The following is a 57,671-nucleotide window of genomic DNA, read 5'->3' as shown; positions in this document are numbered from 1 at the left end:
CTGTTGTTTTTATATTAGAGAAGCACTTCATGGATAAAGAGTTTTGGCATAGAAAGTGGGCTTCTAATCGCATTGGTTTTCACATGACAGATGTGAATCCGCTGCTGTTAGAGTACTGGTCTGCATTGTCGCCACAAAGAGAAGAGCATGTTTTTGTTCCTTTATGCGGAAAAAGCGAAGATCTCGTTTGGTTAGCATCCAAACATGAAAAAGTCATGGGTGTTGAACTCAGTGAGATCGCGGTAAGATCGTTTTTTTCTGAACACTTTTATACCCCGTTAGTGACGCAGATCGATTCATATCATCAGTGCTATGAGTTTGATGAGTTGCAACTCTATCAGGGAGATGTGTTTACCGCACCACTTGAGCCTGTTGAGCTGATTTATGATCGGGCGGCATTGGTTTCGATGATGCCATCTCAGAGAGAGGCATATGTACAACGGCTACGTGAACTGTTAAAGCCCAGTGGGCGGATGCTTTTGATTACGGTTGATTATGTACAGGCAGAATTAGCCGGACCGCCGTTTAGTGTTGATCATCACCAGATTCAACAATTGTTTCAGGGGATGAAAACAACATTGCTTTGCCGTAAAGAAGCCGATCCGGAACATCCGAAGATTGCACAACAAAAGTTGAGCCGATTTGCTGATGAAGTGTGGTTGATCGAAGCTTAGGTATTGTATCTGACAGAAAAGGGCAGGCCGGTACGTGTTTACGTTCCGGCCTGTTTTCGTTCCTGCGAACCGTTTATACAGATGAAGTTATCTTCGACTGGCAGGCGTTAATAATGCAGAACGATATGATTCGCGCATGCCAATGCAGCTTCTTTCGCCTGTTGGGGATTTTCACCTGTCGCGAGCGTGACTCCGAGCCTTCTTCTGCCATCAATATTTGGTTTTGCGAACAGACGGACTTGAGTATTCGGAATCAGAAGTGCTTTCTCCAGTCCGTCGAAACGAACATCATCTGATGTCCCTTGACCGAGCAATGCGACCGAAGCGGCTGGTTGATAAGACACAATCTGTTGGATTGGCAGTCCGGTAAATGCACGTACATGCAAGGCAAATTCAGATAAATTCTGCGAGATTAAAGTGACTAATCCCGTATCGTGAGGGCGAGGGGAGACTTCGTTAAAAATAACCTGATCTCCTTTGATGAATAATTCCACACCGAAGATACCGTAGCCCCCGAGCGCTGTGACAATCTTTTCCGCAACGGTTTGTGCATTTTTCCGGGCATTCTCAGACATCGCTTGGGGCTGCCAGGATTCACGATAATCGCCATCTTCCTGTCGATGGCCGATGGGGGCACAGAAATGAACACCATCTACAGCGCTGACGGTAAGTTGGGTGATTTCATAGTCAAAGTCAATGAAGCCTTCTACAATCACTCTCCCGGCACCGCAGCGACCGCCTTCTTGTGCGTAATGCCAAGCTTTATCGATATCTTGCTCTGTTTTGAGAACACTTTGTCCTTTCCCGGAAGAGCTCATGACGGGCTTGACTACACAGGGAATGCCGATCTCAGTCACCGCATTTTTGAAGTCATCATAGTGATCGGCAAAACGGTAAGGTGATGTCTGGAGCGATAATGTTTCAGCGGCGAGACGACGAATGCCCTCACGGTTCATTGTCAGCTGAGTTGCTTTAGCCGACGGGACGATATGAACGCCTTCATTTTCTAATTCAACCAGAGTTGCCGTGGCAATCGCTTCGACTTCAGGGACGACGTAGTCTGGTTTTTCGAGTTCAATCACTTGGCGTAGCGCGTCACCATCCAACATGTTGAAGACATGACAACGATGTGCAACTTGCATGGCAGGCGCATTGGCATATCGATCACAAGCAATGACTTCCAGCCCCAGCCGCTGGCATTCGATTGCGACTTCTTTACCTAACTCTCCGGAGCCCAGTAACAGAACTCGTGTTGCACTTTTACTTGTCGCTGTCCCTAACATTCTCTGATCACCTCTTCACATTTTGAAAACTGCGGCAATCATACTGAAAAAAACCCAAAAAGCAAACGTTTGCTTTTTGGGTTTTTCTATACTTGAATCTTATTTTTATTTTATTGATCAGATGCTTATCTGTTTTAAAGTCACTATACCTGAATATATACCAGTTGACTTTGTGGGGCGATTTTTTCCAGAACTGATCGGGTGATGTCTAAGTGAGTGATCGTCCCATTTTCAGTTTCGGCAAGAACCACACGCTGAATATCACGAAATGAATCGCCATGCATTCTGAGTTGTATCAGTGCCACTTGCAGTGGAGGGAGGCTCGGATTAAAAGCGGCATTTTCTGCATATGCGCCCAGATAAATTTGTTGATTGGAGAGTTCAATGGCGACGCCACTGAGCGCTTTACTATAAGGTGCGTAACTTTGATTCAATGCGTTGAGTGCTGTCTGTTGTAGTGAATCAGAAAAATCAGCACGGATGTGATGTGTTTGTTGATCCATTAAGCGAACTTTCATCCCCATTGTGACAGGGCCAAAAGATTCCGGCAGATAGTCGAGTAATTTTTTAGTGGCTTGGCCGGGGAGAGTGACTTGTAATGCTTCGACACCGGCCAGCTCATTCATAAACTGACGGCAATGGCCACATGGCGGCGTGTCGACAATGATGTCACTGAGTTTGTTTTCACCACGCATCCATGCATGGGCAATGGCCGCCTGTTCCGCATGGATCGTTTGTCCGAGTGATACCCCGGAAAACTCGATATTCGCGCCCAAATACAGCGCACCGGATTTACCCCGGACGATTGCACCCACTTGAAAGTCTGAAACCGGCGTATAAGCATAAGTAGCAGCCAGTGGAAGCAGATGCTGAGCAAGGGTTACGGCATCAAGCCCGCTGACATGAATCAAATGCTCAACCTGTTGTGCGTTGAAGGTGGCCGAGAATTTCGGATCGACGATCATCTCTTCGAGCGGTCTGGCCAGTGTTTCAGGTAATCGGCTGAGAACAGTGAGTCGGTCTTGGGTCATGTGTTCATCTCTTTCATCACATCAGGCATTTTATACTAACGCAGTTTGGTGAATTTGTTGTGACCAAAGTATTGTTTTTATGATTGCTATAATTCTTATTTCATTTATTTTGTGACTAAAGTCATATTTAAGGCCGGCGATAACTCACTAGATCGTCAACAGTGGACTCAACCATAGCACCAATGCGTAAGCCAGTGGCGCCAGTACAGACGTGATAATGCCACAGAGTACAAGTGCAAGTGAACTAAATGCAGCATCACGGGGATCATTCTCAACACAGCTCGCCGTACCCAGAGCGTGAGAGATACTTCCCATGGTTAGCCCTTTCGCGATGGGATGAGTGATATGGAGCAAACGGTAGAACGGATAAGCGAAAATTGCCCCAAATAACCCGACAATCAGTACCAGAATCGCTGCAATGGATGGCTCACCACCGAGGTTACTGGTAATTTCCATAGCGATTGGTGTGGTGACCGATTTGGCCAGTAATGCTGCGATGAGTGGTGTGTCGGCATGAAATAAAACTGCAATCAATGCCGTAGTCAGCATCGACATAATACTCCCAAAGAGACAGGCAAACAGGATAATGCGCCATTTGGCCCGAATTTGCGGCAATTGCTCATAGAGTGGGTAGGCAAGGGCGACAACCGCAGGTTGGAGTAAAAAATTCACCCACTGATTGTCTGCTGCATAAGTTTCATAAGGCACATTAAAATAGAGCAGAATAGCGATAATTATCGCGACACAAATAAGTAGTGGGTTGGCTAAAGGGGTTCGACATTTTTGACATAACCAGCGAACGGCAAAGAAAATAACAATGGTAATCAAAAGCCACATGCGTGATATTCCTCAGTGATGTTCTTTTTTCAGCATACGATCGAGTAATAAACCCATACAGATCAACACAATGACGGTTCCACCGATGGCGCTGGCAAATATTGGCAGCGCATTCTCAATCAGGGTATCGAAATGGGTCATCAAGCCAACACTAATCGGTACAAAGAGAAAAACCATATAGCGGATGAACAGAGAGGCTCCGGGTTTTACCCATGAGACGGGTAACAGACCGCTGGCCAGTGCGATAAATAGAATCAGCATCCCCAGTACGCTCCCCGGAATCGAAAGATGCAGCCAAACCTGAATGAGTGTGCCAAGCCATAGGGAGGCCATAATCGCTCCCAAAGAAACCACCAATTTGAGTAGTGAGATAATCATGTTGAGTTCCGAAATCGAGTGATGATTGATTTTTGACTGATGCATGTCATCGCCATGAGCGGAAGACTTGCATCAGCAGAGATTCAGCAGTGTCGCTATGATGTCAGGTTCAGCACATAATGGTAGATTGATTTCAGGATCTGCATTTTATGTGGATCCTGCTCATGTTCGTGCGCCAGATTTTCCAGACGAAGAATATAATCATCCAGATACTGGGAAAAATAATCCTGACAGTGGGACTGCCATTGTTGTTGTTCATGCAGGGTAAGGGTTTCAGGCCAGTTTCTGGCTCGGTAGCGAAACAACAAGGGTTTGATCCGAGCGTCTTGGAAAGAGATTGATAAATCCGGTAAAGCTTCGGGTGATGTTTGCCGGATAATTTCCATCGCAGCTTTGTCAGCCGGATTGAAAAAGTCATGGTATAACATCGTATCGACATCCGTATCTGTCGGATATTCTTTCTCTTCACCAAATACTTGTACCAGTTTCTCTCTGATATCCTGAGATTGCTTGATGAGAGACAAATGATGTAAACATTTGTCTCTGTCGATGCCGATTGTCTGGGCATTTTCTGCTGTCAACGTCTTCGCGGGAGCGAGGATCGGGCATTTATTGAGATGAACCAATTTTACCGGAATCGGTAACTCATCTTCTTGTAAATCATCACGTTTTGTGTAGAGCCGTTGCCGAATTTCGTCAGCATTGAGATCAAACAGTGGCTGAGGATCTTTCGCCAAGTCGACCATAATCACGGCATTTTTGTTCTGCGGATGCCAAGCCAGCGGCACAACCCAGCTGGTATATTGGCAGTGGCTGCCGAGCATACCGGAAACGTGCATCAATGGCGTCATACTGACAATATCGATCAGTGCATTCAGTTTACGCTTATGGCGCATTGAGTAGAAATAATCGAAGAGTTTCGGCTGGGCATTTTTGATCACTTTTGCCAACTCAATGGTGGCATAGACATCGGCCATCGCATCATGGGCATTGGTATGTTCAATCCCATTGGCAACGGAAAGATGTTCGAGTTTAAAGCTGGTATTACCGTCTTCGTTTTCTGGCCATACAACCCCTTCGGGACGTAATGCATGACAGGCGCGCGCGACGTCGAGCAGATCCCAACGCGAATTGCCGTTTTGCCAGCTCCATGCATAAGGATCAATGAAATTGCGATAACAGGTGTAGCGTGTCACTTCATCGTCAAAGCGGATGTTGTTATAACCCAGACAGGTGGTATGGGGATGAGACAGTTCCTGATGAATCCGCTGAATAAACTCGGGCTCTGACAAACCTTTGGCACTGGCTTGTTGAGGTGTAATACCGGTGATGAGTGCCGCTTCCGGTGCCGGCAGATAATCGGCTGGCGGTTTACAAAAGATCACCAGTGGTTCACCAATGATATTGAAGTCCATATCTGTTCTGACCCCGGCAAACTGACAGGGACGATCTTTCGCGGGGTGAGTGCCCCATGTCTCATAATCGAAGAAGAAGAATGTCGGTTGTTCTTGGTTGTTCATGTTTTTTGTATGTTGACTAAAGTTATTCAATATAAGCCTTATGTATCAGTCGATTAGAGCATGTTACTGTGATATCCTTTTCAAGGAATTTTAGCAATTTTCTCTGTTTTACATTTACACTTGCGTCTGATAATGCGTCCATTTTTTTAGAACGCTGCGTCCAATTTTTAAGGTATAAAAATGAGCATAACGGATAGACAACTAAGTTCAATCAACAAACTCAGTGAGTATTGTGGACCACCTGAATTGAATGATGGAGAAGGGCTAATCGCTAAAGTCTCACCCAAAGCGAATATCACCTTTCAATATCGCTGCCGTTTCAACGGAAAAAATAAACGCTTTCGTATTGGCAAGTATCCCGCAATCAGTCTCAAAAAAGCAAGGCAAATCCACAAACAAATGTTGGAGCTGAAAGAAGAGGGAAGAAATCCTGAAATAGCGATCTCTGGAGATACTGAATTTGTTACATTGAACAACTGCTTAGATTTTTGGTTTGAGAACAAAGTCAGAAGACTGAAAGAAGGGACTCGAGTGTTGTATGAATCAGTAGCGATTCAACTGCCTGTTATTAAGAATGTTAGCAAGTGAAAAACTCTGTATTTTCAATAGATACTGCTGCGTATCTTATGTTATTTCAATTTAAACTCTCTTTTCAGTATTCTTCTGACATTTTAAGTCGTTCGACTTCATTAATTTATAGATTGGAGAGAGTGGTAATGGGAAAACATTTAGAGTTTAAACAGCATGCAGGGTATTGTTTTGGTTACAGTCAATTATGGTTAAATTATGTTATAGAAAATAACTTATCATCTTTACAGTTAATTAAAGCATGGCAAAATTTGAGCGATAGTAGCATAGCGAAAGAACTGATGCAGCAGACTGAAAAAGCAAAACTAATTACTCAAAACCAGGATGATATCAATAATCAGCGTTCATATCTTATGGGGTTTTCTGGCTCTGGAAGTTACGCTATTCAGATGATTAGGCCTGGTAAAAAAGTACCAGATCATGAGTGTGCCGCCTTATATAACAAGGACAATAAAGGGATTTATTTTGACCCAAACCTTGGATGGTATTTTTTTGAGCAAAACTTTATTGAAAACGTACAAAGCTTGTACGAAAAGGTAAGCCTTTTGGATAGATATGGAAAATCTATAGAACTCAGCTTAAATTTATCTGTATGTAAGGTAGATGAGGTTGCTAGTGTGGAAGAATTTACAAGTAGTTTACGAATTGGCTAGTATGAAGTTTGTTTTTGTAAATGTATGTACTGTGCCAACACATTTTAGTTATTACTAGGATTGCTAACAATTTAATAAATAATGCGTTATGCATCAGTAAATACCGAGGATATATGAAGGAATTTTTTACCTGGATTAAAGACAATCTATCCCATATGTTTTCACTAGTGGGTATATTGTTAACTGTTTATTTTTCAATTTTCTATGTTCCTCAATACTCAGAAGATATTAAATTAAAAAGAATTGAAGGCATAAATGATGAGTTAATAAGCACTATTCAAGAGCTTGTATATAACAAGCACCAGATAGATTCTCATGACATTGAAACTCTTATCGAAGGGAAAGAGCTACGAGACAATATTGAATACCCTTATACCGTCAATGAACTTCTTGTTCAGGTTCAGGAAACCTTCTTGGCCAACAAGTTTATTCCTCTAGACTCTCGAAAAGAGCTTGTAGAATCCATCGATGCTGTAAGAGAAACTATACAACCCGAGCAATCAACGAATGAGCCAAAGGAAGAGACAACGAAAATTCGGTGGCTATCACTGGGGGCTGCAGCACTCGGACTGATAGTTTCCTTGTTAGGTTCTTTTAGCCTGTTTTCAAGCGCGAAAAAACAGAGGGAGGAAGAAGTAGAAGAAAGAGTTGTCGCTCAGAAAGAGGTTTTTCAGCATCGTATTAAGCGAGCATTTGCACTTGAAGAGTTCGTAGGCAAGAAGCTCGAATCAATTTATGGTGCAGACAATATCGAACGCGAAGGACAAACTGATATTGGTGTGGACTACTTAGTACGAAAGGATGGAAAACCAAAATTCGCCGTCGAAGTTAAGTTTACAGATACCGAACTGATACCGCTAAGAACAATAAATCAAATTGGGGCAATAGCGAAGAACCTCGGATATCCAGTAGTTCTAGTTACCAATGCATCTCTTACCAAACACGCAAAATATAGATTCTCAAAACTAAATAGTGAGCTTGAAGGTTCGAATATATACGTTGTTTCTGTTAATGAAATTGAGAAAATTGAAGAGCTGCTAAGTAAGAATGCATAACAAGGCCATTAACTTCGCGCTTACAGCGCACCGGTTATGGCGGCGTTAATCCATAGAAATTTTTATCCAAAACTGACGAGTTAGAGTTAATGCTTTAACTCGGAAATGTCCAAAAACGAGTTACGTTGAGTATCCCGTTGGTAGTAATAAACCATGATGTCAATGATATGCTTCTAACCCGATATGAGAATGTTGTTTGAGAAGGATTGCTTTCGTTCTTGAAGAAGTGATGAATGAATTGTGATGTTTAATGCGTCTATTGATTTTTTTGCCTTTTTATTTTTTATTTAAAATCAGATAGTTAATTAATTGATTTCATAATCAAAAAAGAAGAATGTCGGTTGTTCGTTGTTTTTCATAGGTTTTATGTGTTGATTAAATCAGCTAAATCAACCAATTGAATGAATACGACAGGCCATTGGAACAACGGCAGAATGGGCTTTACAACTGGTAGAGATGATTATCTCATTGGTAGTGACTCTATTTCAGTAAGTATCCGGTAATCAGTCATCGAAAAGCAAGACAATTCATCCGTCTGGACTGAGGTTAACTGTCATTGCTGATAAAGCGAATACTATCATTTTGGTACTGAAGAGAAAACAGAATGTCTCGGTGTATCATGATAATTTGTTTGCCGTCGCGCTGTGATTGTAAATATGAATCCATTTGCTATAAAACTGGCTGTTCGCACTGTCCTCTTGAAAACAAATCCATAGTTGTATTTAATTTTCGTAAATATTGGTTCTTATTGCAATGACGTGGCATCGGAATGACGACACGTGGGGCCCCGCTGTTCCTGATGAAATTGAATCACATGAGATCGAAAATATTTCAAGTATGTAACTATTTGGTTTTGAGATAAGGAAACAACATGAGACCGGAAACACTATTGGCAAAATTCAATCTGAAAGGGATGAATTATCAAGCGATGCATCAAGGCGGACGAAGTAAATTCAGTGTTGAAGAACAGCTTGCGATGGTTGGGGTGAGCTGGAAATCATCACCAATTGGCTTTCTTGTTCTATTTGTCGAAACACAAGACTGCCGTCATTCTCGTCAGGCCCTGGAAAAAGAGATCCAGTCGGAGATTGCTACGCTAACCCAAAACTGGCGCGGCCAGCGTAGTGAATCTGCATTTGCTGCGATGGTTGATGCGGCAATCGAAGAGGCAACCCATCCTCAGGGGACGATCTGTTCATCTTGCGGCGGCACTGGTCTTTACAAAACGTCACACCGGCAAATGAGAAAGTGTACTCATTGTGAAGAGGGGCGTGTATTGTGGCGTCCAGAATCCCGTTATGTTGCGATGTGTTCTCGTGGTTTTATCTGTTCTTATCCGATATTTAAACGATACAATGCGATCTTGGAAGAACTCAGTCAATGGCTTGCAGCAAAACGTAATGCAGCCATGTTGACACTGATAGAAAGAATAGAGCGAGAAGAAGAAGCTTATGCGTTGATGAATTAAAATGAGTATTATAAAAACTAGTATATCCCTAATATATCCACTTTAATCATCAATTATTTATTATATAAGACAATGTCATTTTTATATAATATCGTTTTTTAAGTTTATCATGACCTTTGAGTTTTTTATGATTCATATTTTTCGCTTACCTATGCAACAAATAGTTCGCAAAGTGATGAACGCAGATATTGAAATATATTTTTGAATGGCGCATGATATCCACACTGCATAGCTCTGTCCGACTGGCGGAGCTTTTTTATTTTAAGTTTGTTGTCAAATTTGATACGCAATAAACAGTTCGCAAAGTGATGAACATAGATATTGAAATATATTTTTGAATGGCGCATGATGTCCACACTGTAAAGCTCTGCCTGACTGGCGGGGCTTTTTTATTTTAAGCTTGTTGTCAGTTTTGATATTCAATAAACAGTTCGCAAAGTGATGAACACAGATATTGAAATATATTTTTGAATGGCGCATGATATTCACACTGCAAAGCTCTGCCTGACTGGTGGAGCTTTTTTATTTCCTTTTTACTGAAGGTTTTTGTTTTATATCTTGAGTTTATTTTATTTGAATCGTCCGGCGAAAATAATTAGATACTTATTCAGTCTATGTATTTATTCGGTTATATAATATAAAACACAACGAAATATGTGATACCCATTATCACATAGGAGATATATTTTGAACTCAGACATATTACAGCTTGAATTCCCTAGTCAGCTTTATGAACGGATTGAAGCCTCTCTCATACAATTATTGGGAAATGATCTCGTCGTGAAAAATTATGATGAATATCGCTCGATGACTATTGAATCTCTGACACTCCTGATTGAGTTTCGCTATGGAAGAGCAGGGAGCCGAAATGAGCGAGGGCAATACTGTCATGGTTTTCATATTCGGATTCATTGCCTCTTACCGCGTTCAGCTGAGCGGGCGTTTCTCCAAGTCTTGGATAGCATTGCCATGATTGAACGCTTTATCGATAGAAACTGCTGGGGTGTTGATATCCGTCAGATCGATATGCCTGAATTTTTACGTACAGAACCAAGCGGACTTCAGTATCAACTGGATCAGGTGATTGGTCGGGCAGTCAGCTGGCGGCAAAACCTGTACCTTGGCGAGCCTCTCATTCAACCAGATGAAGCGCGAGGTGGGATTGCCTGGGCGGTGAATCCGGAACACTTGGATGACGCGGATGAATATCAGCCGTTGGAGGTCAAGTATGCGTCAGGCAATTGAATTACTCGTCCGGGAAATGCTGACTCCCTATTTAGAGCGAATTGAAATGCTTTCCAGTGAACTGGAAGAGTTACGACGTCGCAACCGGAGCCTGATTCGATTAGGGCGGGTTGAGGCCATTCATGAAAACGGCTGGTTGATCAAAGTGAAACACGGTGACTTGACGACTCCGTTTATTCGCTGGTTTGCTTCTTCTGCCGGTGAAACCAGAGACTATCGCTGTCCGTCGGTTGGTGAGCAAGCTTTGGTGCTTAATTATGGTGCCGGTGATAACGGCAGCCAGACGGTCGCTCTGACAGGATTATTCAGTGATAACTTCCCGTCTCCGAGTGGCGATCCCAACGAAATCTTACGGGTTTATCCGGATGGCAGTCGTACCAGCTATCATGCAAAAAATCATGTCTTGACCGTCGATATTAAAGGCGATGTTCACATCAATGTCGAAAAAAGTGCGCAGATTGTCGCTGGTGATGTGGCAACCGTGGATGCCAAAAGTATTGCTTTGAACGGTGGGTCATCTTGTGTCACGACAGCACACATTTGTCATTTTACCGGCAATCCACACGCCGATGGTTCCAGTACAGTCACAGCGGGGAAATAATATGGCTATCAATGCAGATACTTTAGAAGGGATGATCATCCAGAAATTAGAAAATGCGGGCTTTCGGACCGCTATCAAACATGCTTATGCCCAAGTGATGGTGAAAGCGATTGCTCAAGCTGTTGTTGAACATATTCAAGGGCAAGCGGAAGTAAACGTCACTGGTGGTTCGTCGGCCGGCGTCTATAAGGTGAGCTAATGATTGGTATTGATCGGATAACCGGCAGACAAATTGAAGGCTATGAACAGTTAGTCAGTCGGGTGACTCAAGTCATGACCACCCCGTTAGGAGGCCGCGTGAAACGCGCGGCTTTCGGTAGCCGGGTGCGGGAACATTTAGCGGCGAATATGACTGACCATATGCTAGTTCGTACTCAGTCCGCTGCGCTTGAGGCATTTTATAACCCAGAAAACGGACTGTCTGATTTTATCCCGGACAGTTGTATTGCAACACGTCACGCGACTGGCCTAAGCCTTTATTTTTCAGGCAATTGGAAAGGGCGGACAGTTAAGTTTGAGGTACCCCTGAATGTTTCCACATCAGAATCCACTACCTAAACCAGAAATCATCCAGACCCCACCGTTTGAAGTTCTGCTCCAACAAGTAAAGCGCGATATTTTGGCATACTTTGCACAGCATTCTCCAGATGATGCGACTGCGGTGAATGAAACACTCGGCAATGAAGCTGAATTACTGACTAAATTTGTCGAAGCATTTACGGTGATTTTGCAAAACCATATCCGGCAATTGAATGACCAGGCACAACAGATGTTTGGCATGTATGCGACGGATAATGACATGATCGACTTAATTGTAAGTCAGTTAGGTGTGACTCGGCAGATGCTTGATCCCGGAGACCCCGGTGCATTTCCTCCGATTCCACCAGTCATGGAGAGTAATGATTCGCTGCTCTCCCGATACTATTTGGCCGCTTATGCTTTAGCGAGTACCGGTACACGATCCGGATACCGTTTTCATGCCATGACTCTAGGGGGCCGACCTGAAGTTCAGATCAATAGCCATGAGAAAAATCGAGTCGTCGTGACTTATGAGTATCAGGCGCATGACATGGCTGGCTTGACGAAAGATGCACAAGCCCGGCAAGTGTCTCCCGGTGTCGTTGATTGTTTTATTCTGGCGCATGAAGGCAATGGTCTGCCAAGTCCGTCGTTGATCGAGGCGACTCAAACTTATCTGGAGCGGGATGACATCGCTCAGGAAACCGATTTGATCACTGTAAAAGCGCCTGATATTCGCCCATGGCAGTGTGAAGCGAAGCTTTATATCCGCCCCGGTCCCGATGCTGATGTTGTGCGGATGGCGGCAGAGCAAGCAGTGAAAGCTTATGCCCTGAAACAACATCGACTCGGTGCCAGCATCGAGTCATCCATGCTCTACAGTGTGCTATTGGAGTCAACCGGAGCACACCGTGGGGACGTTATTCAACCTGAGCAGCCATTGCGTTGTGCTTACAGTGAGGCACCTTATCTTGAGTCAGTCAAAATTACCGTTGACACTGAAAACATATAGTGTCCTCCCGGACAACCGCAGTCTGCTCGAACGTTCAATGGAGTTGTCATTTAGCCAGCAAATTTATGCCATTGACAATCCATACCCCCATCTACTGGATGCCCAGAAAACGGCGATGGAAATTGTTCCTTATCTCGCTGCTGAGTTTCAACTCACAGTATGGGAGACGGCTGATACAGAACTGGTTAAACGCAACCTGGCCGGACATGCATGGCAGGTTCGGAAAATGAGCGGCACCCGTGCCGGGCTCAAGTTAGCACTGGAATCATTTGATTTTCAAAGTCAAATCAAACCATGGTATCAGCAAGAGCCACAAGGTCAGCCATATAGCTTAGAGATCGTGGCTTGGGAAAGTGGTAACAAGCCAGTCAACGTTACCAATGTCAAAAAGCTACTCGCTTATATTGAAGACACCAAATCAGAACGGGATCAAATCGAGCTTTCCTTGATGTTTGGGGTTGAAACGAGCATGGGTATCACCGGTGCAATCGCTCCGGTGACCAATACACAGAAGACCTCGGGTTATGCGCAGTTATGGCCAATGCCAGAGGCTCTCGTTGCTCTTTCTGTCAGTGGTGCGACCGCGCCCGGGATGAGTATCAATACAGTTGAGGCAAGTGCTGTTACTCCAGTCATTGCTGGATATAGTCAAATTAAGGTGACGGGTTATGCAGCGCATTACAACATCACCGTTTTAACCATGAATGCGAGAGCTACATTATGAGTGAAGACACAATTAAGTTAGTGATCACCCGCAAAGGCCTGGAGGAATGTATCAGCGCCAAAGCAAAGGGGATCCAGTTATCATTAAAATGGGTATCAGCCGGTGATCGGGCCTATACCCCAAATCCGAATCAAACGACGTTGCAGAATGAATTACAGCGGGTTGAATTTAGTGAATTCAAAGATATAGGTGGCAGCCAGATACAGGCGGTGGCTAAGTTCTCTGGACCTGATGAATATCCCATTCGTGAACTCGGCTTTTGGCTAGAAGATGGCACCTTGTTTGGTGTGATTTCTGCGCCGAATACAACGCTGAACTATAAAGCGAGAAATGGCCATTGTATTCAGCCGTTTACGTTAGATTTAAGCGCTCTGCCTAGCGATACCGTGACGGTCGTGGTGGGCACAGAAAATCTCAACATTTTGATTGATACAGAAATGATGATGGATGCAGTTGCGTTTTTACGTAGTCAGGTAATTCAAATTAAACAAGGTCATACATATATGAATATGAGTGAGAGATTGAGGATATTGGAGGCTAATCATGGCTAATATCATTGAAGAATTGCAGTTACTTAAACAAGCATCGCAAGAACAAACGGCAGCTTCTCAAGCTGTCGTACAGGCAGTGTCTGGCAAAATGGCTGCGATTGATAAAAACATCAACGATTCAATAGCCAAGGTTGAAAGTACATATGACCAAAAAAACAGCAATCTGACTATCATCGCAACAGATGGGTATCGAAAGGCTATCGAGCATAACTCCGGCGGTCGAAATACCGTCATTTATGATGCTCAGGGTAACCCGAATATCATGTGCGTTATTCCGCGCTTCAACATTGAAGATCTGGGATTAGCCGATCTTAATCTTGGCACCGGCGTTCATCCTGCATTTATAACCAACGGAGCGCCTCGCGGTGAAATTCTCGTCGGCAAATATCTGGCATCGGCAGCAGCAGACGGTTCCGCCGTCATCGGTGGCCCTCAACCGCGAACCTCGGTTAACTATGACACTGCAAAGCAGCTCTGCACACAGAAAGGCGACAACTGGCACCTGATGTCGATTCATGAGTGGGCCGCGATTGCGCTCTGGTCTCTGGCGAACGGCACAGTACCTCGCGGCAATACGTACCATGGCCGCAGCTATGAGGCGAAGTGGGAAACCGCTCGCCGTGTCGACGACGGATTGCCCGGCGATACCAACGGCACCGGACGAACCGGCACAGGCAAAGGTCCTGTCACGTGGAATCACGATCATAGCGGGTTCGGTGTATGTGACCTGGTTGGCAATGTGTGGGAGTGGATTGACCAGATGAAGCTGGATGACGGGCAGATCCTGACAACGCTGGATAACAATCCGGCAGTTGCTGAGGGCAACTGGCATCGTCACCCTGCGTATTTTGATTTAACCTCTGAAAATCAAAGCGGAACAGGTTACATCGGTTCGCCAGTACTCAGCAACTCAGTGACCAAGCGTAACGGGCCTGCTGATAACGATATTTACAAGTATCCGTATATGCATAACTCGCATTTTGCTGCGATCACCAAGTCGGCCGGTTATACGCCTAACGAGTTGTTGCGTCGATTGCTGATTGAATCCGCAACCACGGCTACAGTTGGCGGCGGGATCTGGTGTCTCAACTATGGCGAGCGGCTCCCGTTTCGCGGGGCCAGCTGGTACGATGGATCGTTCTCCGGACTGGGCGCACTCGCTCTGAACTATGGTCGGTCATACTCGTACAGTAACATCGGTTTTCGTCCCGCTTTCTTTGTTTAACCGGAGTAAAACAGATGTTTAGTTATATTTTTCAGGGTCGAACTCAAACAGATACGACCTACAGCTATATGAATTCGTTGGGTATGACTCAGGAGCAGATCGAGTCTGTTTTGCAGCAAAAAGATTTTGAGGAGGCTCAAAACATTGTCAAACGACAAGGAGCTTACCGCGTTGAGTCAGACCCTCTGTTTATGGAGTGGCAGTACGACAAGACGCCTGAATCTGAGCAAGTTTGGCGTGATAAAGTCGCTGAGATTAAAGCCCGTTACCCGCTGCTATCAGAATCGTAATGAACCGCTTAAATTAGGCGGTTTTTTTATCCCCAAATCCCAGCCTGATGCTGAGTTTTTAGGCACCTTGTTTGGGGTGATTTCTGCGCCGAATACAATGCTGAACTATAACAATGCTGAACTATAACAATGCTGAACTATAACAATGCTGAACTATAAATCGAGAAATGACCATTGCATTCAGTCGTTTACGTTAGATTTAAGCGCCCTGTCTAGCGATAGCGTGACGGTCGTGGTGGGCACAGAAAATCGCAATATTTTGATTGATACAGAAATGATGATGGATGCAGTTGCGTTTTTACATAGTCAGGTAATTCAAATTAAACAAGGTCATAGATATATGAATATGAGTGAGAGATTGAGAATATTGGAGGCTAATCATGGCTAATATCATTGAAGAATTGCAGTTACTTAAACAAGCATCGCAAGAACAAACGGCAGCTTCTCAAGCTGTCGTACAGGCAGTGTCTGGTAAAATGGCTGCAATTGATAAAAACATCAATTACTCGATAACCAAGGTTGAAAGTATATATGACCAAAAGACCAGCAATCTGACTATCATCGCAACAGATGGGTATCGAAAGGCTATCGAGCATAACTCAGGTGGTCGAAACACGGTCATTTATGATGCTCAGGGTAACCCGAATATCATGTGCGTTATTCCGCGCTTCAACATTGAAGATCTGGGATTAGCCGATCTTAATCTTGGCACCGGCGTTCATCCTGCATTTATAACCAACGGAGCGCCTCGCGGTGAAATTCTCGTCGGCAAATATCTGGCATCGGCAGCAGCAGACGGTTCCGCCGTCATCGGCGGCCCTCAACCGCGCACCTCGGTTAACTATGACACTGCAAAGCGGCTCTGCACCCAGAAAGGCGACAACTGGCACCTGATGTCGATTCATGAGTGGGCCGCGATTGCGCTCTGGTCTCTGGCTAACGGTACAGTGCCTCGCGGCAATACGAACTATGGCCGCAGCCATGAGGCGAAGTGGGAAACCGCTCGCCGTGTCGACGACGGATTGCCCGGCGATACCAACGGCACCGGACGAACCGGCACAGGCAAAGGTCCAGTCACGTGGAATCACGATCATAGCGAGTTCGGTGTATGCGACCTGGTTGGCAATGTGTGGGAGTGGATTGACCAGATGAAGCTGGATGACGGGCAGATCCTGACAACGCTGGATAACAATCCGGCAGTTGCTGAGGCCAACTGGCATCGCCACCCAGCCTATTTTGATTCGGCATCTGACAATCAAAGCGGAACAGGTTCCATCGGTTCGCCAGTACTCAGTAACTCAGTGACTAAGCGTAACGGGCCAGCTGACGACGACAGTCACGACTATCCGTACATGTATAACTCGCATTTTGCTGCGATCACAAAGTCGGCCGGTTATACGCCTAACGAGTTGTTGCGTCGATTGCTGATTGAATCCGCAACCACGGCTACAGTTGGCGGCGGGATCTGGTGTCGCAATTATGGCGATCGATTCCCGCTTCGAGGGGGGTTCTGGTTCGATGGCCCGGTCACCGGGCTAGGCGCTCTCCATCTGCGTACTGCACGGTCTGACTCGGGCGGTTACGCTGGTTTTCGCCCCGCTTTCTTTGTTTAACAGGAGTAAAACAGATGTTTAGTTATATTTTTCAGGGTCAAACTCAAACAGATATGACCTACAGCTATATGAATTCGTTGGGTATGACTCAGGAGCAGATCGAGTCTGTTTTGCAGCAAAAAGATTTTGAGGAGGCTCAAAACATTGTTAAACGACAAGGAGCTTACCGCCTTGAGTCAGACCCTCTGTTTATGGAGTGGCAGTACGACAAGACGCCTGAATCTGAGCAAGTTTGGCGTGATAAAGTCGCTGAGATTAAAGCCCGTTACCCGCTGCCATCAGAATCGTAATGAACCGCTTAAATTAGGCGGTTTTTTTATCCCCAAATCCCAGCCTAGTACTGGGTTTTTAGGCACCTTGTTTGGGGTGATTTCTGCACCGAATACAATGCTGAACTATAAAGCGAGAAATGATCATTGTATTCAGCCATTTACGTTAGATTTAAGCGCTCTGCCTAGCGATAGCGTGATGGGAACAGAAAGCCGCAATATTTTGATTGATACAGAAATGATGATGGATGCAGTTGCGTTTTTACATAGTCAGGTAATTCAAATTAAACAAGGTCATAGATATATGAATATGAGCAAGAGATTGAGAATATTGGAGGCTAATCATGGCTAATATAATGGAAGAATTGCAGTTACTTAAACAAGTATCGCAAGAACAAACAGCAGCTTCTCAAGCTGTCGTACAGGAAGTGTCTGGCAAAATGGCTGCGATTGATAAAAATGTCAATGATTCAATGACCAAGGTTGAAAGTAAATATGACCAAGAGGCCAGCAATCTGACTATCATCGCAACAGATGGGTATCGAAAGGCTATCGAGCATAACTCCGGTGGTCGAAACACCGTCATTTATGATGCTCAGGGCAACCCGAATATCATGTGCGTTATTCCTCGCTTCAACATTGAAGATCTGGGATTAGCCGATCTTAATCTTGGCATCGGTGTTCATCCTGCATTTATAACCAACGGAGCGCCTCGCAGCGAAATTCTCGTCGGCAAATATCTGGCATCGGCAGCAGCAGGCGGCTCCGCCGTCATCGGTGGTCCTCAACCGCGCACCTCGGTTAATTATGACACTGCAAAACAGCTCTGCACGCAGAAGGGCGATAACTGGCATCTGATGTCGATTCATGAGTGGGCTGCGATCGCGCTCTGGTCTCTGGCTAACGGCACTGTACCTCGCGGCAATACGAACTATGGCCGCAGCCATGAGGCGAAGTGGGAAACCGCTCGCCGTGCTGACGACGGATTGCCCGGCGATACCAACGGCACCGGACGAACCGGCACAGGCAAAGGCCCAGTCACGTGGAATCACGATCATAGCGAATTCGGTGTATGTGACCTGGTTGGCAATGTGTGGGAGTGGATTGACCAGATGAAGCTGGATGACGGGCAGATCCTGACAACGCTGGATAACAATCCGGCAGTTACTGAGGCTAACTGGCATCGTCACCCAGCCTATTTTGATTCGACATCCGACAACCAAAGCGGCTCTGGCAATAACGGTTCACCAGTACTCAGCAACTCAGTGACCAAGCGTAACGGGCCTGCTGACGACGATAGTTACGACTATCCGTATATGTATAACCCGCATTTTGCTGCGATCACCAAGTCGGCCGGTTATACGCCTAACGAGTTGTTGCGTCGATTGCTGATTGAATCCGCAACCACGGCTACAGTTGGCGGTGGTCTCTGGTGTCGTAACTATGGCGAGCGGCTCCCGCTTCGCGGGGGAAGTTGGGGCGCTGGCTCGTCCGCCGGGCTGGGTTTGCTCTATCTGTTTCATGAGCGGTCATTCTCGTACGGCAGCATCGGTTTTCGCCCTGCTTTCTTTGTTTAACCGGAGTAAAACAGATGTTTAGTTATATTTTTCAGGGTCGAACTCAAACAGATACGACCTACAGCTATATGAATTCGTTGGGTATGACTCAGGAGCAGATCGAGTCTGTTTTGCAGCAAAAAGATTTTGAGGAGGCTCAAAACATTGTCAAACGACAAGGAGCTTACCGACTTGAGTCAGACCCTCTGTTTATGGAGTGGCAGTACGATAAGACGCCTGACTCTGAGCAAGTTTGGCGTGATAAAGTCGCTGAGATTAAGGCTCGTTACCCGCTGCCATCAGAATCGTAATGAACCGCTTAAATTAAGGCGGTTTTTTTATCCCCAAAACCCAGCCTAGTGCTGGGTTTTTTAGTTTCTGGAGACCGATATGGTAACCCAAAAGTCAAAGCTGGCAGAGCACTTATCCTATGAGGTGCTTGCACCATACCAATGCCCGAATCAGCGGCACTGGTATCAGAAAGGCGACATCGTCGATTTGCTTCCTTGTGAAGCTGAATTTTTAAAACTGGGCGGTAAGGTCAAACTGATGACCTCACTGCCTACTCAACAGAAGGAGAAGGCGAATGCCTGAAATTGCATCATTTGTGCATAACGGTATCAGTGTTATCAATCATCCCGCACCACCCCCGATGGGGCCGCTGGGAAGCATCGTTTTGGGCGTTGTCGGGACTGCACCAGATGCTGATTCATCACTGACTAAAAATACACCGATTCGTATTGCGAATATGGCTGATGCCGCGAAGCTTGATACGACCGGCGCAGAAAAAGGAACTTTGTGGCGGACTTGTTATGAAACATTCCGTTTGGTTTCCGTTCCGATTTACGTGGTGATTGTTGAGGAAGGTACGGAGCAGTCGGATACCGTCAACAATGTGATTGGTCAGGTTGACGCAACCACGGGTCAGCGGACGGGGATTCAAGCCTTGGCTGATTGTATGGAAACGCCAACCCATATCAGCGCGCCGGGATTTAACACCAAACCGGTAGCCGATGCTCTGGCCGCAATGGGGAAACGCTTATTTGCCATCCCTGTCGGTGACGGTCCGAATACCAATGATAACGATGCGGTTGCCTATTCACAGAGTCTTGGTGGTGAAGGCACAGGGTACGAATCTTTTTATCTGGTAGATCCGCAGGTGTCTGTTTACAGTCAGGCTGCAAAAGGCAATGTGTCATTCTCCGGTGCAGCGGTTGCGCTGTCTTGCTTTGCTCGTGTGAAAGCATGGGAAAGTCCGGCGAAGGGCGGCATGGGTGCATTGATCAGCGGCACAGCCCGGACGATTGACTATAACATTATGGATAAATCCACCAATGGTGATTTGTTAAATCGTCACGGCGTTTCCTATTTTGCGCGGACCTCGTTAGGTGGTTTCTCTCTGATTGGTAACCGTTGTGTGATGGGGCGCTTCGTCTCTCAGGTTGGTCTGGAATATGCCATTGTCCGTAAGTTGGCGAAGACAGCTCAGAGCGCAATGGCCAGAAATCTGAGCAAGTCCTTTATGGAACAGGAAATCACCAAACTGAATGTTTGGCTGAAATCGCTGCAAGCCGATGAAACCGTGATGGGCGCTGAAGTCTACCTTCATCCGACACTCAATAACGTTGAAAACTACCGTAATGGCGAGTGGCATATTGCGATCAAATACTACGGCTACGCGCCTAATGAACATATGGTGTACCACCTGATTGAGGACACCGGTATTGTTGAATCATTTCTTGAGGAGGTCCTTTAATGGCAGGTCAACGTTCACGAATTACGCGTTATGCCATGATTAACTCTCATCCGTTAATCAAAGAGCTAGACGAATTTACCCCACCAGAGATCAAAAAGGTTATGCAAGAAACCCGCGGTGGCTCTTTCATTCCGGGCGAGATCATGGTCGGACTTGAAAAAATGAATAGTAAGTGGAAGGTCAAAGGCGCTGATCAGGCGCTTTTGTCTGCTTATGGATTAGCGGCCGGAAGCTGGTGTCAGGTGGATATCAAAGAGTCTCATCAGGATGAAGACGGGAACAATTTTGCCATTGTATATAGCTTAACCGGTGAAATCATCTCGGTGACTGAATCGGCCAGTAAAATGGGGGAATTGCCGGATCACGATATGGAAATGTCGGTCAGAGCATACAAGAAAACCGAAGATGGCAAAGTCATCTATGACATTGATCGTCATGCCCAAATTCTCAATCTGGGTAACGGTGATCTGATGGAAGCCCATCGCCGTAATGTCGGTATGGCATAAGTTCGGTTATTTACTTTTCTGGTATTGCTACAAATCAGGCCCCTTACGGGGCCTTTTTTGTATAGAGAAAACCCCCAGCTAGGCTGGGGGTTCCGTAAAGCTTACAGCTATAAGTCAGTTATATAACCCCTTTCAATTTGATAAAAAAGTCTTGTGGTCTGGCAACTACAAGAGTTAATTAAGAATTGAAAGGGGGTCCCAATGGGGGACGAAAAGAGCTTAGCGCACACGCGCTGGAACTGTAAATACCACATAGTCTTTGCACCGAAATATAGAAGGCAAGTGTTCTACGGAGAAAAACGTAGAGCAATAGGTGAAATATTGAGGAAACTATGTGAATGGAAAAATGTGAACATTCTTGAAGCGGAATGTTGCGCGGATCATATCCACATGCTTTTAGAAATACCGCCCAAAATGAGTGTTTCAGGGTTTATGGGGTATTTGAAAGGTAAAAGTAGCCTAATGCTTTATGAACGATTCGGTGATTTGAAGTTTAAATATAGAAATCGAGAATTTTGGTGCCGAGGTTATTATGTAGATACGGTAGGTAAAAATACGAGCAAGATACAAAATTACATCAAGCAGCAACTAGAGCAGGATAAAATGGGAGAGCAATTGTCGATCCCGTATTCAGGTAGCCCGTTTACGGGCCGCAGGAAGTAGTCATATGCAAATGTCAGATCACTACGCGCCTGCTAGGGCGCTGCTAGTAGGAGAGCCTTATAGGCGCATATGAAAAACCACCGGCTATGCCGGTGGATACTTTTTTCGTAACGTTGATGAGCAAGGAGTTACCCCTATGTTGCACACACATCACCTAGTCTGGCCGATTGAAGATGATAAAGGTCAACCACTGAATCAGGTAAACATTCACACGATCACCGTCGGGCAACAGCGAGAACTGACCCGCCACCATCAACATGATGATAATCAATTGCTTTGGGAATGTATTTGTCTGAGTACCGGACTGACATCCTCTGAATTGAAGAAGCTGGTCACTCCGGATTTCAACTCGATTCGAGAACAAGTTCTGGAACTGATGCAATCCAATGCATCCACATTACTGGACGGTCAGTTTGACCTCAACGAACCGACATTACTGATCCCGATTCAGGGCGATGATGGTCAGGAAAAAACCGGCTATAAACTTCGCCCGCCGACGGTTGCAACCACAGAACTGATGGAGACTCATCAAGACGAGTGGGAGAGAACTCTCTTTATCAGTGCCAGCTGCTGTGGGTTTACCCATCAAGAGCTCGCCCGTTTGAGTCTGCCGGACTGGAATCAGCTTCAGGAGCGACTGATCGATTTTTTGCAACAACCGGCGGACTTCTTTCGCCAAGAGATGTTGAAGTCCTGACAGACGTGATCCCGCTGGCCTACCACGTATCCCCCAAGGAGATCATGGAGTGGCGTATTGATGATGCTTTGCGCCGTTACTACTTAGCTGCGGCAAAACTGGGGATAGAGAAGAGATAAGTCATGGCTGATTCGACAATAACGACTCAAGTGACGGTGATTCCCCGTCAGAAAACAATGGAAAACCTCGTCGATAAATTACCGTCGGCCGGGGATGTGAAGGCGGAGGTGGTGAGTGCTGTCACACCGATCTTGAAACCGCTCAAACAGGCAGTGACCTATGAACGTTCATTTGCTGATGTTAAAAAATCAGTTCACTTTGCCAGTGACCAGGAAGCCCGTCAATATCAGGATAAAATGCAGCATTTGGCTGGTCAGTTGGGGGTAAAACAGGCAGATGTTAACCAGATTGTCAGTGATGGAGCCCAATCCGGCATTGGAAAAGAACAGCTATTGTCATTTGCTGAATCTGTCTCAAAAGTCGCTGTTGTATGGAATGTATCGGCAAGAGAAGCAACTGAGACACTGGCCCGTTGGCGCACTTCGATGCAGCTCTCTCAGCAGCAAGCTGTCGGATTGGCGAATGCAACAAATGCCTTGAGTCATAGTATGGGGGTTAAGGCGAAATCGGTAGCTGCCGTTGTGTCTGAACAGGGAGATGCCGGCCTCAATGCCGGATTGAATGTTCAGCAAACAGCAGCATTATCCGCCAGCCTGCTGGCTGGTGGTGCCAGTGAAAAACAGGCCGGTGAAGCTATCCACAGTATTCTTGGGACACTCACCGCTGGAAAAACTGACAAAGTGCAACAGCAAGCCGCGATGAAGACGCTGGATATTGATCCTGCTGATTTGGCTCACCGAATGCAAACGGATGCTCAGGGAACATTGACTGATGTTTTCCAGCGTTTAAAAAATGTTTCGGCAGAAAAACGCCAAGGGGTTGTTTCTGACCTGTTTGGTGATAAATCCACAGCCGCGATTTTAAAGCTCGTCGATAATTTAGATCAGAATAATAAAGGTTTCATTGCCGCATCGAAGCTCACGGCTGAGAAGAGCAACTATTCGAATAGTATCGGCAGTGACTACAAGACGGTATCCAATACCTCTGCTTATAAGTTGGCGCAACTCAGTGCGCGTTTCGAACAGATAAGCACCACGCTGGGTGAAGGGTTATTACCGGTTGTGGAGAAAATGCTGCCACCGTTGCTCACTGTGGTCGATAGTATGAGTGCATTCGCCCAAACAAATCCTAAACTTGCCACGGGTTTACTGGCTGTGACAGCGGCTGCGATTCCGTTACTCAAAGTCGGATCGACGGTTGTTAATTTTTTCCGTGGGATGAAGGGCGGAGGTAAAGATCGTCTCAATTCGGAACGTAATGTGTTTGCCGGTGAATTGGACAGAACCCGGCAAGCCGCCCGGCGCGCTACGCGTCAGCTAGCCCGACTGAATCGGGAGTTGAATGCGCTTGGGTCGCAACAGGGCAGTGATTCCGGATATGGCGATGATCGTGAATCACGCCGCAAGCGTAACAAAAATCCTCGGAAGCGTTCACGGTTCCGGCGTCGTTTTGCCGGCAGCTTCCGTCGTAAATCTGCGCGGTTCGGTCAGTTGCTCACTCGCTTTCCCCGAGTTGTCGGAAATGTATTTAAGGGTGCCAAACTAAAGTCGGGCATCTCAAGTTTGATGCCCAAAGCCGGTGCTGTCGCTAAAGGCAATGGTATTGGTAAGAGATTATTCAGCGCCCGGACTGCCGGGAAGATGTTTAGTGGTGTGAAACTAAAGTCGGGTATTTCAAGTTTGATGCCTAAAGCCGGTGCTGTATTTAAAGGCCTTGGGAGGAAGTTATTCCGCCCTCTGGATATGGCTCTCAACGGGGTCGAACTGGTTTCTGCGATCGCCAAGGGCAATCCTAAAAAGATAGCAGGGAAGGCCGGTGATCTGCTCGGGGGAATGGGCGGTGCGGCTTCCGGTGCGATGGCCGGGGCTGCAATTGGCTCTGTGGTTCCCATTCTTGGTACGGCTGTCGGTGGTCTCATTGGTTCTGTCGTGGGCGGGTTAGGCGGCAGTGAAGTCGGGCGTTGGCTTGGCGATACGGTCGGTTCACTGTTTGGTTCGAGTGATGAGAGCAACGACAAACAGGATCCGTCCCAGCGAAATTCTTCGAAACCGAATTCTTCGAAGAAACATGCTTCGAAGCAAGATCCGCTCAAAAAACAGCGCGGTATTTCGCTGAAATCCCTCGGTGGAATCGCGATGAAAGGCGCATCCTTTTTATCTCTTGGCGGCATGTTGGGGGGGATGTTGAGTGATCAGGTCGTCTCTTGGTTTGGTGAAGATAAAACCGATAAAGCCGCCCCGGCAACGGTTGCTAAGCAGAGTAAACAGCTCGAAAAATCTACCCAACAACAAATTAACTTTGCCCCCGTTATTCATATCACGCCATCCGGTAATCCGACCTATGACCAAGGGGTTAGTCAGCAGCTGTTAGAGCGGATGAAAGCTGAGCTGAGCCCGATCCTGATGGGGAATAATGATGTTGCAACCCGGGCAGATGCCAGTCTTTTAGACAGGAGCAATACATGAGAAAAATGATGTCATTAGGTGGCTTTGTGTTCTCATTGAGTGAACAGACACCGTATGAAAGTTTGCAGCGCACCAGCGATGGGGGATGGGTTTCTGTCCCTCGTTATGGTCAGAAACCCATCAGTCAGAATATGGGGCAGAGTCTGGAGAAAATCAGCATCAATGGCACCTGGTTTCGTGGCGAAGGCATGAACAATATGAAGGCGCTGAGACAGTTACAGGCGCAGCGAAAACCTTTAGTGCTGTCAGACGGATACGGGCAGACCATGGGGCGGTGGGTCATCAAACAACTGCAAGAAAAACAAGATCGGATTATCGATGACGGGACTGCCTTTGTGGTGGGTTTCTCCATTGAATTAGAGGAATATGCAGAATGAGAACCGTGGTTAGTCGTGACGGAGATTTAGTGCCGCAATTATTATGGCTGTCACTGGGTCGGGATGATGATGAAGCGGAAGAGGCGCTTTATATGGTCAATCCCGGTCTGGCACTTTACGGGCCAGTGCTGCCGGCAGGTGTCGAAATCAAGTTGCCGATACTCCCCGAACCAGTGCCGACGAGGGTGATGAACATATGGGATTAGGAATCATGCCGCGGGTCCGAATCAGTGGGCCCGGGGAGCAAATTATCAATTCACGGCTGACCTCATGGGAACGGATTGATGTTTCTGCGGCTCAGTCGGATCAGATTACATTACATATTGATACGGCAGGACAGACCGGGCTCCCGAAAGAAGGTGCCGAATTGGTATTTTCTGAAGGGTATGATGATCGGCTCGTCCATAAGGGGAAGTATGTGATTACCCGTATTTCACCCAAACTGTTTCCTCCGACAGTCACGATTGTGGCGACCGCTGCACCGTTTCAGGCTCAAGACAACACCGGATTTAAAGAGCGCCATACGCGGACGTTTACTGAAATATCGCTGGCTGAGATTTTCCGTCAGCTGGTGACATCACATGGTTTTAGTCCGCGAGTGGCTTCTAAATTTGAAACGGTGTGGTTTAAACATATCGATCAGATGAACGAAACGGATAGCGCTTTCTTAGTCCGTCTGGCAAAGTGCCATGACGGAATTGCTAAACCGGTCGATGGATTGTATGTACTGGCTGAAAAAGGACAGATTAAAACTATCACGGGGCAAGATGTCCCGTCAGTGACGGTAGATGTCTCCGATAATAATGATCCCTCAGATTTCAGACGGTTTATCAATTGCCAGCTCGAACTCGCGAGCCGAAGAAATTTTTTGGGTGTCAAAGCGAAATGGATTGAGGGGTCTACCGGACTGGAATATGAAGTCACTTCCGGAGAAGCCCCTTTTTTGATGTTGCAACAGGTTTACGAAGCTTCATCTACAGCGCAACAGGCATGTCATGAAGAACTGCAGAAAATCAAGCGTGAAAAAGACAGCATCAGAATGGATTTGCCCGGCGACCCGTATTTGGTCGCAGAGGGCATTCTTGAACTCAACACATCGTTTCCCCCGGAAATGGTTGGCCGGTGGTCGATTGATCAAGTGACCGCTCGCGGTGATAGTTCCGGTGGTTATCGCTGTTCTGTGACAGCGACACGACCGGCAAGAAAGACTCAATGACGACGCTTTGATGATCATTGTTCGCTTGGTCGTTGATATTTCTGTGCGCTCGTCACATCTTCTGTCCGAAAAAACAGTAACATAGCTGAAACCTTAGATTCCGGTTAGACTTGAATGCATTGAGGTATGATGAAAATTTGCTGCTGTTGCTTGCTATAAGAGGATGAGAAATGTTGGATACCAGTCTGAGTGATGTGATTCAAAACCGAATTGACCAGAAAACGAAACCGCTTGGGGCTTTAGGTAAATTAGAGGCAGTGGCACATCAACTCGCATTGATTCAGAGTCAGGGACTGACTCAACCGGTTGCGCAAATCCGGATTCATCAGCCGACCGTGCTGGTGTTTGCCGGTGATCACGGTATTGCTGATGAAGGCGTAAGCATCGCGCCAAGTGCGGTAACACAGCAGATGGTGCTCAATTTTCTTGCCGGTGGTGCAGGGGTGAACTGTTTTTGCCGGGCCAATCAGGTTGAACTGAAAGTGATCGACGCAGGCATTTTAATTCCGGTTGAATCTGATTCGCCGCAATTGATTGTACAACGCCTTGGCGAGCGGACGGGAAACTTGGCAAAAGAACCCGCAATGACGGTGGCGCAGGTGGAACAAGGGATTGAGTTAGGGCGGAAAGTTGCCCTGGAGACAATTCACAATGGCTCGAACTTGATCATGTTCGGTGAAATGGGGATTGGGAACACCAGCAGTGCAGCGGCAATTTTGGCTGCATTGTCAGATAGTGATGTTGAATCTTGTGTCGGTCTGGGTACGGGGATTTCCCCGCAACAGTATCAGAAGAAAGTTGCCTTGGTGACGGCCGGTGTTCAAAGGGCAAAAGGGCAAGGTCCAAAAACAGTCCTTGCGGAAGTCGGCGGGTTCGAGATTGTCCAGATGGTTGGCGCTTTTTTAGCGGCCGCTGAGCAACAGGTCCCCATTCTCGTCGATGGCTTTATTGTCACTGTTGCGGCTCTGGTCGCGACGCAACTGCAACCCGAATGTCGGGAACTAATGATTTTTGCGCATCAATCACAAGAATCAGGGCATCAGCGCGCGTTGAAAATATTAGATGCCAATCCGCTGCTTGATCTTGATTTACGCTTGGGTGAGGGGACTGGCGCTGTGCTTGCTGTGTCGCTCGTTCGTGCCGCAGCTGAATTTTATAATACTATGGCTAGTTTTTCGGAAGCAGGCGTTGAGGTGACATGTTAAGTCGGGCCACATATCAAGCTGAACTGTTTCTCTTATCATTGAGCTTTTTCACTCGGATTCCGGTGCCTGCATCGGTGCCTTATTCGACTGAGCGAATGAATCAGTCCGGCCGCTATTTCTCATTGGTGGGTGTACTGCTCGGATTGATTTGCTATGGCGTTTATAGTCTCTGTGCGCTGGTGCTGCCTGAACACTTGAGTATTCTTCTGATGATGGTGTGTAGTTTGCTATTGACGGGGGCGTTTCATGAAGATGGTTTGACCGATATGGCAGATGGGATTGGCGGTGGGATGACGACAGAACGACGTCTGGCAATCATGAAAGATAGCCGGATTGGGACCTATGGTGCTTCGGCATTAATCATGGCGTTACTCTTGAAATATAGTGTGCTTTCTTCTCTGGCAATGCAGAGCTCTATGTTACAAGTTTTGTTGGTTGGGTATGGACTCAGCCGAGCTGTCGCGGCTTCTCTTATCTATGATATGCCGTACGTATCGGATACCCAGACCAGTAAAAGCAAGCCGTTAGCCAGTCGTCAGACAATCCGAGAGTTAGGAATCCTACTGTTTTTCGGTATAATTCCGTGTATCGGTTTGGATTTCTCTATCGTGTTGATCATTGGATGTGTCTGCTGCTTGTTACGATTTGCTTTAAAACGGTGGCTACTCTGCCGCATTGGTGGCTTTACCGGGGATTGCCTGGGGGGCGTTCAGCAGATCACGGAATTGACGATCTATCTGATTCTGGCTGCGACCCTGATGCCTCAGGGGACATTGCTTTGAATGACGATGTTTGTTGAATCGTTCAGTTTGTTGAATCACTATATCTGTTGAGTCATTAAGCTTGCTGAATCACTCAGCTTGCAAATCATAAAGTTCGCTGGTGTGTGATGGATAGGACGATCTTAGATCAACGGATGGTGAGTACCAGATACGCTGTAAAAAGCATTGGTGTCACATTGTGAATAATCACGCAATGCTTTTCTGCAACTTAATGATAAAATTGCGCTTTGTCGAATCACTGGGCACTGCGGTCGGTCAGGCCTTTACATTGCTGTTCTATCGGTTGAAGGAGTAACACATGAGCAATTCACTTTTTCGTCAATCATTTCTGATTGACAGTTTATATAGTGATGGTGCTCTTTTATCGAGTGAATATACAACAGACGATGGTGTGTTGTTAAAACTGCATGCCCCGGGGATTCTGGAAGTGATTCCACCGCAAATGGATGAGCAAACACAGCATATTGTTGTCTCATGTGCGATTCATGGTAAAGATGCTGGTCCGGTAGAATTAGTGAATCGGATTGTCTCTGACATCGACAGCGGGTTCCAGCCAATTCGGGAACATTGTCTGTTCATTATTGCCCATTTAGAAGCGCTCAAACACCATACGCGATTTTTCGATGAGAATCTGGAACGTTTATTTGATGATAAACCCAGAGAGTCTTCACAAGAGTTGGTGATCGCCGATAATTTGAAAGTGCTCCTCAAATCATTCTGGAAAGACACCCCCAGTGATCAACGCTGGCATTTTGATTTACATAGTACGTTAAACCCTTCCCGCTATCATTCGTTCGCGATTAGCCCAAAAGTTCGTCATCCTGTTCGACCGAAAGAACTCATTCACTTTGCTGAATTAGCCCACCTTGATGCATTAGTTTTAGCCAATGCTCCCTCCAGTTCTTTCAGCTGGTATACCGCAGATTGTTATTCCGCTCGCTCTTTGGCGATAGAACTGGGTCAATCATCCCGACTCGGACAAAGCCCGTTAGAGGGCTTTAATGCATTTGATATTACGCTCCGGGATTTGTGCGCCCGGGAAGTGAATGAACACCTGCCAAGGAAAATAAAATTTTATCGGGTAAGCCGGACCATTGTGCGACTCAATGAAGATTTTGATTTTATTTTTGCAGATGAGATTGAAAACTTTACCTCGTTTATGCACGGAGAAGTGTTTGGGCATGACGGGGATAAACCCTTGATGGCAAAAAATGAAGGGGAGGCGATCCTCTTCCCCGACAAACATGTTCAAATCGGTGAGCCAGCATTATTGATGGTTTGCCCGGTCACGGTGAGATATGAGTTGAATCAACTGGTTTATGATTAACCGTTATTGGTGATCTGAGGATGCCGGTTACCCACCTGCGCATATATTTCAAAGCAGAGGTCTGCCAGATAGGAATAATCATGGCATGACCTCTTTCTATTTTTGGGGTGAAACGTTAAGGTGAGCCCACCTGATCTGTCTAATTTGATAATTCATGAATTTTACTCAACTTCTTTTTGAAAAAAGGAAGCGTTGGTATCGTGCCATGATCACGATGAGTGCGCTGCTAGTAGTTTCTAGTGCTGTTTACGTTTTTGCCGGAGAAGTTTTCATTGCACCATGGCATGAAATGACAGGGTTTGAGCAGCAATTGATTGTGGAACTCCGTTTACCCCGGTTGCTTGCTGCGATGGTGATTGGTGCATGTCTGGCTGTCTCAGGGACCACCCTACAAGTGTTGCTGGGAAATGTTCTGGCTGAACCGGGAATTATTGGTGTCTCCGGCGGCGCAAGTGTAGCAATGGTGGTTATTCTGTTTTTCTTCCCGTTTGCTGCTACGCCACTGGTTTTTATGTTTGGTGCCATTGTCGGTGCTATGATTTTCACCATTATTTTGGTCGGAATCGCTCGCAGTATGAAATTGACGACAATTCGGCTATTGCTGGTCGGTGTCGCGCTGGGGATTCTGGCTCGCTCGGTAGTGACCTGGGCGTTTTACTTCAGTACCGATTTGAGTCTGAGACAATTGATGTACTGGTTGATGGGGAGCATTGGTGGTATTGATTGGTCTTACCATTTACTTTCATTGTTGATATTACCCGTTTTAATATGGCTGATTGGACAGGGACGGGTATTGGATCGGTTGATGATGGGGGAGATACACGCAAAACAGCTCGGGATTGATGTACATCGTGTGCGCTGGAAGCTGGTTGTTGCTGTAGCAGTGCTGGTGGGGGCATCGGTGGCTTTAGGCGGGATTATCGGCTTTGTCGGACTGGTTGTTCCTCATTTGCTGCGCTTGGCCTTCGGGACTGAGAACCGTTATCTGTTACCACTTTCAGCCGTTGCTGGGGCATTGCTGCTGGTTTTTGCGGATTTAATTTCCCGGACGGCGCTTGATGCCGCTGAATTGCCTTTAGGTGTTGTCACAACAACGCTTGGTGCGCCAGTATTTATATGGATGTTATTGAAAAATCATGATTCACGTTAAAGATCTTTGTGTCGGTACGCGCTTGCTCCCTTTGAGCTTTGATTGTGCTCAAGGTGAATTGATCCATATTACCGGCCCGAATGGCAGCGGTAAAAGTACATTGTTGGCTGCGTTGGCTGGCTTGATCGCTCATCAAGGTCGTGTACGATTTGGGGAGGACGATTTGACGTGCCTTACTTTACCGGAACTGGCTAAAATCCGAGCCTATTTGCCGCAACAGGAACGTCCGGCTTTTGCCATCGATGTCTGCCAGTATCTGGCGCTCTCGGTGCCATCTTTCTTATCGGTTACGCTCGAACAGTCAGCTGAAATCATTGAATTATTGGTTCGACGCTTAAATTTGCAGGATAAATTACACCGGTCGATCCACCAAATTTCCGGGGGAGAGTGGCAACGTGTCAGGTTGGCTGGTAGCTGTTTGCAAGTATGGCCGACACTGAATCCCCATGCCCGGTTTATGATTTTGGATGAACCAGCCGCTGCACTGGATGTCGGGCAGGAGTATATGCTGTATGAATTATTACAAGACATTAACCGAATGGGACTGACGGTCATTATGGCGAACCATGACTTGAATCGAACACTTCGCTATGCCGACAAAACGTTATTACTCAATCGAGGGGTTATGCAACAGTGGGGAGACACGCGAGCTGTGCTGACACCTGAACATGTCGCAGAGGCCTTCCAGACGAAAGTTCAGTCTGTGGATATTCAAGGGAAATCGTATCTACTTTTTGATTAGTTGTTGTGCATGAATAGTTGTTGTGCATGAATAGTTTTGGTGCATCAAGCACAATGCTAGAGCAACCGGGCCGGAAACAGAATGAGTCATATTTTGAAGTGATTTAAATTATCTATATAAAAATCAGACAGTTAATTTATTTTAAAAAGTTGGCACACAAATCGCATTAATACAATTGATACATTCTCGTTCTTGTTAGGCTTTTTATAGTCTCCTTGGCCACTTTGCTCCACAAAGTGGCCACTTTTTTATGCTATTGAGTCAGCTTGGTCAGATCAGCTGGACGATAATAGACTGATTTCAGAACTTTTCCCTGACGAATCGTTTTTTCTGCACTGACAAAATCTTCCGCACATTTGGCAATGATATAGTCTCCTTTAATGACCGGAGATAGTTTGATGCCTTGCTTCGCATAAAATGATTCCGTCTCATCGTATTCGGTTTGGTTACGGCAGACCTTACTCATATTTGAACTATGGACCTCATCCCAGCACGGAATGAAATCGATGTTGCGATGAGCCGCAACATTTAACAGCAAATCAATCAGATAACTGATACCCGGATTATGGGCGGGAGTCTCATCACCAAGGTGCACCAGACGTCCCATCAGAACGTAAACGGTATCTACAATCGCATCAGCCTGTTCAACTTTATCCTGAGCTTCCGCAAGTTCAGTCAGCTCTTCAATTGCCAGTGATGTATGGAGCGTATCTGCGTCTTTGTCGAGACTACTTGGTTGGTTGACGGGAAGGTCGAAAGTACGACGGAATTCAACGATATCGTTATATAAATGTGTGAACACAGCTGGTGTTAACTTAGATAAATACATGGGTGTCATCTCAAAGCTATTGTATTTCATGCAAAAAATCAGGCTGAACTATCCGTTGTGATAGTTTCAGCCCAAGAAAGATCATCAGCGAAGAGTAACATCCCAGACCGAAAAGTGGTACATCTCATCTTTATCAATCGTCTGTGTGGTTGAATGATAACGTCTCTGCCATAGCAGAGCTTTTCTGTTGGGAGGTTTTGTCGGAATAGATGACTAATAAGTATGTCGGTTGGGCGGAAGTGTAGAGAAAATCGTCCATTTTTTCTCGACATCCCCCTTATAACCTACAACTGTCGCAGAAACCCGGCGATTTTTGGCATCACTGATTTGATCTTCACCTGTCGCTTCAGGATGAGACTCACCAAATCCGACAATCCTGATTCTGTTTGCCGGGACACCTTCCGCTATCAGCCGAGCCTTCACGCTGTCCGCTCGCTGTTTGGATAATGCTTGGTTATATTGCGCTTCACCACTAGGACTGGCATAGCCTCTGAGCTCGATTGACGTTTCAGGATACTTTGCTAAAAAAAGTGCCATCTGTTTAATCTGTAGAGTAAAGATGGAATTAATATGACTTGAGTCGTTCTCAAATAAAATTCGTAGTTGCCGTTGGGTTTTACTTCGGTAATACGTTTCACAACCATCGTTATCTATTTTGGCGTTTTTCGGGGTGTTAGGACATAAATCCCGTGCATTGATGACACCATCATGATCTGAATCTGCCAGGTCAAAAGCTTGCACAACGGTTGGGGTAGGAATGTAATCATATTCATCCTGACTTTGGTCAGCAATATTCGCTGACCAAACCGGCAATGAGACTAATAAGAGCAAATAATTGAATTTCATCTTAATCACCTGAGTGGGCCACCCATTCTTGTGGGAGCGTAACTTTCAGACTATCAAGCAAATTACCTACGGCATTCATGACACGGTATTGTGCATACGCTTCAGTATATTTTGCCTCAAGATATTCCTTCCGGGCCTCAAAGAGCTCATTTTCACTATTCAGCAAATCAAGCAATGTACGTTGACCGATCTGATATTGTTTTTCATATGCAATTACTGTTTTTGATACGGAATCAACCAAATCTGCAAGAAAAGTTCGTCTTTGGCTTGAAAAATCAAGTGCTTGCCAAGACAACTCAAGCCCGCCTAAAACTTCCCGGTATGATTTTTCCCGTAAATCTTTTGCTTTATTTAACGCATAAGCTGCACTTTTTTCATTGGCTAGGTCAGAACCGCCATTGTAGAGATTATAATGCATTCGTATCATTGCCGTTGTTTCTGTACTCGTTCCGATATATCCCGCAGCATCATTTCGGATACTATGATTCGCCTGCAAAGAGATACTCGGATAATACGGCGACTGATTTTGCTTATACTGGTAACGGGCTGCAGCAATATTTTGCTGGGTTACTTGCATAATTGGGTGTGATTTCAATGCTTGAGTTTTTGCATCCTGAAAGCTGTGAGGAATTTGTTCCTGATTGGCCTGAGGAAACGTCAGCTCAACCGGTTGTTCTCCAACTGTTTCTTTGAATTTTGAATGGGTTTCAAAGAGATTATTTTGGGCGGCCAGCAAATTGGCTTCGGCTTTTGCAACACGGGCTTCAACTTGAGTCACATCGGCGGTAGAGCCTAACCCTGACTCAGTTCTGCGCTTAATATCCCGATAAATTTTCTTATGTATCTGTAGATTTGCTTCAGATAACGTTAAGACATCGCTCGCTTTTTCTGCATCCAGATACAGTTTTGTCACTTCCAAAGCTTTATCCGACGCATCAGCGAGTAATTGATAGCGACTGGCCTCTGCTTCTGCCGTTGTTCTCCCCATATCATTGAGCGTTGAAGAACCATCCCAAATCAATTGAGTCAAGGATATGGTCACCTCTTTTCTTGTTAAATCAGTATTTTCTTTGGCATTTGCAGCGGCAGGTTCGATCCCTTCGTACCCAATCCCTGCATCTAAATCCACTTTAGGCAGGTAAGCGCCCTCAGAGGCTCTGGAATTTTGTAATTTACTCTGATACTGATTAAATGAACTTTCTAGTTCTGGGTTTGTTGCCAATGTAATAGAGACTGCTTGTTCAAGTGATTGTGCGAGAACATTACCACTGATAAAAACAGCAAGAAATACCACAAATTTGAGTAGGAATGTTTTCAAGAAGCCTCTCCTATTTAGACCAATTGCACTAAATATACAAAATATCGCCTGAAGCGTTTAGCCTACGCAAAAAATTGATCTCATTTATGAGAATTACACTAATAATTATAGCACTATCTAATTTTCTAGAGATGTATAAATAATAGTCACTGACATGAATATATGAAAATACAAGTGTATAACTTTTTTAATTTTTTTCAGGCGTTTAAAAGCGACTGTTTTAAATTATCCTGCGGCTAGCTTTCATAAGGAAGCCAGATAATTATTGTGAAAGCGCCCTTTTTGCAATGTGACTTGTGCCACGAATATGGTGTTGGACTTCTGTATGATATACAATTAAAAAGTATGCGCAATACAGGGATTGTCAGGTGTATCGATTAAGAACTGATAAATATGCGTTGTGTTTAGTATTATACCATTGATCTATACGTGATTTAGAGGCGCCACTTATGAGGTTTGAGTCAAAGATTTCTCTACCTGATGTAGCAAAAGACCAAGTGATTATCATTGATCAGAATGGCAATGTGATAACGATCAAGCCCGGAGAAATCATCCCGCCAGGGGTAGTTATTCTAGAGGGTGGAAATTTTCTAAACCATGATGAATATACAGCGCTTAACGCAAAGGTGGTTACACCGAATGGCGATAAAGTTGATATTACGGATGATGTCAACCAACTGCTTGCAGCAATCGAGCAAGGTGATGACCCGACACAATTAGGTGAAGAATTTGCGCCGGCTGCCGGTGGTTCTATTGGCTCAAGTTTGTCAACAAGTGCTACGGTTGAAGCGATTAATGATGAACTGATTGCACAAACTGACTTTAGCACACAGGGCCTTTATCGGTTTTCCAGCCTATCGTTATCAAACACACAAGGTCTGGCCCTGCTTGATGTTTTCAATACATTATCATCTGCTGCGCCAGTATCTCAATCTACTAGTACCGTAGATTCAGCATCCATCGTATCTGGCACATTCACTGGGGATGTCACGGAAGGTAATATCGGTGATGTTGTTCAGGCGAGTGGCTCTTTAACTATCAGTGATGCCGATCCAAACGATAACCCTGTATTTGCAGATACGACCATCAATAGTACGTATGGTAGTCTGAGTCTTGTCAATGGACAGTGGACATATACGCTGGATCAAAGTCGAGTTCAAGACTTGGGCGAAGGGCAACGAGTCAGTGATACCATCACGATGACGGCCAGTGACGGCACCACGCAGAACATTGTCATTAATATTGTCGGTACCAACGATGCGCCGGTGGCACAGGCCGCCACGGCGGCGGTAACCGAAGATGCAACCATTACTGGTAGTATCACCGCCACCGATGTGGATTTACCGGCCGGACAGTCGCTGGTGTTTACCACCGACTCGACCGTCCCGGGTTTGACTTTAAACCCAGATGGCTCCTACCGTTTTGATGCGTCCAGCTATGACCACTTGTCGGAAGGCGAGACGCAAGTGATCGAAATCCCCGTGACTGTGCTTGATGAGCGGGGCGCGACGGATACCACGACACTAACGATTACCATCACCGGTACCAACGATGCGCCGGTGGCACAGGCCGCCACGGCGGCGGTAACCGAAGATGCAACCATTACTGGTAGTATCACCGCCACCGATGTGGATTTACCGGCCGGACAGTCGCTGGTGTTTACCACCGACTCGACCGTCCCGGGTTTGACTTTAAACCCAGATGGCTCCTACCGTTTTGATGCGTCCAGCTATGACCACTTGTCGGAAGGCGAGACGCAAGTGATCGAAATCCCCGTGACTGTGCTTGATGAGCGGGGCGCGACGGATACCACGACACTAACGATTACCATCACCGGTACCAACGATGCGCCGGTGGCACAGGCCGCTACGGCGGCGGTAACCGAAGATGCAACGATTACCGGTAATATCACTGCCACTGATGTCGATCTACCAGCGGGACAGTCGCTGGTGTTTACTACCGACTCGACCGTCTCCGGGTTGACTTTAAACCCAGATGGCTCCTACCGTTTTGATGCGTCCAGCTATGACCACTTGTCGGAAGGCGAGACGCAAGTGATCGAAATCCCCGTGACTGTGCTTGATGAGCGGGGCGCAACTGATACCACGACATTAACGATTACCATCACCGGTACCAACGATGCGCCGGTGGCACAGGCCGCCACGGCGGCGGTAACCGAAGATGCAACGATTACCGGCAGTATCACTGCCACTGATGTCGATTTACCAGCCGGACAATCGCTGGTGTTTACCACCGACTCGACCGTCTCCGGGTTGACTTTAAACCCAGACGGCTCCTACCGTTTTGATGCGTCCAGCTATGACCACTTGTCGGAAGGCGAGACGCAAGTGATCGAAATCCCCGTGACTGTGCTTGATGAGCGGGGCGCGACGGATACCACGACATTAACGATTACCATCACCGGTACCAACGATGCGCCGGTGGCACAGGCCGCTACGGCGGCGGTAACCGAAGATGCAACCATTACCGGTAGTATCACCGCCACCGATGTGGATTTACCGGCCGGACAGTCGCTGGTGTTTACCACCGACTCGACCGTCTCCGGGTTGACTTTAAACCCAGACGGCTCCTACCGTTTTGATGCGTCCAGCTATGACCATTTGTCGGAAGGCGAGACGCAAGTGATCGAAATCCCCGTGACTGTGCTTGATGAGCGCGGCGCGACGGATACCACGACATTAACGATTACCATCACCGGTACCAACGATGCGCCGGTGGCACAGGCCGCCACGGCGGCGGTAACCGAAGATGCAACGATTACCGGCAGTATCACTGCCACTGATGTCGATTTACCAGCCGGACAATCGCTGGTGTTTACCACCGACTCGACCGTCTCCGGGTTGACTTTAAACCCAGACGGCTCCTACCGTTTTGATGCGTCCAGCTATGACCACTTGTCGGAAGGCGAGACGCAAGTGATCGAAATCCCCGTGACTGTGCTTGATGAGCGGGGCGCAACTGATACCACGACATTAACGATTACCATCACCGGTACCAACGATGCGCCGGTGGCACAGGCCGCTACGGCGGCGGTAACCGAAGATGCAACCATTACCGGCAGTATCACTGCCACTGACGTCGATCTACCAGCGGGACAGTCGCTGGTGTTTACCACCGACTCGACCGTCTCCGGGTTGACTTTAAACCCAGATGGCTCCTACCGTTTTGATGCGTCCAGCTATGACCACTTGTCGGAAGGCGAGACGCAAGTGATCGAAATCCCCGTGACTGTGCTTGATGAGCGGGGCGCGACGGATACCACGACATTAACGATTACCATCACCGGTACCAACGATGCGCCGGTGGCACAGGCCGCCACGGCGGCGGTAACCGAAGATGCAACCATTACCGGCAGTATCACTGCCACTGATGTCGATCTACCAGCGGGACAGTCGCTGGTGTTTACCACAGCATCTAATGTTCCCGGTCTGACTTTAAACGCCGACGGGACTTACCGTTTTGATGCGTCAGGGTATGACGCGCTGAGCGCCGGTGAGAAACAGATCATCGAAGTGCCGGTTACCGTGACTGATGATCGCGGCGCGACCGATACCACCACTTTAACCATTACCGTGATTGGTACCAATGACGCGCCGGTGGCGCAGGCTGCGGTGGCTTTAGTTGCCGAGGATGCGACCATTACCGGCAGTATCACCGCCACCGATGTGGATTTACCGGCCGGTCAGTCGCTGGTGTTTACCACAGCATCTAATGTTCCCGGTCTGACTTTAAACGCCGACGGGACTTACCGTTTTGATGCGTCAGGGTATGACGCGCTGAGCGCCGGTGAGAAACAGATCATCGAAGTGCCGGTTACCGTGACTGATGATCGCGGCGCGACCGATACCACCACTTTAACCATTACCGTGATTGGTACCAATGACGCGCCGGTGGCGCAGGCTGCGGTGGCTTTAGTTGCCGAGGATGCGACCATTACCGGCAGTATTACCGCCACCGATGTGGATTTACCGGCCGGACAGTCGCTGGTGTTTACCACCGACTCGACTGTCCCGGGTCTGACTTTAAACGCTGACGGGACTTACCGTTTTGATGCGTCGGGGTATGACGCGCTGAGCGCCGGTGAGAAACAGGTCATCGAAGTGCCGGTTACCGTCACCGATGATCGCGGCGCAACCGATAGCACCACGCTGACGATTACCGTGATTGGTACCAATGACGCGCCGGTGGCGCAGGCTGCCGTAGCTTTAGTTGCCGAGGATGCGACCATTACCGGCAGTATCACCGCCACCGATGTGGATTTACCGGCCGGTCAGTCGCTGGTGTTTACCACAGAATCTAATGTTCCCGGTCTGACTTTAAACGCCGACGGGACTTACCGTTTTGATGCGTCAGGATATGACGCACTGAGCGCCGGTGAAAAACAGATCATCGAAGTGCCGGTTACCGTCACCGATGATCGCGGCGCAACCGATAGCACCACGCTGACGATTACCGTGGTTGGTACCAATGACGCGCCGGTGGCGCAGGCTGCGGTGGCTTTAGTTGCCGAAGATGCAACCATTACCGGCAGTATCACCGCCACCGATGTCGATTTACCGGCCGGTCAGTCGCTGGTGTTTACCACCGACTCGACTGTCCCGGGTCTGACTTTAAACGCCGACGGGACTTACCGTTTTGATGCGTCGGGGTATGACGCACTGAGCGCTGGTGAGAAACAGGTCATCGAAGTGCCGGTCACGGTGACCGATGATCGCGGCGCAACCGATAGCACCACGCTGACGATTACCGTGGTTGGTACCAATGACGCGCCGGTGGCGCAGGCCGCCGTAGCTTTAGTTGCCGAAGATGCGACCATTACCGGCAGTATTACCGCCACCGATGTGGATTTACCGGCCGGTCAGTCGCTGGTGTTTACCACAGAATCTAATGTTCCCGGTCTGACTTTAAACGCCGACGGGACTTACCGTTTTGATGCGTCGGGGTATGACGCGCTGAGCGTCGGTGAAAAACAGGTGATTGAAGTGCCGGTCACCGTCACCGATGATCGCGGCGCAACCGATACCACCACTTTAACCATTACCGTGGTTGGTACCAATGACGCGCCGGTGGCGCAGGCTGCGGTGGCTTTAGTTGCCGAAGATGCGACCATTACCGGCAGTATCACCGCCACCGATGTCGATTTACCGGCCGGTCAGTCGCTGGTGTTTACCACAGCATCTAATGTTCCCGGTCTGACTTTAAACGCCGACGGGACTTACCGTTTTGATGCGTCAGGATATGACGCACTGAGCGCTGGTGAAAAACAGATCATCGAAGTGCCGGTTACCGTGACTGATGATCGCGGCGCGACCGATACCACCACTTTAACCATTACCGTGATTGGTACCAATGACGCACCGGTGGCGCAGGCCGCCGTAGCTTTAGTTGCCGAAGATGCAACCATTACCGGCAGTATCACCGCGACCGATGTGGATTTACCGGCCGGTCAGTCGCTGGTGTTTACCACAGCATCTAATGTTCCCGGTCTGACTTTAAACGCCGACGGGACTTACCGTTTTGATGCGTCAGGATATGACGCACTGAGCGCCGGTGAAAAACAGATCATCGAAGTGCCGGTTACCGTGACTGATGATCGCGGCGCAACCGATAGCACCACGCTGACGATTACCGTGGTTGGCACCAATGACGCGCCGGTGGCGCAGGCCGCCGTAGCTTTAGTTGCCGAGGATGCGACCATTACCGGCAGTATCACCGCCACCGATGTGGATTTACCGGCCGGTCAGTCGCTGGTGTTTACCACAGAATCTAATGTTCCCGGTCTGACTTTAAACGCCGACGGGACTTACCGTTTTGATGCGTCAGGGTATGACGCGCTGAGCGCCGGTGAGAAACAGATCATCGAAGTGCCGGTTACCGTGACTGATGATCGCGGCGCGACCGATACCACCACTTTAACCATTACCGTGATTGGTACCAATGACGCGCCGGTGGCGCAGGCTGCGGTGGCTTTAGTTGCCGAGGATGCGACCATTACCGGCAGTATCACCGCCACCGATGTGGATTTACCGGCCGGTCAGTCGCTGGTGTTTACCACAGAATCTAATGTTCCCGGTCTGACTTTAAACGCCGACGGGACTTACCGTTTTGATGCGTCAGGGTATGACGCGCTGAGCGCCGGTGAGAAACAGATCATCGAAGTGCCGGTTACCGTGACTGATGATCGCGGCGCAACCGATAGCACCACGCTGACGATTACCGTGGTTGGTACCAATGACGCGCCGGTGGCGCAGGCCGCCGTAGCTTTAGTTGCCGAGGATGCGACCATTACCGGCAGTATCACCGCGACCGATGTGGATTTACCGGCCGGTCAGTCGCTGGTGTTTACCACAGCATCTAATGTTCCCGGTCTGACTTTAAACGCCGACGGGACTTACCGTTTTGATGCGTCAGGATATGACGCACTGAGCGCCGGTGAAAAACAGATCATCGAAGTGCCGGTCACGGTGACCGATGATCGCGGCGCAACCGATAGCACCACGCTGACGATTACCGTGGTTGGTACCAATGACGCACCGGTGGCGCAGGCAGCCACGGCGGCAGTAACGCAGGATCAAACGATTACCGGGAGTATCACTGCCACTGATGTGGACTTACCGGCGGATAAAACGTTAACGTTCAGTACCGAGTCGACAGTGACCGGACTGACACTCAATGCCGACGGAACTTACAGCTTTGATGCCTCTGGATATGATGCATTAGGCGAAGGGGAAACGCAGGTGATTAAAGTCCCTGTGACGGTCACCGATGATCTGGGAGCCAGCGGTACGACCACGCTGACCATTACCGTGACTGGGACCGATGATGCGCCGGTGGTGAGCGGCACCTTCACCGGGGCGGTAACCGAAGGGGATGTCGGGGATGTGACGCAGGTCAGCGGCACGATTGCTATTCGTGATGTCGATAGCAATGACAATCCGGAGTTTGCCGATACCACGGCCACCGGGGCATACGGCAGCCTGACACTGGTTGACGGCCAGTGGACCTATACCTTAGATCAAAGCAAAGTTCAGTCGCTGGCACAAAACGAGCAGGTCAAAGACACCATTACCCTGACCGCGAGCGACGGCACCACGCAAGATATTGTGATTGATATTACCGGCACGGATGATGCGCCGGTGGTGAGCGGTACCCTGACCGGCGCGGTAACTGAAGGGGATGTCGGGGATGTGACGCAGGTCAGCGGCACGATCGCTATTCGTGATGTCGATAGTAATGACAATCCGGTGTTTGCCAATACCACGGTCACCGGGACTTACGGCAGCCTGACGCTGGTTGACGGCCAGTGGACTTACACCTTAGATCAAAGCAAAGTTCAGTCGCTGAACGCAGACGAGCAGGTCAAAGATACCATTACCCTGACCGCCAGTGACGGGACCACGCAAGCGATTGTCATCGATATCACCGGCACGGATGATGCGCCGGTGGTGAGCGGTACCCTGACCGGTGCGGTAACTGAAGGCGATGTCGGGGATGTGACGCGCAGTCAGCGGCACGATTGCCATCCGTGATGTCGATAGCAATGACAATCCGGTGTTTGCCAATACCACGGTCACCGGGACTTACGGCAGCCTGACGCTGGTTGACGGCCAGTGGACTTACACCTTAGATCAAAGCAAAGTTCAGTCACTGAACGCCGATGAGCAGGTCAAAGACACCATTACCCTGACCGCGAGTGACGGCACCACGCAAGATATTGTGATTGATATTACCGGCACGGATGATGCGCCGGTGGTGAGCGGCACCCTGACCGGGGCGGTGACTGAAGGGGATGTCGGGGATGTGACGCAGGTCAGCGGCACAATTGCTATTCGTGATGTCGATAGCAATGATAATCCGGAGTTTGCCGATACCACGGTCACCGGGACTTACGGCAGCCTGACGCTGATTGACGGCCAGTGGACTTACACCTTAGATCAAAGCAAAGTTCAGTCGCTGAACGCCGATGAGCAGGTCAAAGATACCATTACCCTGACCGCCAGTGACGGCACCACGCAAGATATTGTGATTGATATTACCGGCACGGATGATGCGCCGGTGGTGAGCGGTACCCTGACCGGCGCGGTGACTGAAGGCGATGTCGGGGATGTGACGCAGGTCAGCGGCACGATTGCTATTCGTGATGTCGATAGCAATGACAATCCGGAGTTTGCCGATACCACGGCCACCGGGACTTACGGCAGCCTGACGCTGGTTGACGGCCAGTGGACTTACACCTTAGATCAAAGCAAAGTCCAGTCACTGAATGCAGACGAGCAGGTCAAAGATACCATTACCCTGACCGCCAGTGACGGCACCACGCAAGCGATTGTGATTGATATTACCGGCACGGATGATGCGCCGGTGGTGAGCGGTACCCTGACCGGGGCGGTAACTGAAGGCGATGTCGGGGATGTGACGCAGGTCAGCGGCACAATTGCTATTCGTGATGCCGATGCCGGGGACAATCCGGAGTTTGCCGATACCACGGCCACCGGGACTTACGGCAGCCTGACGCTGGTTGACGGCCAGTGGACTTACACCTTAGATCAAAGCAAAGTCCAGTCACTGAATGCAGACGAGCAGGTCAAAGATACCATTACCCTGACCGCCAGTGACGGCACCACACAAGATATTGTGATTGATATTACCGGCACGGATGATGCGCCGGTGGTGAGCGGCTCCTTCACCGGGGCGGTGACCGAAGGGGATGTCGGGGATGTGACGCAGGTCAGCGGCACGATTGCCATTCGTGATGTCGATAGTAATGACAATCCGGTGTTTGCCAATACCACGGTCACCGGGGCTTACGGCAGCCTGACGCTGGTTGACGGCCAGTGGACTTACACCTTAGATCAAAGCAAAGTTCAGTCGCTGGCACAAAACGAGCAGGTCAAAGACACCATTACCCTGACCGCGAGCGACGGCACCACGCAAGATATTGTGATTGATATCAGTGGCACCAATGACGCACCGGTGGCGCAGGCAGCTACGGCGTCAGTAACGCAGGATCAAACGATTACCGGGAGTATCACTGCCACTGATGTGGACTTACCGGCGGATAAAACGTTAACGTTCAGTACCGGGTCGACAGTGACCGGACTGACGCTCAATGCCGACGGAACTTACAGCTTTGATGCCTCTGGATATGATGCATTAGGCGAAGGGGAAACACAGGTGATTAAAGTCCCTGTGACGGTTACCGATGATCTGGGGGCCAGCGTTACGACCACGCTGACCATTACCGTGACTGGAACCGATGATGCGCCGGTGGTGAGCGGCACCCTGACCGGCGCGGTGACTGAAGGCGATGTCGGGGATGTGACGCAGGTCAGCGGCACGATTGCCATTCGTGATGTCGATAGTAATGACAATCCGGTATTTGCCAATACCACGGCCACCGGGACTTACGGCAGCCTGACGCTGGTTGATGGCCAGTGGACTTACACCTTAGATCAAAGCAAAGTCCAGTCACTGAACGCCGACGAGCAGGTCAAAGACACCATTACCCTGACCGCCAGTGACGGCACCACGCAAGCGATTGTGATTGATATTACCGGCACGGATGATGCGCCGGTGGTGAGCGGTACCCTGACCGGCGCGGTGACTGAAGGCGATGTCGGGGATGTGACGCAGGTCAGCGGCACGATTGCCATCCGTGATGTCGATAGCAATGACAATCCGGAGTTTGCCGATACCACGGCCACCGGGGCTTACGGCAGCCTGACGCTGGTTGACGGCCAGTGGACCTATACCTTAGATCAAAGCAAAGTCCAGTCGCTGAACGCCGATGAGCAGGTCAAAGACACCATTACCCTGACCGCCAGTGACGGCACCACGCAAGATATTGTGATTGATATTACCGGCACGGATGATGCGCCGGTGGTGAGCGGCACCCTGACCGGGGCGGTGACCGAAGGGGATGTCGGGGATGTGACGCAGGTCAGCGGCACGATTGCTATTCGTGATGTCGATAGTAATGACAATCCGGTGTTTGCCAATACCACGGTCACCGGGGCTTACGGCAGCCTGACGCTGGTTGACGGGCAGTGGACTTACACCTTAGATCAAAGCAAAGTTCAGTCGCTGGCACAAAACGAGCAGGTCAAAGACACCATTACCCTGACCGCGAGCGACGGCACCACGCAAGATATTGTGATTGATATCAGTGGCACCAATGACGCACCGGTGGCGCAGGCAGCTACGGCGTCAGTAACGCAGGATCAAACGATTACCGGGAGTATCACTGCCACTGATGTGGACTTACCGGCGGATAAAACGTTAACGTTCAGTACCGGGTCGACAGTGACCGGACTGACGCTCAATGCCGACGGAACTTACAGCTTTGATGCCTCTGGATATGATGCATTAGGCGAAGGGGAAACACAGGTGATTAAAGTCCCTGTGACGGTCACCGATGATCTGGGGGCCAGCGTTACGACCACGCTGACCATTACCGTGACTGGAACCGATGATGCGCCGGTGGTGAGCGGCACCCTGACCGGCGCGGTGACTGAAGGCGATGTCGGGGATGTGACGCAGGTCAGCGGCACGATTGCTATTCGTGATGCCGATGCCGGGGACAATCCGGAGTTTGCCGATACCACGGCCACCGGGACTTACGGCAGCCTGACGCTGGTTGACGGCCAGTGGACTTACACCTTAGATCAAAGCAAAGTTCAGTCACTGAACGCCGACGAGCAGGTCAAAGACACCATTACCCTGACCGCCAGTGACGGCACCACGCAAGATATTGTGATTGATATTACCGGCACGGATGATGCGCCGGTGGTGACCGGCTCCTTCACCGGGGCGGTGACCGAAGGCGATGTCGGGGATGTGACGCAGGTCAGCGGCACGATTGCCATTCGTGATGTCGATAGCAATGACAATCCGGAGTTTGCCGATACCACGGTCACCGGGACTTACGGCAGCCTGACGCTGGTTGACGGTCAGTGGACTTACACCTTAGATCAAAGCAAAGTTCAGTCACTGAACGCCGATGAGCAGGTCAAAGACACCATTACCCTGACCGCGAGTGACGGCACCACGCAAGATATTGTGATTGATATTACCGGCACGGATGATGCGCCGGTGGTGAGCGGCACCCTGACCGGCGCGGTAACCGAAGGGGATCTCGGGGATGTGACGCAGGTCAGCGGCACGATTGCTATTCATGATGCCGATGCCGGGGACAATCCGGTGTTTGCCAATACCACGGCCACCGGGACTTACGGCAGCCTGACGCTGGTTGACGGCCAGTGGACTTACACCTTAGATCAAAGCAAAGTTCAGTCGCTGAACGCCGATGAGCAGGTCAAAGACACCATTACCCTGACCGCCAGTGACGGCACCACGCAAGATATTGTGATTGATATTACCGGCACGGATGATGCGCCGGTGGTGAGCGGTACCCTGACCGGCGCGGTGACTGAAGGCGATGTCGGGGATGTGACGCAGGTCAGCGGCACGATTGCCATCCGTGATGTCGATAGCAATGACAATCCGGAGTTTGCCGATACCACGGCCACCGGGGCTTACGGCAGCCTGACGCTGGTTGACGGCCAGTGGACCTATACCTTAGATCAAAGCAAAGTCCAGTCACTGAACGCCGACGAGCAGGTCAAAGACACCATTACCCTGACCGCCAGTGACGGCACCACGCAAGCGATTGTGATTGATATTACCGGCACGGATGATGCGCCGGTGGTGAGCGGCACCCTGACCGGCGCGGTGACTGAAGGCGATGTCGGGGATGTGACGCAGGTCAGCGGCACGATTGCCATTCGTGATGTCGATAGCAATGACAATCCGGAGTTTGCCGATACCACGGTCACCGGGACTTACGGCAGCCTGACGCTGGTTGACGGCCAGTGGACCTACACCTTAGATCAAAGCAAAGTTCAGTCACTGAACGCCGACGAGCAGGTCAAAGACACCATTACCCTGACCGCGAGTGACGGCACCACGCAAGATATTGTGATTGATATTACCGGCACGGATGATGCGCCGGTGGTGACCGGCTCCTTCACCGGCGCGGTGACTGAAGGCGATGTCGGGGATGTGACGCAGGTCAGCGGCACGATTGCTATTCGTGATGTCGATAGTAATGACAATCCGGTGTTTGCCGATACCACGGTCACCGGGACTTACGGTAGCCTGACGCTGGTTGACGGCCAGTGGACCTACACCTTAGATCAAAGCAAAGTTCAGTCGCTGAACGCCGACGAGCAGGTCAAAGATACTATTACGCTGACTGCCAGTGACGGCACCACGCAAGATATTGTGATTGATATTACCGGCACGGATGATGCGCCGGTGGTGAGCGGTACCCTGACCGGCGCGGTGACTGAAGGCGATGTCGGGGATGTGACGCAGGTCAGCGGCACGATTGCTATTCGTGATGCCGATGCCGGGGACAATCCGGAGTTTGCCGATACCACGGCCACCGGGACTTACGGTAGCCTGACGCTGGTTGACGGCCAGTGGACCTATACCTTAGATCAAAGCAAAGTTCAGTCACTGAACGCCGATGAGCAGGTCAAAGACACCATTACCCTGACCGCCAGTGACGGCACCACGCAAGCGATTGTGATTGATATTACCGGCACGGATGATGCGCCGGTGGTGAGCGGCACCCTGACCGGCGCGGTGACTGAAGGCGATGTCGGGGATGTGACGCAGGTCAGCGGCACGATTGCCATTCGTGATGTCGATAGTAATGACAATCCGGTGTTTGCCAATACCACGGCCACCGGGACTTACGGCAGCCTGACGCTGGTTGACGGCCAGTGGACTTACACCTTAGATCAAAGCAAAGTTCAGTCGCTGAACGCCGATGAGCAGGTCAAAGACACCATTACCCTGACTGCCAGTGATGGGACCACGCAAGATATTGTGATTGATATTACCGGCACGGATGATGCGCCGGTGGTGAGCGGCACCCTGACCGGCGCGGTGACTGAAGGCGATGTCGGGGATGTGACGCAGGTCAGCGGCACGATTGCCATTCGTGATGTCGATAGTAATGACAATCCGGAGTTTGCCGATACCACGGTCACCGGGACTTACGGCAGCCTGACGCTGGTTGACGGCCAGTGGACCTACACCTTAGATCAAAGCAAAGTTCAGTCACTGAACGCCGACGAGCAGGTCAAAGACACCATTACCCTGACCGCCAGTGACGGCACCACGCAAGATATTGTGATTGATATTACCGGCACGGATGATGCGCCGGTGGTGACCGGCTCCTTCACCGGCGCGGTGACTGAAGGCGATGTCGGGGATGTGACGCAGGTCAGCGGCACGATTGCTATTCGTGATGTCGATAGCAATGACAATCCGGAGTTTGCCGATACCACGGCCACCGGGGCTTACGGCAGCCTGACACTGGTTGACGGCCAGTGGACCTACACCTTAGATCAAAGCAAAGTTCAGTCACTGAACGCCGACGAGCAGGTCAAAGACACCATTACCCTGACCGCCAGTGACGGCACCACACAAGATATTGTGATTGATATTACCGGCACGGATGATGCGCCGGTGGTGACCGGCTCCTTCACCGGGGCGGTAACTGAAGGCGATGTCGGGGATGTGACGCAGGTCAGCGGCACGATTGCTATTCGTGATGTCGATAGCAATGATAATCCGGAGTTTGCCGATACCACGGTCACCGGGACTTACGGCAGCCTGACGCTGGTTGACGGTCAGTGGACTTACACTTTAGATCAAAGCAAAGTTCAGTCACTGAACGCCGACGAGCAGGTCAAAGATACTATTACGCTGACTGCCAGTGACGGCACCACGCAAGATATTGTGATTGATATTACCGGTACCAATGACGCACCGGTGGCGCAGGCAGCCACGGCGGCAGTGACGCAGGATCAAACGATTACCGGGAGTATCACTGCCACTGATGTGGACTTACCGGCGGATAAAACGTTAACGTTCAGTACCGGGTCGACAGTGACCGGACTGACGCTCAATGCCGACGGAACTTACAGCTTTGATGCCTCTGGATATGACGCATTAGGCGAAGGGGAAACACAGGTGATTAAAGTCCCTGTGACGGTCACCGATGATCAAGGGGCCAGCGGTACGACCACGCTGACCATTACCGTGACCGGGACCGATGATGCGCCGGTGGTGAGCGGCACCTTCACCGGGGCGGTGAGCGAAGGGGATGCCGGGGATGTGACGCAGGTCAGCGGCACGATTGCTATTCGTGATGCCGATGCCGGGGACAATCCGGAGTTTGCCGATACCACGGCCACCGGGACTTACGGCAGCCTGACGCTGGTTGACGGGCAGTGGACCTATACCTTAGATCAAAGCAAAGTCCAGTCACTGAACGCCGACGAGCAGGTCAAAGACACCATCATGCTGACCGCCAGTGACGGCACCACGCAAGCGATTGTGATTGATATTACCGGCACGGATGATGCGCCGGTGGTGAGCGGCACCCTGACCGGGGCGGTGACTGAAGGCGATGTCGGGGATGTGACGCAGATCAGCGGCACGATTGCCATTCGTGATGTCGATAGTAATGACAATCCGGTGTTTGCCGATACCACGGCCACCGGGACTTACGGCAGCCTGACGCTGGTTGACGGCCAGTGGACTTACACCTTAGATCAAAGCAAAGTTCAGTCGCTGAACGCCGATGAGCAGGTCAAAGACACCATTACCCTGACCGCCAGTGACGGCACCACACAAGATATTGTGATTGATATTACCGGCACGGATGATGCGCCGGTGGTGAGCGGCACCTTCACCGGGGCGGTAACCGAAGGGGATGTCGGGGATGTGACGCAGGTCAGCGGCACGATTGCTATTCGTGATGCCGATGCCGGAGACAATCCGGTGTTTGCCAATACCACGGTCACCGGGACTTACGGCAGCCTGACGCTGGTTGACGGCCAGTGGACCTACACCTTAGATCAAAGCAAAGTTCAGTCACTGAACGCCGACGAGCAGGTCAAAGACACCATTACCCTGACCGCCAGTGACGGCACCACGCAAGATATTGTGATTGATATTACCGGCACGGATGATGCGCCGGTGGTGAGCGGCACCCTGACCGGTGCGGTGACTGAAGGCGATGTCGGGGATGTGACGCAGGTCAGCGGCACGATTGCTATTCGTGATGCCGATGCCGGGGACAACCCGGAGTTTGCCGATACCACGGTCACCGGGGCTTACGGCAGCCTGACGCTGGTTGACGGTCAGTGGACTTACACCTTAGATCAAAGCAAAGTTCAGTCGCTGGCACAAAACGAGCAGGTCAAAGACACCATTACCCTGACCGCGAGCGACGGCACCACGCAAGATATTGTGATTGATATTACCGGTACCAATGACGCGCCAACGCTCACTCTGGAGGATTCGGCAAAGCAGGTTTCGGTTTCTGAAGAAGGTCTGCCTCAAGGCAACCCGGATAGTACTGGTTCGAGTGACACCACAAATAGCAAACAAGTCTCTGGCTCGTTTTCTGTGTCCGATCCGGATTCCTCTTCAGTGACGCTGTCACTTGTGGCGCCAACAACGTCATTATATAGTCATGGCATTGCGATCATTTGGACATTACTGGCAGATGGTTCTCTGGTCGGTCAGGCAAATGGTGAAACGGTGATGACAATTAGCTTATCGGATGAAGGCAATGGTCATTATTCATATACGGTTGATTTGCAAGGCCCGGTTGATCACCCTGACCCGACAACTGAAGATACGTTGCAAGTAGATTTCGGCATTGCTGCCAGTGATGGTCAGGCTGTTTCAACTGAGATGGTTCGTGTTTCGATTGAAGATGATTCACCGGATTCACATTCGACAAATATTGTGGTTGATACAGAGACTCCGTTGAGTTTTTCCGTATCCGGCACAGCGGTATCTCTTGGCAATTCAGTATTTGATAATGGGAACTGGCATACCTATCAAAGTGATACCAAAGTTGTTTGGGGAACCTCCGGGCCTTGGGATTCCAGTTATTCTTCTTACCAAGTCTCATCGGCACAGCAGGGTGCACATGATTATTCGGAAGGCAAACCGTTCGAGCTGGCAACATTAGTGCATCATAATGGCTCCGTCTGGAGTGATGAATCTACGTTACATAGCACGGTATTAACCATTGTTGCCCAAATCGTGATCAATGGCGTAACTCAGGCTGTGACGTTGAATCTGAATATCAACCATGACGAAACTTCGAATAATAGTAGTAGTGATGGTGACTCGATTACATTGACGACCGATTATGTTGACGTCGAGATCGATGGTGTCATGTATCGTGTTGATATTGAAGGCTTTAAGAAAGAAGACGGCTCTATTTCGAAAACCGTTGTCACCCCTGAAGGGGAAACGGATAGTTATACGGTTGTTGCCAGTCTGAATTACCATCCGGATTCTCATCCTGATTCAACTGTGACCGGGACGGTTGATTACGATGCCGGTGCTGATGGCATGGCTTCGGTGACATGGCAGGATGGCACTGAACATAATGGTGTCACCGTGATCCACGGTGATTACGGAACGCTGACAGTTTATGCCGATGGTCACTACACTTATGATGCCAATGAAGATGCGTTAGCTGCTTTGGATAAAGGCACAACGGCAACCGATTCATTTAATTACGTTGTGACAGATAATGATGGTGATTCAGCCACCAGTTCTCTGAACTTCGAAGTTTCCGGGCAGGCGACACCGTCGGTGAGCACCGGACTTCATGGTGAGTTCTATAACTATCAGGAAGGCTGGGCAAATCATTGGAACAATGTGGATAGCCTGGCTGATGCATTAGCGATTATCCAAAATCAGGATCCCAACGCTGAGTTTACTTCCACCAAAGTGGATTATCGGAGTGATTTATTCGCCCATGATTTGGGAGGGTACGATGCAGCTTATTGGTTGAATGGTCGAACTAATCTGGAAGAATGGCTGGAGCGGACCGGAGACGATAGTTCGGTTGTTTTCACTGATAAGGAAAATTCATCAGATGCTGTGGTTCGTTTAACCGGGGCTGTTGCTCTCGATAGTGGGACTTATTCAATCAAGGTCACGGCTGATGATGGTTATCAGATCAAGATCGATGGTGTGGTGGTTGCCGCATACGACGGTATTCAGTCTGCAACCACTGATACCTTTACGTTTACTGTCGATGGTTCCGGATATCAGACGGTCGAAATTGTCTATTGGGATCAGGGTGGTGCCCATCAATTAACAGTTGCACTGGCGGATGTAACCAATGGTGTGACCGGGGATTATTCGATTCTGGGTAGCGATGCTTATCCAACGGTGAATGGTGATGTGACACCAACAGGTTCTGTTGATGTGATTACTGACCATGAAGCAATGGCCGCCAGTTATGCAGACCGAATCGCTCAGTTTGAAGCCGGGAGTTACTGGCAAACCGATGGTGACCATAAAGACAATCACTTGGTTGGCTCACATGACAATGATCATATTGATGGTCATGGTGGTAACGACTGGATTGAGGGCGGCTCTGGTGGTGCAGACTGGTTACAGGGTGGTCACGGTGATGACACGCTTGTCAGTAGTTATGGCAGCGAAGGCGATTTACTGGATGGCGGAGATAATGATGACCATCTATATGGGGGGGATGGCAATGACATTCTGATCGGCGGGTCCGGTGCCGATTATCTCTCCGGTGGTGCAGGTAATGATATCTTGATTGGTGGCTCGAGAGATGGCCATCATGCGGATGGTTCAGACTTGCTCATTGGTGGCGCAGGTAAAGATCTGTTTGTTTTGGATTCTTCTTCTGTAGATAAGATTCAGGATTTCCATAGCGGTGAGGATGCGATTGACTTATCTAACCTGTTAGCCGATGCCTTAGATAATCAGAATAATGATGCGATTCAGCAATATCTGGATCAACATGTTGAAGTGACATCTGAACATGGACAAACGCATCTGAGTATTAACAATGTGAATGTTGCTGATTTTGGTCATGATTCCACGTTTAATGCGAGTAGCACGATTGCGGTGATTATCAATGATCATGAGTTTTCAGTGAAATATCACGGTTAATCGATCTGTCTTTGAGTCAAGAAAACCGTTAAGCGACAATCAAAAGCCAGTGTGGTCAATCACACTGGCTTTGTTCATTGGGGAAGAGGTTACTTTGATTGGCCAGCCAGCAAATAGTGAAACAAGCTGTTTTTTGCGGCGGGCGTTAAGGTTTTTATTCGTTGAATATTCTGGTCGGGAATGAATTCGGGGTGCGGATAGTGTGCTAAGACTTTCTCAATACTGTCTTCACGGATCAGATGATAGATCGGATAGGGAGATTTGTTGGTGAGATTGTCATCGTCTTCAGGATGGTTTCCGGCAAAACAGTAATCGGGATGAAACGTCGCAACCTGATAAATACCTTCCCACTGATGCTGTATCAGCAAGGCATCGATCCAGTCAATAAACTGATTGTAGTCATCGAATGATGAAAGAAAATCAGGGACGACAACCAAGGTCGTTTCCAGTTGTTCCGGCGGTGTTGTGTCTAATTCGCGTAACTGTTGATAAATATCTTCCAGTAATTGCGCTTCTTGTTGTGCCGGACTGATATGGATTTTGATCTGTTTGTTTTTATAGGGTTTCGCCGCGAAAGGACATAAGTTGAGGCCGATGACCACCTGAGTCAGCCATTGTTCGACCATTTGATGAATCAATGTATGCCTTGATTGAGAGTTCATTATGTAAGATTACCGCGTAAAAAATTTGTCGGCAGGATACCATGAAATCTAAGCTGAGTTGGTATGTTGTTGTGCCTGAAAAGAATCGAATTCTTTCAAACGCCAGCATAAGGTAAACAAAAACAAATAGATGATGGTTCCTCCGGCGACCACCATGTGCCAGCCTCCGTACTGCCAGCAAGCAATCAGAAAGAACCCGCCAAGACTTCCTCCCAGATAATAATGCACCAAATAAAGCGCAGTTGCAGTTGCTTTCGCCTGTTTGGCGTGCTGACTGACCCAAGCGTAAGCCAGTGTATGACTAAAGAAGGCACCAGAACTAATACAGATTAAAGCAATGATGATCATCGGGAGTGACTCTATCATAGCAAGCCACATCCCGGAGAGACTGAGACAGGTTCCGGCAATCAATCCGGAGACGGTATTATGGTGTCTGAGCCAGCGGGATGTCAGACGCGAACTCAGGGTGCCTCCCAGATAACAGATAAAAATGAGTGATGCCAGACCGACGGGGATCGAATAGGGAGCAGCCACCAGACGAAACCCCATCACAGTGTACAGATTCACAAACAGGGCAAAGTTTGCGCCCCCAAACAACATAGCCAGCCACAGCTTCTGTTGACGAAGGTGCATTAATACGGAGCGTTGATGTTGTAAAAACTGTCCTTTGCGAGGTGTAAAATGCTGTTGCGGCGGGAGCCGGAAATAAACATAGAATGCGCCGCCGATACTCAAAACGCTGACGACAGCGACAGCAGTCTCCCAGCTAAATAAATCGGTGAGATTACCTCCGGCAATTCGTCCACAGATCCCGCCTAATGAATTCGCAGCAATATAACTGCCGATTGCGGCTTGAAAAGCCTGCGGTGAAAACTCTTCAACCATGTAGGCGACGGCAACGGAGGCAAACGCAGCGATCGCAACACCGGTCAGGGCGCGGGCAGCCACAAGAGTCCACCATGTCGGATGTAGCAGCAGGGCGAGACCGAGTAAAGGGAGTGTCAGCAGGCCAATCATCATCACTTTTCGGCGTCCGAATACCTCGGAACAGATTGCCCAGGGTACTAAAGTGACCGATAGAGCGAGCGTGGATGCGGCGAAGAGCCAGTTCACTTTCGTTTCAGATAGCTGATACAGCTCGGCCATATGGGGGAGAATCGGCTGAAAAAGATATAAATTACAGAAGACAATGAAAGCACCGAGCGCTAATCCAAAAGAAACCTGACGATATTGAGGGGTGTGACGTTCGATCATTCATTTGTCCTGCCGTTTATCTTGTGACCAACGTAACATTAGCGCCTTAATTAATAAAATATATTAAAAATATTGTTGCTATATAATTTGTATATTATGGAAATTCGTCAACTGAAGCATTTTACTACGATTGTCCAGTTCGGAAGTTTTACTGCGGCCGCCCGGTCGCTCCATATTGCCCAGTCAGCATTGAGTATTTCGATTAAGAAGTTTGAGCAGCAGTTGGGGACGCGTCTGCTCAAAAGAGATGAGCGCCGAGTGAGTATGACCGATGAAGGGAAGATACTGTATGAGTACGCCCAACGTATTTTACAACAGGTTGATGATGCGCATCTGGCAATGAATGAGTTGAAAGGATTGGTCAAGGGTGAGGTGCGTTTAGGGACGCCGAGTATGACGGGGTCTTATTTTTTCCCTGAAATTGTCATGGCTTTTAAGAGTCACTATCCGGACCTGAAAATGACGGTGGTTGAGGCGGGCGGTCAGTCAATCCGAAGTATGCTGTTGGCCGGAGAGCTGGATATCGGTGTGATTTTGAACCGAGATATCCCGGAGGGATTAAGTGTTGACCCATTACTGACATCACAGATGGTCGCGGTTGTCAGTCAACATCATGAGTTGGCCGCTGCTTCTCACATCAGTCTGGAGACCTTTTTACAACACGAGCTGGTGACTTTTCAACCCGGTTATTACCACCGTGAATTCATTGAACAGGCCTGTCAGGCACATGGTTTCCATGCTCAGATTTCATTTGAAACTAATCTGCTCCCGATGATTTTAAAGATCGTCAAACGTGAATATGCAATCAGTGCATTACTTGAGTTGGTGACAGATCAGGAACCGGGTGTTTGTGCGATCCCTTTTGAACCACCGGTACCTGTAAATTTGGCACTAGCATGGCGGAATGACGGTTATCTCTCTTATGCAAATCAGGCATTTATTCACTTTGTAAAAAACCATGTCTCTTGAAGTGATATTGGTGTAAAAGTGAAAAATGTTAGTGAGAACAATGTGCATACGTTGAAATCGTGCTAGGTTTACACAAGAAGTTTACTTCAGCCTGAATAGGCTCAGGGAGGTTGAAATGGATGCTGACATGTACCTGCCGTGTCAACCTTACTGGTTATGCCAGTCTTTGATGTATACATTCTATGTCGTAATGGCAAGTGCGGTGATGTGGCTGGTTATTCTTGTGATTCGTGAATATATCCGGATTAAAAATCGCGCAAAATATGTTCAGGCCCGGCGTAAGTTACATTACAAAGAAAGGCATCGATTGAAATCTGAACGAGTGATCAAACGTGCAAGACGACCAAAAAGGCGAAGATAATCTGTGTCTGGTGCCTGAATGATGGTCGGTCCGTTATCCTGAGAGGAGTCTGGTGATGGATATTCAGGTTTTCTTTTATGCTCCGTGTAAACCTGACTGGTTATGTCGGCCGGCTCTGATCGTGATTGGTATTATGCTCGCGATAGGACTGATTTTATTCGTTCGGCTGGTGATTCGGGAATATTTGCGAATTCACCGCACACAATATGTTTTAAAACGTCGACGTCTTCATTACAAACAACGCCACAAGTTAAAACCATATCACCCAATGCGTTGGCCGCGAACGCCGCGTGACTAACAGCAGCAAGACATCACCAGCAAAACAGCTTCAATCAAGTTGACGCTGAAATGCCAGTGATTGTTCCGTTGTCCCGAAATCTTGAACAAAAGTAGCGAGGCGTGTTCTGGCAATAGAGAACTGCCGGGCTTTGATTGCGATCTCAATCAGATAGAACTGAGATTGGAATCGTTTTGGATCATGATTGAGTGCCTGCACGAAAAATTGACTGGCTTGTAACGTATGCCCGGATTTTAATGCGCAAAGCGCAGCATTCTCATAGCTGGCAGCAATCTGAGGGTAGTTTTTTCTTGAGTAAACCTCAGCGAAATAGTGTTGTGCCTGTTTGACATCCCCTTGTTTGCACAAGAATGTACCATAGTTATTATATACATCCGGATGATTCGGATGCTCGCTCAAGGCCAATATATATTGCTGCTTGGCTTTGTCTATTTCCCCCACTTTTTCATAGTAATAAGCTTGTGCGAGTTGCAATCGAATATAGTGAGGCGCGATTTCGGCGGCCTGGATCAGGTTGGACAAGGCTTTTTGAGGTTCATGACGTTGAAGATAGGCAATACTCAGGGTAATTCTGGCATCGGCAATCCGGTGATGTTCAGCCGTTCCGGGGGCTGTATGACTGCAACCTGAAATGATGAACCACCACCCGAGAATCAATCGACGTGTCACACGGCCTCCGCTTAATTATGCTCTGGTTTATTTGAGCGATGATAAAGTGATTCTACGGTGAGGGAATATGGTCGTGTTTATCTTGCGACGCAGATAAAAAAAGCGGCCTGCTGAGTTCAGGCCGCTCTTGCATCTGATACTGTTGTTTCTTAATCATCTTTGGTGAATTTATCTTCACTGAAGTGTTCCAGATCGTAGGGAGTCTGTTGGTAAACACAATAGTTTAGCCAGTTTGAAAACAACAGATGTCCGTGGCTTCGCCAACTGGCAATGGGTTGATTGTCTGGATTGTCATTCTGGTAATAGT

51 protein-coding genes (1 of these 51 cut by a window edge) are annotated in these 57,671 nt (G+C 48.5%); 39 read left to right on the top strand and 12 right to left on the bottom strand.

From position 1 onward, the window contains the following. Positions 1–29: 29 nt before the first annotated feature. Positions 30–674 (top strand): thiopurine S-methyltransferase, encoded by a 645-nt coding sequence (locus OCV37_RS08590; protein WP_038186184.1) that lies wholly within the window; start codon positions 30–32, stop codon positions 672–674. A gap of 107 nt (positions 675–781) precedes the next feature. Here OCV37_RS08590 and purT read toward each other — a convergent pair whose 3' ends face one another. The 5 genes from purT to sbcB form a co-directional block, all read right to left on the bottom strand. After that, entirely contained in the window at positions 782–1,957 is a 1,176-nt protein-coding gene (gene purT, locus OCV37_RS08585) for a formate-dependent phosphoribosylglycinamide formyltransferase (RefSeq protein ID WP_038186185.1), read from the bottom strand. A gap of 143 nt (positions 1,958–2,100) precedes the next feature. Further along, positions 2,101–2,988 (bottom strand): cytidine deaminase, encoded by an 888-nt coding sequence (gene cdd, locus OCV37_RS08580; RefSeq protein ID WP_038186188.1) that lies wholly within the window; start codon positions 2,986–2,988, stop codon positions 2,101–2,103. Positions 2,989–3,135: 147 nt separating this feature from the next. Continuing rightward, the gene (locus tag OCV37_RS08575; RefSeq protein WP_038186190.1) at positions 3,136–3,825 is read right to left on the bottom strand and encodes a CidB/LrgB family autolysis modulator; all 690 of its coding nucleotides are present in this window, start codon (positions 3,823–3,825) and stop codon (positions 3,136–3,138) included. Between the two features lie 12 nt (positions 3,826–3,837). Further along, the gene (locus OCV37_RS08570; protein WP_038186233.1) at positions 3,838–4,203 is read right to left on the bottom strand and encodes a CidA/LrgA family protein; all 366 of its coding nucleotides are present in this window, start codon (positions 4,201–4,203) and stop codon (positions 3,838–3,840) included. Between the two features lie 95 nt (positions 4,204–4,298). Further along, positions 4,299–5,723 carry an exodeoxyribonuclease I gene (gene sbcB / locus OCV37_RS08565; protein ID WP_038186191.1) on the bottom strand — a complete coding sequence of 475 codons (1,425 nt, stop codon included), beginning with the start codon at positions 5,721–5,723 and terminating at the stop codon, positions 4,299–4,301. Positions 5,724–5,903: 180 nt separating this feature from the next. Between sbcB and OCV37_RS08560 the strand changes: the two genes are divergently transcribed. The 33 genes from OCV37_RS08560 (at position 5,904) to btuD (ending at position 32,098) form a co-directional block, all read left to right on the top strand. Further along, positions 5,904–6,311: an Arm DNA-binding domain-containing protein gene (locus tag OCV37_RS08560; RefSeq protein WP_038186194.1), complete on the top strand. Its 408-nt coding sequence runs from the start codon at positions 5,904–5,906 to the stop codon at positions 6,309–6,311. Beyond that, positions 6,308–6,964, top strand: a complete 657-nt coding sequence (locus OCV37_RS08555; protein WP_261888079.1) for a hypothetical protein — start codon at positions 6,308–6,310, stop codon at positions 6,962–6,964. Before OCV37_RS08560 ends, OCV37_RS08555 begins: the two co-directional genes overlap by 4 nt. 113 nt (positions 6,965–7,077) lie before the next feature. Next, positions 7,078–8,019, top strand: coding sequence for a restriction endonuclease (locus OCV37_RS08550; protein ID WP_169739390.1), 942 nt, complete (start codon positions 7,078–7,080; stop codon positions 8,017–8,019). Positions 8,020–8,890: 871 nt separating this feature from the next. Further along, positions 8,891–9,487, top strand: coding sequence for a transposase (locus tag OCV37_RS08545; protein ID WP_038186202.1), 597 nt, complete (start codon positions 8,891–8,893; stop codon positions 9,485–9,487). 687 nt (positions 9,488–10,174) lie between these two features. Then, the gene (locus OCV37_RS08540) at positions 10,175–10,732 is read left to right on the top strand and encodes a hypothetical protein (protein ID WP_038186204.1); all 558 of its coding nucleotides are present in this window, start codon (positions 10,175–10,177) and stop codon (positions 10,730–10,732) included. After that, a complete protein-coding gene (locus OCV37_RS08535) occupies positions 10,716–11,333 on the top strand; it encodes a phage baseplate assembly protein V (protein ID WP_169739391.1) in 618 nt (205 codons plus the stop codon). Before OCV37_RS08540 ends, OCV37_RS08535 begins: the two co-directional genes overlap by 17 nt. Before the next feature lies 1 nt (position 11,334). Then, the gene (locus OCV37_RS08530; protein ID WP_038186207.1) at positions 11,335–11,532 is read left to right on the top strand and encodes a hypothetical protein; all 198 of its coding nucleotides are present in this window, start codon (positions 11,335–11,337) and stop codon (positions 11,530–11,532) included. Next, positions 11,532–11,891, top strand: coding sequence for a phage baseplate protein (locus OCV37_RS08525; protein WP_038186209.1), 360 nt, complete (start codon positions 11,532–11,534; stop codon positions 11,889–11,891). The genes OCV37_RS08530 and OCV37_RS08525 overlap by 1 nt, the downstream gene beginning before the upstream one ends. Then, positions 11,863–12,864 carry a baseplate J/gp47 family protein gene (locus OCV37_RS08520; protein ID WP_038186212.1) on the top strand — a complete coding sequence of 334 codons (1,002 nt, stop codon included), beginning with the start codon at positions 11,863–11,865 and terminating at the stop codon, positions 12,862–12,864. Before OCV37_RS08525 ends, OCV37_RS08520 begins: the two co-directional genes overlap by 29 nt. After that, the gene (locus OCV37_RS08515; RefSeq protein WP_051680914.1) at positions 12,824–13,588 is read left to right on the top strand and encodes a phage tail protein I; all 765 of its coding nucleotides are present in this window, start codon (positions 12,824–12,826) and stop codon (positions 13,586–13,588) included. The genes OCV37_RS08520 and OCV37_RS08515 overlap by 41 nt, the downstream gene beginning before the upstream one ends. Next, positions 13,585–14,139 carry a phage tail protein gene (locus OCV37_RS08510; protein ID WP_261888078.1) on the top strand — a complete coding sequence of 185 codons (555 nt, stop codon included), beginning with the start codon at positions 13,585–13,587 and terminating at the stop codon, positions 14,137–14,139. The genes OCV37_RS08515 and OCV37_RS08510 overlap by 4 nt, the downstream gene beginning before the upstream one ends. Further along, on the top strand, positions 14,132–15,364 hold the full coding sequence (locus tag OCV37_RS08505; protein ID WP_261888077.1) for a formylglycine-generating enzyme family protein: 1,233 nt from the start codon (positions 14,132–14,134) through the stop codon (positions 15,362–15,364). Before OCV37_RS08510 ends, OCV37_RS08505 begins: the two co-directional genes overlap by 8 nt. Positions 15,365–15,378: 14 nt before the next feature. Further along, complete coding sequence (locus OCV37_RS08500) at positions 15,379–15,654, top strand: hypothetical protein (protein ID WP_261888076.1); 276 nt, start codon at positions 15,379–15,381, stop codon at positions 15,652–15,654. 145 nt (positions 15,655–15,799) lie between these two features. Further along, positions 15,800–16,042 carry a hypothetical protein gene (locus OCV37_RS08495; RefSeq protein ID WP_261888075.1) on the top strand — a complete coding sequence of 81 codons (243 nt, stop codon included), beginning with the start codon at positions 15,800–15,802 and terminating at the stop codon, positions 16,040–16,042. Beyond that, positions 16,035–17,267 carry a formylglycine-generating enzyme family protein gene (locus OCV37_RS08490; RefSeq protein WP_261888074.1) on the top strand — a complete coding sequence of 411 codons (1,233 nt, stop codon included), beginning with the start codon at positions 16,035–16,037 and terminating at the stop codon, positions 17,265–17,267. The genes OCV37_RS08495 and OCV37_RS08490 overlap by 8 nt, the downstream gene beginning before the upstream one ends. Before the next feature lie 14 nt (positions 17,268–17,281). Continuing rightward, positions 17,282–17,557: a hypothetical protein gene (locus tag OCV37_RS08485; RefSeq protein WP_261888073.1), complete on the top strand. Its 276-nt coding sequence runs from the start codon at positions 17,282–17,284 to the stop codon at positions 17,555–17,557. After that, positions 17,505–17,888: a hypothetical protein gene (locus OCV37_RS08480; RefSeq protein WP_261888072.1), complete on the top strand. Its 384-nt coding sequence runs from the start codon at positions 17,505–17,507 to the stop codon at positions 17,886–17,888. The genes OCV37_RS08485 and OCV37_RS08480 overlap by 53 nt, the downstream gene beginning before the upstream one ends. Continuing rightward, positions 17,881–19,113: a formylglycine-generating enzyme family protein gene (locus OCV37_RS08475; RefSeq protein WP_261888071.1), complete on the top strand. Its 1,233-nt coding sequence runs from the start codon at positions 17,881–17,883 to the stop codon at positions 19,111–19,113. The genes OCV37_RS08480 and OCV37_RS08475 overlap by 8 nt, the downstream gene beginning before the upstream one ends. Before the next feature lie 14 nt (positions 19,114–19,127). Continuing rightward, positions 19,128–19,403, top strand: a complete 276-nt coding sequence (locus OCV37_RS08470) for a hypothetical protein (protein WP_077335925.1) — start codon at positions 19,128–19,130, stop codon at positions 19,401–19,403. A gap of 79 nt (positions 19,404–19,482) precedes the next feature. After that, a complete protein-coding gene (locus OCV37_RS08465; RefSeq protein WP_038186215.1) occupies positions 19,483–19,686 on the top strand; it encodes a hypothetical protein in 204 nt (67 codons plus the stop codon). Next, on the top strand, positions 19,679–20,848 hold the full coding sequence (locus OCV37_RS08460) for a phage tail sheath protein (protein WP_038186217.1): 1,170 nt from the start codon (positions 19,679–19,681) through the stop codon (positions 20,846–20,848). The genes OCV37_RS08465 and OCV37_RS08460 overlap by 8 nt, the downstream gene beginning before the upstream one ends. After that, positions 20,848–21,354 (top strand): phage major tail tube protein, encoded by a 507-nt coding sequence (locus tag OCV37_RS08455; protein WP_038186220.1) that lies wholly within the window; start codon positions 20,848–20,850, stop codon positions 21,352–21,354. Before OCV37_RS08460 ends, OCV37_RS08455 begins: the two co-directional genes overlap by 1 nt. A 201-nt stretch (positions 21,355–21,555) precedes the next feature. Continuing rightward, a complete protein-coding gene (gene tnpA, locus OCV37_RS08450) occupies positions 21,556–22,017 on the top strand; it encodes an IS200/IS605 family transposase (RefSeq protein WP_261855926.1) in 462 nt (153 codons plus the stop codon). A gap of 136 nt (positions 22,018–22,153) precedes the next feature. After that, a complete protein-coding gene (locus tag OCV37_RS08445; protein WP_038181563.1) occupies positions 22,154–22,714 on the top strand; it encodes a phage tail assembly protein in 561 nt (186 codons plus the stop codon). A gap of 122 nt (positions 22,715–22,836) precedes the next feature. Continuing rightward, a complete protein-coding gene (locus OCV37_RS08440; RefSeq protein ID WP_038181566.1) occupies positions 22,837–25,299 on the top strand; it encodes a phage tail tape measure protein in 2,463 nt (820 codons plus the stop codon). After that, positions 25,296–25,676 carry a phage tail protein gene (locus tag OCV37_RS08435; protein WP_038181569.1) on the top strand — a complete coding sequence of 127 codons (381 nt, stop codon included), beginning with the start codon at positions 25,296–25,298 and terminating at the stop codon, positions 25,674–25,676. Before OCV37_RS08440 ends, OCV37_RS08435 begins: the two co-directional genes overlap by 4 nt. Then, the gene (locus OCV37_RS08430; protein WP_038181572.1) at positions 25,673–25,882 is read left to right on the top strand and encodes a tail protein X; all 210 of its coding nucleotides are present in this window, start codon (positions 25,673–25,675) and stop codon (positions 25,880–25,882) included. The genes OCV37_RS08435 and OCV37_RS08430 overlap by 4 nt, the downstream gene beginning before the upstream one ends. Next, positions 25,873–26,892 carry a phage-like tail protein gene (locus OCV37_RS08425; protein ID WP_038181574.1) on the top strand — a complete coding sequence of 340 codons (1,020 nt, stop codon included), beginning with the start codon at positions 25,873–25,875 and terminating at the stop codon, positions 26,890–26,892. Before OCV37_RS08430 ends, OCV37_RS08425 begins: the two co-directional genes overlap by 10 nt. 170 nt (positions 26,893–27,062) lie before the next feature. Beyond that, on the top strand, positions 27,063–28,097 hold the full coding sequence (gene cobT / locus OCV37_RS08420; RefSeq protein ID WP_038181577.1) for a nicotinate-nucleotide--dimethylbenzimidazole phosphoribosyltransferase: 1,035 nt from the start codon (positions 27,063–27,065) through the stop codon (positions 28,095–28,097). After that, positions 28,091–28,879 (top strand): adenosylcobinamide-GDP ribazoletransferase, encoded by a 789-nt coding sequence (locus tag OCV37_RS08415; RefSeq protein WP_038181579.1) that lies wholly within the window; start codon positions 28,091–28,093, stop codon positions 28,877–28,879. The genes cobT and OCV37_RS08415 overlap by 7 nt, the downstream gene beginning before the upstream one ends. Before the next feature lie 298 nt (positions 28,880–29,177). Then, positions 29,178–30,206 (top strand): succinylglutamate desuccinylase, encoded by a 1,029-nt coding sequence (locus tag OCV37_RS08410; RefSeq protein ID WP_038181581.1) that lies wholly within the window; start codon positions 29,178–29,180, stop codon positions 30,204–30,206. Between the two features lie 154 nt (positions 30,207–30,360). After that, positions 30,361–31,356 (top strand): vitamin B12 ABC transporter permease BtuC, encoded by a 996-nt coding sequence (gene btuC / locus OCV37_RS08405; RefSeq protein ID WP_038181583.1) that lies wholly within the window; start codon positions 30,361–30,363, stop codon positions 31,354–31,356. Continuing rightward, positions 31,343–32,098: a vitamin B12 ABC transporter ATP-binding protein BtuD gene (gene btuD / locus OCV37_RS08400; RefSeq protein ID WP_038181587.1), complete on the top strand. Its 756-nt coding sequence runs from the start codon at positions 31,343–31,345 to the stop codon at positions 32,096–32,098. The genes btuC and btuD overlap by 14 nt, the downstream gene beginning before the upstream one ends. A gap of 253 nt (positions 32,099–32,351) precedes the next feature. Here the strand turns inward: btuD and OCV37_RS08395 are convergent, their stop codons facing one another. The 3 genes from OCV37_RS08395 to OCV37_RS08385 all read right to left on the bottom strand — a co-directional run bounded on the left by OCV37_RS08395 (position 32,352) and on the right by OCV37_RS08385 (position 35,091). After that, on the bottom strand, positions 32,352–32,927 hold the full coding sequence (locus OCV37_RS08395) for a nucleoside triphosphate pyrophosphohydrolase family protein (RefSeq protein WP_038181588.1): 576 nt from the start codon (positions 32,925–32,927) through the stop codon (positions 32,352–32,354). Between the two features lie 213 nt (positions 32,928–33,140). Continuing rightward, positions 33,141–33,773: an OmpA family protein gene (locus tag OCV37_RS08390; RefSeq protein WP_038181591.1), complete on the bottom strand. Its 633-nt coding sequence runs from the start codon at positions 33,771–33,773 to the stop codon at positions 33,141–33,143. Between the two features lies 1 nt (position 33,774). Beyond that, positions 33,775–35,091: a TolC family outer membrane protein gene (locus tag OCV37_RS08385; RefSeq protein WP_038181595.1), complete on the bottom strand. Its 1,317-nt coding sequence runs from the start codon at positions 35,089–35,091 to the stop codon at positions 33,775–33,777. Between the two features lie 449 nt (positions 35,092–35,540). Between OCV37_RS08385 and OCV37_RS08380 the strand changes: the two genes are divergently transcribed. Together OCV37_RS08380 and OCV37_RS08375 are read left to right on the top strand one after the other, a co-directional pair. After that, complete coding sequence (locus OCV37_RS08380) at positions 35,541–42,641, top strand: VCBS domain-containing protein (RefSeq protein WP_261888070.1); 7,101 nt, start codon at positions 35,541–35,543, stop codon at positions 42,639–42,641. 22 nt (positions 42,642–42,663) lie between these two features. Next, entirely contained in the window at positions 42,664–53,151 is a 10,488-nt protein-coding gene (locus OCV37_RS08375) for a VCBS domain-containing protein (RefSeq protein WP_261888069.1), read from the top strand. An 89-nt stretch (positions 53,152–53,240) separates the two neighbouring features. Here the strand turns inward: OCV37_RS08375 and OCV37_RS08370 are convergent, their stop codons facing one another. Both OCV37_RS08370 and OCV37_RS08365 read right to left on the bottom strand, forming a co-directional pair. Continuing rightward, entirely contained in the window at positions 53,241–53,813 is a 573-nt protein-coding gene (locus tag OCV37_RS08370) for a DUF1415 domain-containing protein (RefSeq protein ID WP_038179670.1), read from the bottom strand. A 48-nt stretch (positions 53,814–53,861) separates the two neighbouring features. Then, the gene (locus OCV37_RS08365; RefSeq protein WP_038179672.1) at positions 53,862–55,067 is read right to left on the bottom strand and encodes an MFS transporter; all 1,206 of its coding nucleotides are present in this window, start codon (positions 55,065–55,067) and stop codon (positions 53,862–53,864) included. A gap of 96 nt (positions 55,068–55,163) precedes the next feature. Between OCV37_RS08365 and OCV37_RS08360 the strand changes: the two genes are divergently transcribed. The 3 genes from OCV37_RS08360 to OCV37_RS08350 all read left to right on the top strand — a co-directional run bounded on the left by OCV37_RS08360 (position 55,164) and on the right by OCV37_RS08350 (position 56,695). Beyond that, positions 55,164–56,036 carry a LysR family transcriptional regulator gene (locus tag OCV37_RS08360; RefSeq protein ID WP_038179674.1) on the top strand — a complete coding sequence of 291 codons (873 nt, stop codon included), beginning with the start codon at positions 55,164–55,166 and terminating at the stop codon, positions 56,034–56,036. Positions 56,037–56,151: 115 nt separating this feature from the next. Then, on the top strand, positions 56,152–56,397 hold the full coding sequence (locus OCV37_RS08355; protein WP_051680425.1) for a hypothetical protein: 246 nt from the start codon (positions 56,152–56,154) through the stop codon (positions 56,395–56,397). A gap of 55 nt (positions 56,398–56,452) precedes the next feature. After that, positions 56,453–56,695, top strand: a complete 243-nt coding sequence (locus OCV37_RS08350; protein WP_038179677.1) for a hypothetical protein — start codon at positions 56,453–56,455, stop codon at positions 56,693–56,695. Between the two features lie 30 nt (positions 56,696–56,725). Here OCV37_RS08350 and pilW read toward each other — a convergent pair whose 3' ends face one another. Further along, positions 56,726–57,364 (bottom strand): type IV pilus biogenesis/stability protein PilW, encoded by a 639-nt coding sequence (gene pilW, locus OCV37_RS08345; RefSeq protein ID WP_038179827.1) that lies wholly within the window; start codon positions 57,362–57,364, stop codon positions 56,726–56,728. Between the two features lie 149 nt (positions 57,365–57,513). Next, positions 57,514–57,671 carry the end of a homoserine O-acetyltransferase MetA gene (gene metA, locus OCV37_RS08340; protein WP_038179678.1) on the bottom strand. It continues 784 nt past the right edge of the window, so the window shows 158 of its 942 coding nt (coding positions 785–942); the start codon falls outside the window, past its right edge — the gene reads right to left on this strand; the stop codon is at positions 57,514–57,516.

The organism is Vibrio rhizosphaerae (genome assembly GCF_024347095.1).
Lineage (GTDB): Bacteria > Pseudomonadota > Gammaproteobacteria > Enterobacterales > Vibrionaceae > Vibrio > Vibrio rhizosphaerae.
This window is presented reverse-complemented; position numbering and strand designations above follow the sequence as displayed.

Bases quoted from the DNA above. Each gene is read 5' to 3' on its own strand.
- OCV37_RS08365 (WP_038179672.1), bottom strand. From the start codon at position 55,067: ATGATCGAACGTCACACCCCTCAATATCGTCAGGTTTCTTTTGGATTA.
- purT (WP_038186185.1), bottom strand. From the start codon at position 1,957: ATGTTAGGGACAGCGACAAGTAAAAGTGCAACACGAGTTCTGTTACTG.
- OCV37_RS08575 (WP_038186190.1), bottom strand. From the start codon at position 3,825: ATGTGGCTTTTGATTACCATTGTTATTTTCTTTGCCGTTCGCTGGTTA.
- OCV37_RS08465 (WP_038186215.1), top strand. From the start codon at position 19,483: ATGGTAACCCAAAAGTCAAAGCTGGCAGAGCACTTATCCTATGAGGTG.
- btuD (WP_038181587.1), top strand. From the start codon at position 31,343: ATGATTCACGTTAAAGATCTTTGTGTCGGTACGCGCTTGCTCCCTTTG.
- OCV37_RS08520 (WP_038186212.1), top strand. From the start codon at position 11,863: ATGTTTCCACATCAGAATCCACTACCTAAACCAGAAATCATCCAGACC.
- OCV37_RS08500 (WP_261888076.1), top strand. From the start codon at position 15,379: ATGTTTAGTTATATTTTTCAGGGTCGAACTCAAACAGATACGACCTAC.
- OCV37_RS08370 (WP_038179670.1), bottom strand. From the start codon at position 53,813: ATGAACTCTCAATCAAGGCATACATTGATTCATCAAATGGTCGAACAA.
- cdd (WP_038186188.1), bottom strand. From the start codon at position 2,988: ATGACCCAAGACCGACTCACTGTTCTCAGCCGATTACCTGAAACACTG.
- tnpA (WP_261855926.1), top strand. From the start codon at position 21,556: ATGGGGGACGAAAAGAGCTTAGCGCACACGCGCTGGAACTGTAAATAC.
- OCV37_RS08355 (WP_051680425.1), top strand. From the start codon at position 56,152: ATGGATGCTGACATGTACCTGCCGTGTCAACCTTACTGGTTATGCCAG.
- OCV37_RS08390 (WP_038181591.1), bottom strand. From the start codon at position 33,773: ATGAAATTCAATTATTTGCTCTTATTAGTCTCATTGCCGGTTTGGTCA.
- OCV37_RS08495 (WP_261888075.1), top strand. From the start codon at position 15,800: ATGCTGAACTATAAATCGAGAAATGACCATTGCATTCAGTCGTTTACG.
- OCV37_RS08550 (WP_169739390.1), top strand. From the start codon at position 7,078: ATGAAGGAATTTTTTACCTGGATTAAAGACAATCTATCCCATATGTTT.
- OCV37_RS08470 (WP_077335925.1), top strand. From the start codon at position 19,128: ATGTTTAGTTATATTTTTCAGGGTCGAACTCAAACAGATACGACCTAC.
- OCV37_RS08490 (WP_261888074.1), top strand. From the start codon at position 16,035: ATGGCTAATATCATTGAAGAATTGCAGTTACTTAAACAAGCATCGCAA.
- OCV37_RS08570 (WP_038186233.1), bottom strand. From the start codon at position 4,203: ATGATTATCTCACTACTCAAATTGGTGGTTTCTTTGGGAGCGATTATG.
- OCV37_RS08360 (WP_038179674.1), top strand. From the start codon at position 55,164: ATGGAAATTCGTCAACTGAAGCATTTTACTACGATTGTCCAGTTCGGA.
- OCV37_RS08505 (WP_261888077.1), top strand. From the start codon at position 14,132: ATGGCTAATATCATTGAAGAATTGCAGTTACTTAAACAAGCATCGCAA.
- OCV37_RS08530 (WP_038186207.1), top strand. From the start codon at position 11,335: ATGGCTATCAATGCAGATACTTTAGAAGGGATGATCATCCAGAAATTA.
- OCV37_RS08525 (WP_038186209.1), top strand. From the start codon at position 11,532: ATGATTGGTATTGATCGGATAACCGGCAGACAAATTGAAGGCTATGAA.
- OCV37_RS08590 (WP_038186184.1), top strand. From the start codon at position 30: ATGGATAAAGAGTTTTGGCATAGAAAGTGGGCTTCTAATCGCATTGGT.
- OCV37_RS08475 (WP_261888071.1), top strand. From the start codon at position 17,881: ATGGCTAATATAATGGAAGAATTGCAGTTACTTAAACAAGTATCGCAA.
- OCV37_RS08430 (WP_038181572.1), top strand. From the start codon at position 25,673: ATGAGAACCGTGGTTAGTCGTGACGGAGATTTAGTGCCGCAATTATTA.
- OCV37_RS08380 (WP_261888070.1), top strand. From the start codon at position 35,541: ATGAGGTTTGAGTCAAAGATTTCTCTACCTGATGTAGCAAAAGACCAA.
- OCV37_RS08415 (WP_038181579.1), top strand. From the start codon at position 28,091: ATGTTAAGTCGGGCCACATATCAAGCTGAACTGTTTCTCTTATCATTG.
- sbcB (WP_038186191.1), bottom strand. From the start codon at position 5,723: ATGAACAACCAAGAACAACCGACATTCTTCTTCTTCGATTATGAGACA.
- OCV37_RS08455 (WP_038186220.1), top strand. From the start codon at position 20,848: ATGGCAGGTCAACGTTCACGAATTACGCGTTATGCCATGATTAACTCT.
- OCV37_RS08510 (WP_261888078.1), top strand. From the start codon at position 13,585: ATGAGTGAAGACACAATTAAGTTAGTGATCACCCGCAAAGGCCTGGAG.
- OCV37_RS08395 (WP_038181588.1), bottom strand. From the start codon at position 32,927: ATGTATTTATCTAAGTTAACACCAGCTGTGTTCACACATTTATATAAC.
- OCV37_RS08445 (WP_038181563.1), top strand. From the start codon at position 22,154: ATGTTGCACACACATCACCTAGTCTGGCCGATTGAAGATGATAAAGGT.
- cobT (WP_038181577.1), top strand. From the start codon at position 27,063: ATGTTGGATACCAGTCTGAGTGATGTGATTCAAAACCGAATTGACCAG.
- OCV37_RS08460 (WP_038186217.1), top strand. From the start codon at position 19,679: ATGCCTGAAATTGCATCATTTGTGCATAACGGTATCAGTGTTATCAAT.
- OCV37_RS08485 (WP_261888073.1), top strand. From the start codon at position 17,282: ATGTTTAGTTATATTTTTCAGGGTCAAACTCAAACAGATATGACCTAC.
- OCV37_RS08560 (WP_038186194.1), top strand. From the start codon at position 5,904: ATGAGCATAACGGATAGACAACTAAGTTCAATCAACAAACTCAGTGAG.
- OCV37_RS08410 (WP_038181581.1), top strand. From the start codon at position 29,178: ATGAGCAATTCACTTTTTCGTCAATCATTTCTGATTGACAGTTTATAT.
- OCV37_RS08440 (WP_038181566.1), top strand. From the start codon at position 22,837: ATGGCTGATTCGACAATAACGACTCAAGTGACGGTGATTCCCCGTCAG.
- OCV37_RS08545 (WP_038186202.1), top strand. From the start codon at position 8,891: ATGAGACCGGAAACACTATTGGCAAAATTCAATCTGAAAGGGATGAAT.
- OCV37_RS08535 (WP_169739391.1), top strand. From the start codon at position 10,716: ATGCGTCAGGCAATTGAATTACTCGTCCGGGAAATGCTGACTCCCTAT.
- OCV37_RS08435 (WP_038181569.1), top strand. From the start codon at position 25,296: ATGAGAAAAATGATGTCATTAGGTGGCTTTGTGTTCTCATTGAGTGAA.
- OCV37_RS08350 (WP_038179677.1), top strand. From the start codon at position 56,453: ATGGATATTCAGGTTTTCTTTTATGCTCCGTGTAAACCTGACTGGTTA.
- btuC (WP_038181583.1), top strand. From the start codon at position 30,361: ATGAATTTTACTCAACTTCTTTTTGAAAAAAGGAAGCGTTGGTATCGT.
- OCV37_RS08425 (WP_038181574.1), top strand. From the start codon at position 25,873: ATGGGATTAGGAATCATGCCGCGGGTCCGAATCAGTGGGCCCGGGGAG.